At 60.1% G+C, this 57,671-nt stretch carries 51 protein-coding genes, 2 tRNA genes and 1 pseudogene (1 of these 54 running past the window's edge); 29 read left to right on the top strand and 25 right to left on the bottom strand.

Annotated elements, in window-relative coordinates; genetic code table 11:
• From ffh to WH299_RS11510, 12 genes are all read left to right on the top strand, one after another.
• Nucleotides 1-56: the end of a signal recognition particle protein gene (ffh, locus tag WH299_RS11565; RefSeq protein ID WP_003193965.1), read on the top strand. 1,321 nt of this gene lie to the left of the window's left edge; the window shows 56 of its 1,377 coding nt (coding positions 1,322-1,377); its start codon lies off the left edge, out of view; the stop codon is at nt 54-56.
• Nucleotides 57-306: 250 nt separating this feature from the next.
• Nucleotides 307-558: a 30S ribosomal protein S16 gene (gene rpsP, locus WH299_RS11560; protein ID WP_003175899.1), complete on the top strand. Its 252-nt coding sequence runs from the start codon at nt 307-309 to the stop codon at nt 556-558.
• A gap of 5 nt (nt 559-563) precedes the next feature.
• Complete coding sequence (rimM, locus tag WH299_RS11555) at nt 564-1,100, top strand: ribosome maturation factor RimM (protein WP_028617814.1); 537 nt, start codon at nt 564-566, stop codon at nt 1,098-1,100.
• Entirely contained in the window at nt 1,082-1,855 is a 774-nt protein-coding gene (trmD, locus tag WH299_RS11550; protein ID WP_016977714.1) for a tRNA (guanosine(37)-N1)-methyltransferase TrmD, read from the top strand. The genes rimM and trmD overlap by 19 nt, the downstream gene beginning before the upstream one ends.
• A 45-nt stretch (nt 1,856-1,900) precedes the next feature.
• On the top strand, nt 1,901-2,251 hold the full coding sequence (gene rplS / locus WH299_RS11545; protein WP_003175895.1) for a 50S ribosomal protein L19: 351 nt from the start codon (nt 1,901-1,903) through the stop codon (nt 2,249-2,251).
• Nucleotides 2,252-2,333: 82 nt separating this feature from the next.
• Complete coding sequence (locus WH299_RS11540) at nt 2,334-2,747, top strand: acyl-CoA thioesterase (RefSeq protein WP_003193963.1); 414 nt, start codon at nt 2,334-2,336, stop codon at nt 2,745-2,747.
• A gap of 152 nt (nt 2,748-2,899) precedes the next feature.
• Entirely contained in the window at nt 2,900-3,796 is an 897-nt protein-coding gene (xerD, locus tag WH299_RS11535) for a site-specific tyrosine recombinase XerD (RefSeq protein WP_122728666.1), read from the top strand.
• A 142-nt stretch (nt 3,797-3,938) separates the two neighbouring features.
• Entirely contained in the window at nt 3,939-4,670 is a 732-nt protein-coding gene (locus tag WH299_RS11530) for a thioredoxin fold domain-containing protein (protein ID WP_010207987.1), read from the top strand.
• A gap of 129 nt (nt 4,671-4,799) precedes the next feature.
• Nucleotides 4,800-6,104 (top strand): homoserine dehydrogenase, encoded by a 1,305-nt coding sequence (locus WH299_RS11525; RefSeq protein ID WP_010207988.1) that lies wholly within the window; start codon nt 4,800-4,802, stop codon nt 6,102-6,104.
• Between the two features lie 67 nt (nt 6,105-6,171).
• Nucleotides 6,172-7,581: a threonine synthase gene (gene thrC, locus WH299_RS11520; protein ID WP_028617811.1), complete on the top strand. Its 1,410-nt coding sequence runs from the start codon at nt 6,172-6,174 to the stop codon at nt 7,579-7,581.
• Between the two features lie 134 nt (nt 7,582-7,715).
• Nucleotides 7,716-11,273 (top strand): transporter substrate-binding domain-containing protein, encoded by a 3,558-nt coding sequence (locus WH299_RS11515; protein WP_339496129.1) that lies wholly within the window; start codon nt 7,716-7,718, stop codon nt 11,271-11,273.
• A gap of 73 nt (nt 11,274-11,346) precedes the next feature.
• Nucleotides 11,347-12,591, top strand: coding sequence for an EAL domain-containing response regulator (locus WH299_RS11510; RefSeq protein WP_323624752.1), 1,245 nt, complete (start codon nt 11,347-11,349; stop codon nt 12,589-12,591).
• Here the strand turns inward: WH299_RS11510 and WH299_RS11505 are convergent.
• Together WH299_RS11505 and WH299_RS11500 are read right to left on the bottom strand one after the other, a co-directional pair.
• Complete coding sequence (locus WH299_RS11505; RefSeq protein ID WP_123478481.1) at nt 12,560-13,213, bottom strand: response regulator transcription factor; 654 nt, start codon at nt 13,211-13,213, stop codon at nt 12,560-12,562. The two genes, WH299_RS11510 and WH299_RS11505, sit on opposite strands and share 32 nt — an antisense overlap.
• A 142-nt stretch (nt 13,214-13,355) precedes the next feature.
• Complete coding sequence (locus WH299_RS11500) at nt 13,356-13,577, bottom strand: hypothetical protein (protein ID WP_049711681.1); 222 nt, start codon at nt 13,575-13,577, stop codon at nt 13,356-13,358.
• Between the two features lie 315 nt (nt 13,578-13,892).
• Here WH299_RS11500 and WH299_RS11495 point away from each other — a divergent pair, with 315 nt between their 5' ends.
• On the top strand, nt 13,893-14,177 hold the full coding sequence (locus tag WH299_RS11495; protein WP_028617806.1) for a DUF3509 domain-containing protein: 285 nt from the start codon (nt 13,893-13,895) through the stop codon (nt 14,175-14,177).
• 170 nt (nt 14,178-14,347) lie between these two features.
• On the opposite strand, the gene WH299_RS11490 is transcribed toward WH299_RS11495, so the two are convergent.
• The gene (locus WH299_RS11490; RefSeq protein WP_126570701.1) at nt 14,348-15,214 is read right to left on the bottom strand and encodes a TIGR02285 family protein; all 867 of its coding nucleotides are present in this window, start codon (nt 15,212-15,214) and stop codon (nt 14,348-14,350) included.
• A complete protein-coding gene (locus WH299_RS11485) occupies nt 15,214-16,413 on the bottom strand; it encodes a CaiB/BaiF CoA transferase family protein (protein WP_339550313.1) in 1,200 nt (399 codons plus the stop codon). The genes WH299_RS11490 and WH299_RS11485 overlap by 1 nt, the downstream gene beginning before the upstream one ends.
• Before the next feature lie 136 nt (nt 16,414-16,549).
• On the opposite strand from WH299_RS11485, the gene WH299_RS11480 reads away from it, so the two are divergent.
• Together WH299_RS11480 and recJ are read left to right on the top strand one after the other, a co-directional pair.
• The gene (locus WH299_RS11480; RefSeq protein ID WP_016977727.1) at nt 16,550-17,092 is read left to right on the top strand and encodes a YaeQ family protein; all 543 of its coding nucleotides are present in this window, start codon (nt 16,550-16,552) and stop codon (nt 17,090-17,092) included.
• Nucleotides 17,093-17,224: 132 nt separating this feature from the next.
• The gene (recJ, locus tag WH299_RS11475; RefSeq protein ID WP_028617803.1) at nt 17,225-18,934 is read left to right on the top strand and encodes a single-stranded-DNA-specific exonuclease RecJ; all 1,710 of its coding nucleotides are present in this window, start codon (nt 17,225-17,227) and stop codon (nt 18,932-18,934) included.
• Between the two features lie 198 nt (nt 18,935-19,132).
• Here recJ and WH299_RS11470 read toward each other — a convergent pair whose 3' ends face one another.
• The 4 genes from WH299_RS11470 to WH299_RS11455 all read right to left on the bottom strand — a co-directional run bounded on the left by WH299_RS11470 (nt 19,133) and on the right by WH299_RS11455 (nt 23,697).
• Nucleotides 19,133-20,413, bottom strand: a complete 1,281-nt coding sequence (locus WH299_RS11470) for a virulence factor family protein (protein ID WP_339550312.1) — start codon at nt 20,411-20,413, stop codon at nt 19,133-19,135.
• On the bottom strand, nt 20,413-23,055 hold the full coding sequence (gene mprF / locus WH299_RS11465) for a bifunctional lysylphosphatidylglycerol flippase/synthetase MprF (RefSeq protein ID WP_028617801.1): 2,643 nt from the start codon (nt 23,053-23,055) through the stop codon (nt 20,413-20,415). Before mprF ends, WH299_RS11470 begins: the two co-directional genes overlap by 1 nt.
• A 279-nt stretch (nt 23,056-23,334) precedes the next feature.
• Nucleotides 23,335-23,411 (bottom strand) — tRNA-Met (locus tag WH299_RS11460).
• A 209-nt stretch (nt 23,412-23,620) separates the two neighbouring features.
• Nucleotides 23,621-23,697, bottom strand: a tRNA-Met gene (locus tag WH299_RS11455).
• A gap of 280 nt (nt 23,698-23,977) precedes the next feature.
• On the opposite strand from WH299_RS11455, the gene dinB reads away from it, so the two are divergent.
• Nucleotides 23,978-25,036 carry a DNA polymerase IV gene (dinB, locus tag WH299_RS11450; RefSeq protein WP_122728652.1) on the top strand — a complete coding sequence of 353 codons (1,059 nt, stop codon included), beginning with the start codon at nt 23,978-23,980 and terminating at the stop codon, nt 25,034-25,036.
• Nucleotides 25,037-25,157: 121 nt separating this feature from the next.
• Here the strand turns inward: dinB and WH299_RS11445 are convergent, their stop codons facing one another.
• From WH299_RS11445 to WH299_RS11430, 4 genes are all read right to left on the bottom strand, one after another.
• Entirely contained in the window at nt 25,158-26,111 is a 954-nt protein-coding gene (locus WH299_RS11445; protein ID WP_028617799.1) for a hypothetical protein, read from the bottom strand.
• 20 nt (nt 26,112-26,131) lie between these two features.
• Nucleotides 26,132-27,847: a proline--tRNA ligase gene (locus WH299_RS11440; protein WP_339496147.1), complete on the bottom strand. Its 1,716-nt coding sequence runs from the start codon at nt 27,845-27,847 to the stop codon at nt 26,132-26,134.
• Between the two features lie 198 nt (nt 27,848-28,045).
• A complete protein-coding gene (locus WH299_RS11435) occupies nt 28,046-29,578 on the bottom strand; it encodes an AmpG family muropeptide MFS transporter (protein ID WP_122728646.1) in 1,533 nt (510 codons plus the stop codon).
• Nucleotides 29,579-29,621: 43 nt separating this feature from the next.
• Nucleotides 29,622-29,990 carry an MGMT family protein gene (locus WH299_RS11430; RefSeq protein WP_445262705.1) on the bottom strand — a complete coding sequence of 123 codons (369 nt, stop codon included), beginning with the start codon at nt 29,988-29,990 and terminating at the stop codon, nt 29,622-29,624.
• A 139-nt stretch (nt 29,991-30,129) separates the two neighbouring features.
• On the opposite strand from WH299_RS11430, the gene WH299_RS11425 reads away from it, so the two are divergent.
• The 5 genes from WH299_RS11425 to groL all read left to right on the top strand — a co-directional run bounded on the left by WH299_RS11425 (nt 30,130) and on the right by groL (nt 34,765).
• Entirely contained in the window at nt 30,130-31,137 is a 1,008-nt protein-coding gene (locus tag WH299_RS11425; RefSeq protein WP_025854818.1) for a DUF481 domain-containing protein, read from the top strand.
• Between the two features lie 115 nt (nt 31,138-31,252).
• Nucleotides 31,253-31,984, top strand: a complete 732-nt coding sequence (locus WH299_RS11420) for a HugZ family pyridoxamine 5'-phosphate oxidase (RefSeq protein ID WP_028617796.1) — start codon at nt 31,253-31,255, stop codon at nt 31,982-31,984.
• Nucleotides 31,985-32,050: 66 nt separating this feature from the next.
• Nucleotides 32,051-32,527, top strand: a complete 477-nt coding sequence (locus WH299_RS11415) for an FxsA family protein (protein ID WP_016975517.1) — start codon at nt 32,051-32,053, stop codon at nt 32,525-32,527.
• 247 nt (nt 32,528-32,774) lie between these two features.
• Entirely contained in the window at nt 32,775-33,068 is a 294-nt protein-coding gene (locus WH299_RS11410; protein ID WP_003227685.1) for a co-chaperone GroES, read from the top strand.
• A 50-nt stretch (nt 33,069-33,118) separates the two neighbouring features.
• Nucleotides 33,119-34,765: a chaperonin GroEL gene (gene groL, locus WH299_RS11405; RefSeq protein ID WP_122728640.1), complete on the top strand. Its 1,647-nt coding sequence runs from the start codon at nt 33,119-33,121 to the stop codon at nt 34,763-34,765.
• Nucleotides 34,766-34,838: 73 nt separating this feature from the next.
• Here groL and WH299_RS11400 read toward each other — a convergent pair whose 3' ends face one another.
• From WH299_RS11400 to WH299_RS11390, 3 genes are all read right to left on the bottom strand, one after another.
• The gene (locus WH299_RS11400) at nt 34,839-35,081 is read right to left on the bottom strand and encodes a hypothetical protein (RefSeq protein WP_164393815.1); all 243 of its coding nucleotides are present in this window, start codon (nt 35,079-35,081) and stop codon (nt 34,839-34,841) included.
• A gap of 119 nt (nt 35,082-35,200) precedes the next feature.
• Nucleotides 35,201-36,499, bottom strand: a complete 1,299-nt coding sequence (locus WH299_RS11395; RefSeq protein ID WP_126570695.1) for a sensor histidine kinase — start codon at nt 36,497-36,499, stop codon at nt 35,201-35,203.
• Nucleotides 36,489-37,187, bottom strand: coding sequence for a response regulator transcription factor (locus tag WH299_RS11390; protein ID WP_123478488.1), 699 nt, complete (start codon nt 37,185-37,187; stop codon nt 36,489-36,491). Before WH299_RS11390 ends, WH299_RS11395 begins: the two co-directional genes overlap by 11 nt.
• Before the next feature lie 252 nt (nt 37,188-37,439).
• Here WH299_RS11390 and colR point away from each other — a divergent pair, with 252 nt between their 5' ends.
• The 5 genes from colR (at nt 37,440) to WH299_RS11365 (ending at nt 41,210) form a co-directional block, all read left to right on the top strand.
• Nucleotides 37,440-38,123: a two-component system response regulator ColR gene (gene colR, locus WH299_RS11385; RefSeq protein WP_016975511.1), complete on the top strand. Its 684-nt coding sequence runs from the start codon at nt 37,440-37,442 to the stop codon at nt 38,121-38,123.
• Nucleotides 38,113-39,387 (top strand): sensor histidine kinase, encoded by a 1,275-nt coding sequence (locus WH299_RS11380; protein ID WP_122728634.1) that lies wholly within the window; start codon nt 38,113-38,115, stop codon nt 39,385-39,387. The genes colR and WH299_RS11380 overlap by 11 nt, the downstream gene beginning before the upstream one ends.
• 194 nt (nt 39,388-39,581) lie before the next feature.
• Entirely contained in the window at nt 39,582-40,262 is a 681-nt protein-coding gene (locus WH299_RS11375) for a class I SAM-dependent methyltransferase (RefSeq protein WP_028617791.1), read from the top strand.
• Between the two features lie 4 nt (nt 40,263-40,266).
• The gene (locus WH299_RS11370) at nt 40,267-40,986 is read left to right on the top strand and encodes a lipopolysaccharide kinase InaA family protein (protein WP_028617790.1); all 720 of its coding nucleotides are present in this window, start codon (nt 40,267-40,269) and stop codon (nt 40,984-40,986) included.
• A complete protein-coding gene (locus tag WH299_RS11365; RefSeq protein WP_028617789.1) occupies nt 40,983-41,210 on the top strand; it encodes a hypothetical protein in 228 nt (75 codons plus the stop codon). Before WH299_RS11370 ends, WH299_RS11365 begins: the two co-directional genes overlap by 4 nt.
• Before the next feature lie 99 nt (nt 41,211-41,309).
• On the opposite strand, the gene WH299_RS11360 is transcribed toward WH299_RS11365, so the two are convergent.
• Genes WH299_RS11360 through WH299_RS11350 form a run of 3 tightly spaced genes read right to left on the bottom strand, consistent with a single transcriptional unit; the run spans nt 41,310 to nt 44,933 of the window.
• Nucleotides 41,310-42,407 (bottom strand): DUF1513 domain-containing protein, encoded by a 1,098-nt coding sequence (locus WH299_RS11360; protein ID WP_339550329.1) that lies wholly within the window; start codon nt 42,405-42,407, stop codon nt 41,310-41,312.
• Nucleotides 42,408-42,409: 2 nt separating this feature from the next.
• A complete protein-coding gene (locus WH299_RS11355; protein ID WP_016975505.1) occupies nt 42,410-43,474 on the bottom strand; it encodes an imelysin family protein in 1,065 nt (354 codons plus the stop codon).
• Between the two features lie 31 nt (nt 43,475-43,505).
• Nucleotides 43,506-44,933, bottom strand: a complete 1,428-nt coding sequence (locus tag WH299_RS11350; RefSeq protein WP_339550310.1) for a di-heme oxidoreductase family protein — start codon at nt 44,931-44,933, stop codon at nt 43,506-43,508.
• A gap of 139 nt (nt 44,934-45,072) precedes the next feature.
• On the opposite strand from WH299_RS11350, the gene WH299_RS11345 reads away from it, so the two are divergent.
• Nucleotides 45,073-45,636 carry an NAD(P)H nitroreductase gene (locus tag WH299_RS11345; RefSeq protein ID WP_126570693.1) on the top strand — a complete coding sequence of 188 codons (564 nt, stop codon included), beginning with the start codon at nt 45,073-45,075 and terminating at the stop codon, nt 45,634-45,636.
• On the opposite strand, the gene WH299_RS11340 is transcribed toward WH299_RS11345, so the two are convergent.
• The 7 genes and pseudogenes from WH299_RS11340 to gap form a co-directional block, all read right to left on the bottom strand.
• On the bottom strand, nt 45,633-47,771 hold the full coding sequence (locus WH299_RS11340; RefSeq protein ID WP_122728626.1) for a methyl-accepting chemotaxis protein: 2,139 nt from the start codon (nt 47,769-47,771) through the stop codon (nt 45,633-45,635). The genes WH299_RS11345 and WH299_RS11340 overlap by 4 nt on opposite strands.
• Before the next feature lie 139 nt (nt 47,772-47,910).
• Nucleotides 47,911-48,312 carry a YbaN family protein gene (locus WH299_RS11335; RefSeq protein ID WP_122728624.1) on the bottom strand — a complete coding sequence of 134 codons (402 nt, stop codon included), beginning with the start codon at nt 48,310-48,312 and terminating at the stop codon, nt 47,911-47,913.
• A gap of 168 nt (nt 48,313-48,480) precedes the next feature.
• On the bottom strand, nt 48,481-49,089 hold the full coding sequence (locus WH299_RS11330; protein WP_123478493.1) for a biliverdin-producing heme oxygenase: 609 nt from the start codon (nt 49,087-49,089) through the stop codon (nt 48,481-48,483).
• A 133-nt stretch (nt 49,090-49,222) separates the two neighbouring features.
• Nucleotides 49,223-51,787: pseudogene (locus WH299_RS11325) on the bottom strand (TonB-dependent receptor).
• Between the two features lie 115 nt (nt 51,788-51,902).
• Complete coding sequence (locus tag WH299_RS11320; RefSeq protein WP_339550309.1) at nt 51,903-52,871, bottom strand: FecR family protein; 969 nt, start codon at nt 52,869-52,871, stop codon at nt 51,903-51,905.
• Nucleotides 52,872-52,945: 74 nt separating this feature from the next.
• The gene (locus tag WH299_RS11315; RefSeq protein ID WP_122728616.1) at nt 52,946-53,464 is read right to left on the bottom strand and encodes an RNA polymerase sigma factor; all 519 of its coding nucleotides are present in this window, start codon (nt 53,462-53,464) and stop codon (nt 52,946-52,948) included.
• 199 nt (nt 53,465-53,663) lie between these two features.
• Nucleotides 53,664-54,665, bottom strand: coding sequence for a type I glyceraldehyde-3-phosphate dehydrogenase (gene gap, locus WH299_RS11310; RefSeq protein WP_339550307.1), 1,002 nt, complete (start codon nt 54,663-54,665; stop codon nt 53,664-53,666).
• A 221-nt stretch (nt 54,666-54,886) separates the two neighbouring features.
• Here gap and edd point away from each other — a divergent pair, with 221 nt between their 5' ends.
• Entirely contained in the window at nt 54,887-56,713 is a 1,827-nt protein-coding gene (edd, locus tag WH299_RS11305) for a phosphogluconate dehydratase (RefSeq protein WP_028617778.1), read from the top strand.
• The gene (locus tag WH299_RS11300) at nt 56,710-57,666 is read left to right on the top strand and encodes a glucokinase (protein ID WP_010208037.1); all 957 of its coding nucleotides are present in this window, start codon (nt 56,710-56,712) and stop codon (nt 57,664-57,666) included. The genes edd and WH299_RS11300 overlap by 4 nt, the downstream gene beginning before the upstream one ends.
• Nucleotides 57,667-57,671: the final 5 nt, after the last annotated feature.

The raw sequence follows: 57,671 nt of genomic DNA, 5'->3' as shown, positions 1-57,671 counted from the left end.
AGATGATGCGCGGCATGGGCGGTATGTTGCCCGGCGGCGGGATGCCAAAGATGTAAAGAATTCGAGCAGAAGTTCGCTTCTGCTCCGACCCACAGGGATGTGGGATCTCCAGCAAACCCGCCGTTGGCGGGGGCTGACCGGCCGTTTTAACCGACGGCTCTATAGCAGATCTGAGTGGCACGCTGATAGGCGCCAGAAAAAGACATTTGCAAAAGTCCGGATATTCCTTAGAATATGCGGCCTTTCGGGCACCTATGCCCGCTGTGCATTTAGATTTGCAGCACCGACTACAGGAACGATGTTCACATGCTAACAATCCGTCTTGCCCTTGGCGGCTCCAAAAAGCGCCCGTTTTACCACTTGACCGTAACCGACAGCCGCAACCCGCGTGATGGTTCGCACAAGGAACAGGTTGGTTTCTTCAACCCTGTTGCTCGTGGTCAAGAAGTTCGTCTGTCCGTGAACCAAGAGCGCGTAGCCTACTGGCTGAGCGTGGGTGCACAGCCATCCGAGCGCGTTGCAAAACTGTTGAAGGACTCGGCTAAGGCCGCAGCCTGAGCAATATGAACGCGACGCCAGCTGTTGCTGATGATTTGATCGTTATCGGCAAGATTTACTCTGTTCATGGCGTTCGCGGCGAAGTGAAGGTGTATTCCTTTACTGATCCGACTGAAAACCTGTTGCAGTACAAGACCTGGACGCTCAAGCGCGAAGGTAGTGTGAAGCAGGTTGAGCTGGTCAGTGGACGCGGGAGCGATAAGTTCCTGGTCGCAAAGCTCAAGGGTCTTGATGACCGTGAAGAAGCTCGTCTTCTGGCCGGTTATGAGATCTGCGTGCCGCGAGACCTGTTCCCTGAATTGACCGACGGCGAGTACTACTGGTACCAGCTGGAAGGTCTGAAGGTTATTGATCAACTCGGGCAATTGTTCGGGAAAATCGATCATCTTCTGGAAACCGGCGCCAATGATGTAATGGTGGTCAAGCCTTGCGCTGGCAGCCTGGATGATCGCGAACGCCTGTTGCCCTATACCGAGCAATGCGTGTTGGCCGTCGACCTGGCAGCGGGCGAGATGAAGGTGGAATGGGACGCGGACTTCTAAGCGTGGCTAATTTGCGCATTGAAGTGATCAGTTTGTTTCCCGAGATGTTTTCCGCCATCAGCGAGTACGGCATCACCAGTCGGGCGGTGAAACAGGGGCTGTTGCAGCTCACCTGTTGGAACCCGCGAGACTACACGACGGATCGACATCACACTGTAGACGATCGCCCATTTGGCGGTGGTCCGGGCATGGTGATGAAGATCAAGCCCCTGGAAGACGCGTTGGTTCAGGCCAAGGCCGCCGCCGGGGAGAAGGCGAAGGTAATTTACCTGTCCCCTCAAGGCCGCCAGCTGAAACAGGCTGGGGTCCGCGAACTGGCGAATGAGGAAGCACTGATCCTGATTGCCGGTCGCTATGAAGGCATTGACGAGCGTTTTATTGAAGCTCATGTCGATGAAGAGTGGTCGATTGGGGACTATGTCCTGTCTGGCGGCGAGCTGCCGGCGATGGTCCTGATAGATGCGGTTACACGACTGCTGCCTGGAGCTTTAGGGCATGCGGACTCCGCGGAGGAAGATTCCTTCACGGATGGTTTGCTGGATTGCCCGCACTACACCCGACCGGAGGTGTATGCGGATCAGCGTGTTCCCGACGTATTGCTAAGTGGCAATCACGCACACATCCGGCGTTGGCGTTTACAGCAGTCCCTTGGTCGGACCTATGAACGACGCGCCGATCTTCTGGAAAGCCGCTCGCTTTCTGGAGAAGAGAAGAAGCTGCTCGAGGAATACATCCTCGCGCGGGACGATAGTTAACAACGTATCGATGGTAGGTCCATTGACTTACCTTAGGAGCACAGCATGACTAACAAAATCATCCTTGCACTCGAAGCAGAGCAGATGACCAAAGAGATCCCTACCTTTGCCCCGGGCGACACTATTGTCGTTCAGGTGAAAGTGAAGGAAGGCGACCGTTCGCGTCTGCAAGCGTTCGAAGGCGTGGTAATCGCCAAGCGTAACCGTGGTGTGAACAGTGCTTTCACTGTTCGTAAAATCTCCAACGGTGTTGGCGTAGAGCGTACTTTCCAGACCTACAGCCCGCAAATCGACAGCATGGCCGTTAAGCGTCGCGGTGACGTACGTAAAGCCAAGCTGTACTACCTGCGTGACCTGTCCGGTAAAGCAGCTCGCATCAAGGAAAAACTGGCTTAAGTCCAGCTTCCCGATGCAGAAAAAAGCAGCCTACGGGCTGCTTTTTTGTGCCTGAAATTTGTCTATTTGCCGGTATTTGTCCATGACCACCCGCCTCGAAGAAATCCAGCGCCGCACCGACCTGTCCGTGACCCACGTGACCAAGGCCGTGTTCCCGCCGACCACCAACCACCACAACACTCTGTTCGGCGGCACCGCCCTGGCGTGGATGGATGAAGTGTCGTTCATTACCGCCACGCGCTTTTGCCGCTTGCCGCTGGTGACGGTGTCTACCGACCGTATCGACTTCAACCACGCGATCCCGGCTGGGTCCATCGTTGAGTTGATCGGCCGCGTGATCAAGGTCGGTAACACCAGCCTCAAGGTTGAAGTGGAAGTGTTCGTCGAGAGCATGAGCGCTGATGGCCGCGAGAAGGCGATCCAAGGTGTGTTCAGTTTTGTGGCGATTGATGCCGATAAGCGTCCGGTGCCTGTGCTGCCTGGGTTTGTAGACTGATCCTGGACCGAGCCGCGGCCATCGCAGGCAAGCCAGCTCCCACATTTGATCGGTGTCGGGCACATCTCAGCGCCCCGACACAAAACCCCTGTGGGAGCTGGCTTGCCTGCGATAGGATCTAACAGACATTACAGAAATCCGCCTGAGCCCCCATGCCCGCCATCGACCACCCCCTGATAGACCGTTTTCTTGACGCCCTCTGGCTGGAAAAAGGCCTGTCGGACAACACTCGCCAGGCCTACCGCAGCGACTTGGCCCTATTCAATGGCTGGCTCCAGGAGAAAAAACTCGAACTGATAAATGCGGGTCGTGAGCTGATCCTCGACCATCTGGCCTGGCGCCTGGAGCAGAACTACAAACCGCGCTCCACGGCGCGATTCCTCTCGGGTGTGCGTGGGTTTTATCGCTATCTGCTGCGGGAAAAGCTGATCGCCCTCGATCCCACCCTGCAAGTCGACATGCCACAACTCGGCAGGCCATTGCCCAAATCCCTGTCGGAAGCCGACGTGGAGGCCTTGCTCGCCGCGCCGGATTTAAGTGAGGCCATCGGCCAGCGCGACCGTGCCATGCTGGAGGTGTTGTATGCCTGCGGCCTGCGGGTGACCGAATTGATTAGCCTCACCCTGGAGCAAGTCAACCTGCGTCAGGGCGTGCTGCGGGTGATGGGCAAGGGCAGCAAGGAACGGCTGGTGCCGATGGGCGAAGAGGCGATTGTCTGGGTCGAGCGCTATATGCGTGATGCTCGTAGTGAGCTGCTTGGCGGGCGGCCCAGCGACGTGCTGTTCCCCAGCCTGCGCGGCGAGCAGATGACCCGGCAGACCTTCTGGCATCGTATCAAGCACCAGGCCAAGGTCGCCGGTATCGGCAAGACCTTGTCACCCCACACGTTGCGCCATGCATTTGCCACGCATTTGCTCAACCACGGTGCGGATTTGCGCGTGGTGCAAATGTTGCTCGGCCATAGCGACTTATCCACAACCCAAATCTACACCCACGTCGCGCGTGCACGTTTGCAGGATATGCACGCCAAGCACCACCCGCGAGGCTGAAAACCGCCAATTTATCCCGTCGCGGGCTGCCCTGCGGCCCAACTGTGGTAGGCTTTGCCGGTTAGCAAAGGGGACGGCCCATGCCCGAGTTTCCACATCGGTGCTACTGCTCCCGTCCCTGCATCTGCCTTCAGGAGTTCCCATGCGCTTGACCCAGATTATTGCCGCCGCAGCCATTGCGTTGGTTTCCACCTTTGCCTTCGCCGATGACGCTGCCGAGCAGACCATCCGCAAGAGCCTGGCCAACCTGCAACTCGATACCCCGATCGAAAGCATCAGCGCCAGCCCGATGGCCGGCCTGTATGAAGTCAAGCTCAAGGGCAGCCGCGTGCTGTACGCCAGTGCCGACGGCCAGTACATCGTCCAGGGTTACCTGTTCCAGCTGAAGGACGGCAAGCCGGTCAACCTCACCGAGAAAGCCGAGCGCCTGGGCGTGTCCAAGCTGATCAATGGCATTCCGGTAGCAGAAACCGTGGTTTACCCGGCCATCGGCGAGACCAAGACCCATATCACCGTGTTCACCGACACCACCTGCCCGTATTGCCACAAGCTGCACGCCGAAGTGCCGGCGCTGAACAAGCTGGGCGTGGAAGTGCGCTACGTCGCGTTCCCGCGCCAGGGCCTGGGTTCGCCGGGTGACGAGCAGTTGCAAGCTGTGTGGTGCTCGGCCGACAAGAAAGCAGCCATGGACAAGATGGTCGATGGCAAGGAAATCAAGGCGGCCAAATGTGCCAATCCGGTTTCCAAGCAGTTCGCCCTGGGCCAGTCCATCGGCGTGAACGGTACACCGGCCATCGTTTTGGCTGACGGCCAAGTGATTCCGGGCTACCAGCCGGCACCACAAGTTGCCAAACTGGCGCTCAGTGCCAAATAAATCAGTATCGTCGAAACGTCGACGATCAAGGCTCGCTGACACGTCGGCGGGTCGTTAATTGCAAGCCGCAGTCGTGCGGCTGTTTTCCACGGCCGACCTAGCGTCGGCCGTTTCATGGGGAGTTCTTCAGTGAAACCGGTCAAAGTAGGCATCTGTGGGTTAGGGACCGTCGGTGGCGGCACCTTTAACGTACTTCAGCGTAACGCTGAGGAAATTTCCCGCCGCGCAGGTCGCGGGATTGAAGTGGCGCAAATTGCCACGCGTTCGCCAAAGCCTCAGTTCGAAACGACCGGTATTGCGATTACCAACGATGTCTTCGCCGTTGCCACCAACCCTGAAATCGATATCGTCATCGAGCTGGTCGGCGGCTACACCGTGGCCCGTGAGCTGGTGCTCAAGGCCATCGAAAACGGCAAGCACGTGGTTACCGCCAACAAGGCGCTGATCGCCGTGCACGGCAACGAGATCTTCGCCAAGGCGCGTGAGAAGGGCGTGATCGTCGCGTTCGAAGCCGCCGTGGCCGGTGGCATCCCGGTGATCAAGGCGATCCGTGAAGGCCTGTCCGCCAACCGCATCAACTGGGTGGCCGGCATCATCAACGGCACCGGTAACTTCATCCTTACCGAAATGCGCGAGAAGGGCCGCACCTTCGAAGACGTGCTGGCCGAAGCCCAGGCCCTGGGTTACGCCGAAGCCGACCCGACTTTCGACGTGGAAGGTATCGACGCCGCTCACAAGCTGACCATCCTGGCGTCCATCGCCTTTGGTATCCCGCTGCAGTTCGACAAGGCCTACACCGAAGGCATCACCAAGCTGACCACCGCCGACGTGAACTACGCCGAAGCCCTGGGCTACCGCATCAAGCACCTGGGCGTCGCGCGTAGCACACCTGCGGGCATCGAGCTGCGTGTGCACCCGACGCTGATCCCGGCCGACCGCCTGATCGCCAACGTCAATGGCGTGATGAACGCCGTGATGGTCAACGGTGATGCGGCCGGTTCGACCCTGTTCTACGGCGCCGGCGCCGGCATGGAGCCGACCGCTTCGTCGGTGATCGCCGACCTGGTGGACGTGGTCCGCGCCATGACCAGCGACCCGGAAAACCGCGTGCCGCACCTGGCCTTCCAGCCGGATTCGCTGTCGGCGCACCCGATCCTGCCGATCGAAGCCTGCGAAAGCGCCTACTACCTGCGCATCCAGGCCCAGGACCATCCGGGCGTATTGGCCCAGGTCGCCAGCATCCTGTCGGAGCGCGGTATCAATATCGAGTCGATCATGCAGAAGGAAGTCGAGGAGCAAAACGGCCAGGTACCGATGATCCTGCTGACTCACCGCGTGCTCGAGCAGCACATCAACGATGCCATCGCTGCCCTGGAAGCCCTGCAAGGCGTGGTCGGCCCGGTGGTGCGGATTCGCGTCGAACACCTGAACTAATGGTTTTGCTGCAAGGGCCCCGCAGGTTCGGCGGCCCTTGTTCAAGAATGCTCTAGAGGAGCCAGTCATGCGTTATATCAGCACCCGCGGCCAGGCACCGGCCCTGAATTTCGAAGACGTCCTGCTGGCAGGCCTTGCCACCGACGGCGGCCTGTACGTGCCGGAAAACCTGCCACGTTTTACCCAGGAAGAAATCGCTTCGTGGGCCGGCCTGCCGTACCACGAACTGGCGTTCCGCGTGATGCGTCCGTTCGTCACCGGCAGCATTCCGGATGCGGATTTCAAGAAGATCCTGGAAGAAACCTACGGTGTCTTCTCCCACAATGCCATCGCCCCACTGCGCCAGCTGAATGGCAACGAATGGGTACTGGAGCTGTTCCACGGCCCGACCCTGGCATTCAAGGACTTCGCCCTGCAACTGCTGGGTCGCCTGCTCGACTACGTGCTGGAGAAGCGCGGCGAGCGCGTGGTGATCATCGGCGCCACCTCCGGTGATACCGGCTCGGCGGCCATCGAAGGCTGCAAGCATTGCGAAAACGTCGACATCTTCATCCTGCACCCGCACAAGCGCGTGTCGGAAGTGCAGCGTCGCCAGATGACTACCATCTTTGGTGAGAACATCCACAATATCGCCATCGAAGGCAACTTCGATGACTGCCAGGAAATGGTCAAGAACAGCTTCGCTGACCAGAGCTTCCTGAAGGGCACACGCCTGGTAGCGGTGAACTCGATCAACTGGGCGCGGATCATGGCCCAGATCGTTTACTACTTCCACGCTTCCCTGCAGTTGGGCGGCCCGGCGCGTTCGGTGTCGTTCTCGGTGCCGACCGGCAACTTTGGCGATATCTTCGCCGGTTACCTGGCGCGCAACATGGGCCTGCCGATCAACCAATTGATCGTCGCCACCAACCGCAACGACATCCTGCACCGCTTCATGAGCGGCAACCAGTACGTCAAGGAAACCCTGCACGCCACCCTGTCGCCGTCGATGGACATCATGGTCTCGTCGAACTTCGAGCGCCTGTTGTTCGACATGCACGGTCGTAACGGTGCAGCGATTGCCGGCTTGATGGACACCTTCAAGAGTGGCGGCGGTTTCAGCGTGGAAGAAGAGCGCTGGACCGAAACCCGCAAGCTGTTCGATTCCCTGGCCGTGGACGATGCACAGACCTGCGAAACCATCGCTGAAGTCTATGCCCAGACCGGCGAGCTGCTCGACCCGCACACCGCTATCGGTGTGAAGGCCGCCCGCGAATGCCGCCGCAGCCTGGACATTCCAATGGTGATCCTGGGCACCGCCCACCCGGTTAAATTCCCGGAAGCGGTAGAGAAGGCGGGTGTTGGCAAGGCGCTGGAGCTGCCGGTGCACTTGGCAGACCTGTTCGAGCGTGAAGAGCGTTGCACCGTGTTGGCCAATGACCTGAAGGCTGTGCAGGCGTTTGTGAGCCAGCACGGAAATCGTGGCAAGCCGCTCTGATTCAATGGCTTCGCGAGGTTGCTCAAGCCCGTCTTCGTGACGGGCTTTTTCATTGGGGCAGGCCATACTCCAACGGGCAACCGACAACAAAAAACAAGGAAACCAATACGGTGCGTTTATTGAGCCGAAGGTGCATGTGGCTGGTGTATCTGCTCTTGTTCGGTCATCTGTCGACGACCCTGGCAGCCGTTAGCCTGCCTTTCAAACTGGTCCCGGCATTTACGCCTCTGGCACCCTTGCCTTTGACGGCCGCCGAGCAGCAATGGCTGGCGAACCATCGAACGCTGAAGGTCGGTATCTCCATTGATGATTACCAGCCGATTGATATTACCCGCGACCATAATCGCTACCAAGGCATCAGCGCCGACTACCTGAGCCTGATCGGCGCGCGCCTCGATGTGCCCATGCAGGTGATGGGTTTCGCTGAGCGGGCGCAAGCGGTGGAAGCCTTGCGCAGTGGGGCGATTGATATTCTGACCAGCGCCAATGGCTATGAGCGGGATGTGCCTGGGTTGCGGTTTACCCGCGACTACATGCCGGATCGTTCGGTGGTTGTCGTGCGCCGCGACGACGCCACGCAGAACGAGGACCTCGCGGACAAGAAGGTGGTTTTGCTGGAGGGATATGCCAATGTCGGCAATGTGCATCGGGCTTATCCCGCCAGTCACATCATACTGGCTCCGAACCTTTACAGTGGCTTGGAGGCGTTGAATCAAGGGGATGCCGATGCCTTTATCGGCAATGAAGTGATCGTACGTGCCTACAAGTCGCTGCGTCCTTACCTGGGTTTGCAGATAAAAGTGGAAAGCCGGCTGGCGCCGATTGGTTTTGCCTTTGCCTCCCGTGCGGCGGACCCTTTATTGGGCGCCATGCTGGACCGTGCCCTGGCGAGTATCGACGAGTCGATACAACGTGAAATCCTGGCGCGCTGGACCACTGGCCTGGGGGTGGGCATCGCCGCAGACCGCATTGTGTTGTCGGCCCAGGAGCAAGCGTGGCTGTTGCACCATCCTCATGTGGTGGTGGCGTCCCAGCAACAGTCGCCGTACATCTTCAAAGACAAGGACGACCAATGGGTCGGCCTGAACGTCGATCTGCTAAACCGGATTTCACGCATGACGGGGTTGCAGTTCGTGATGGAGGAGGTGTCTTCCACCGCGCAGACCCTGGAGTTATTGGCAGCGGGCAGGGCGGATATGAACACCACGCTGGCCGAGAATCAGGAACGCAGGCAATTCCTGGATTTCAGCCATGGTTTTGGTGGCGCCGGGTGGGTGTTTATCCAGCGCAGCGACACGCCATTACTGGTCAGTTTGAGTGAACTGTCCGGCAAAGTATTGGCGTTGCCGGCACGCCATGTACTGGAAAACTTTATTCGTCGTGAACACCCAGACATCGAAATTCTCTCTGTCGATAACTATACCCAGGCCCGTGATCAAGTGATCCAGGGGCGCGCGGCGGCGACTATCCAGAATGAAGTGGAGGTGCAGAGTTACCCGTCCGACGGCTTGCGTATCGGGCGTAGCGTCGAGGGCAAGTGGTCGTCCAACAGTCTTGTGGTGCGCAAGGATCAGCCTGAGCTGCTGAGTATTGTGAACAAGGCTTTGGAAGCGATGCCGGTGGCAGAGTTGAGCGCGCTGCGCTTGCGCTGGCTGGGCGCGGTGCCCATCCCTACATCGGCATGGCAGCGTGTGCCGCCGTGGGCCTATTGGACGGTCGCCATGGCGCTGTTGTGTGTGTTGGTATCGCTGGCCTGGAATAGCCGCCTCAAGCGTCAGATCCAGCAGCGCTTGGTGGCCGAGCAACGACTGAGCGATCAGTTGGCCTTCAAGCGTGCCTTGCTCGACGGCATGCCCAACCCGGTTTTCGTACGTGACCTGGCTGGGCGGTTGGTGACCTGTAACACCAGCTATGAGCAGCAGTTGGCCACCCGGCGCGAGCAGATCCAGGGCCTGACCTTGATGGAGAGTGGCTTGATGCCAGAGGCTACTGCCGCACGCCTGCATGCAGGGCACATGGAGCAGTTGGCAACGCAGCGATCGTTATTTGTTGATCGCCAACTGGAGTTCAACGGCGGCACTTTCCACGTTTATCAATGGACGGTGCCGTTTTTCGACGCGCGCGGCCAATTGCAGGGATTGCTCGGGGGGTGGATCGACATCAATGAGCGCAAAGTCCTGGAACATCAGTTGATGGACGCACGCCAGGCTGCTGACGAAGCGAATTACGCCAAAAGTGCATTTCTCTCGACGCTGAGCCACGAAATTCGTACACCGATGACCGCCATCATCGGCTTGCTTGAATTGGAACAAGAACGCGCCCTGGCCGAGGGCAAACGCGTTTCCGAAGCGCTACAGGTGGCCCATCGTTCGGCACGAGAATTGATTGAGTTAATGGGCGATAGCCTGGACCTGGCCAAGATCGAAGCAGGCCATTTGCAACTGGCGCCGCAGACCACTGACCTGAAAAGTTTTTTCGAGGGGATCCAGCGCCTGTTCGAAGCCACCGCACGTAAAAAAGGCCTGCATTTGACCCTGGCGTTTGATCCAGCGGCGCAAGGGAATTATTGGTTCGACCCGCTGCGTTTGCGGCAGGTCATGCACAACCTGCTGGGCAATGCGTTGAAGTTTACCGAGCAGGGTGAGGTCCGCCTCAGCGTCGTCACCCTGTGCGATGAGTCAGGCGCTGAATACCTGCATGTGTGTGTTGCAGACAGTGGGCCGGGGATTGGCGTCGAACAACAGGCCCGGGTGTTCAAGCCCTTTGTCCAGGTCAGCCCGCTGACGGCGGCTCAGCATGGCGGGACGGGACTGGGCTTGAGCATTTGTCAGCAACTGGTGGAGTTGATGGGCGGCACGATCTCCCTGAGCAGCGCGGCGGGCGAGGGCACGACGGTGTGCATTGACCTGTATCTGGAACGGGTCAGTGGCGACGACATGCCCGTTGTGCCTGAGGTGGCCCTGCCGACTGTCGGTCGCCGTTTGTCGGTGCTGGTTGTGGATGACCTGCCCGCCAATCGTCTGGTGCTGGCTCAGCAGCTTCAGTTCCTCGGTCATCGGGTGGTGGCCCTCGACTCGGCTGAGTTGGCCTTGCAGCATTGGCGAGATGACGCCTTTGACGTGCTGGTGACCGATTGCAACATGCCGGGTATGTCGGGCTACGCCTTGAGCGAAGCGGTCCGCGGGATTGAAGCGCAGGAGCGACGACCGCGCTGTGCGTTGGTGGGTTGTACCGCCAATGCCATGGAGGATGAGCACCAGCGTTGTCTTGAGGTGGGGATGGATGAACTGTTGGTCAAGCCGGTCACCCTTGAACACTGGGCCAGGGTACTCGCCCGCGTGGCGCCGTTGCGCACCTTCAATATCCAAACCTTGCATGCGATGACCCAGGCCGATGGGCCGGTGCTGCAGCGAATGCTGGAGGAGCTGGCGAAGAGTCTTGAACATGAGCACGACGCGATCGAGGCGGCGTTGGCGGAACAGGATTTTCCCCGGGTAAAGGCCTCGCTGCATCGCCTCAAGGGCATTTGCTGCCTGGTGGATGCGCTGCCCCTTGCCAAGGCGTGTGTGGGGCTTGAAAGCTGCCTGCGTGAGCAGCGTATTAAAGAAGTTCAACCCCTTTGGCTTGTGCTGAATGAAGCGCTGGCAGAGTTTAAAGTTGAGCTGGGGGCTCATTTGAATCCGCAAGAATAGGACGTGTCCTATGGGGCGCGCAGGGCCTTTTGAGTAGCCTGCGCCACCTCGCTTTTACGCCGTAGAGTTTGTCATGCGCTCCCTCAATGTCTTGATCCTCGAAGATAACCCGTTCCAACTGATGGCCCTGCACCAGATGCTCAATGCCAATGGTGTATTCAATGTAATGACGGCCGAAACAGTAGAGGCCGCCCGGCAGTCATTGGCGAGCAAGGGGCCGGTAGACATCGCTATTTGCGACCTCTATCTGGAGCAAGGCGATGCCCTTGAACTGATTCGCGAATTGGGCGAGCTGCGGCAGACTCAGGTGCTGATCCTGTTAAGCAATGCTGAGCCCAACGTATTGGAGGGTGTCGCCAACATGGCGCGTCAGGCCGGGTTGAATGTGCTCAGGTGTTTGCCCAAACCCGCCTCGGCACAGCTGATCGGGCAACTGCTGACGGTTTGCCGGCAACACTTACGCCCAGGGCCGCAGGTAGTGTCCTGGGAGAGGGTACGCCAACTGTTGGGGGTGAATGAGCAGGATGAATTGCCGCCTACGGTGGATGCCTGCCAGGTAGCCATCGCGCGCTACGCCAGCGCCAGCTTTCAGCCTATCGTTTGCCAGGCAGGCGTATTGCAAGGGGTTGAGGTGCTGGCGAGGTGGTACCTACCTGAGGGAGAAGTGTTGCTACCGCATGAATTCCTGCCGGTGCTGGAGTTTGCCGGCATGGAGGAGGCGTTTACCTGGCATGTGATGGAAGAGGCCCTAGGCCTTGTCAGCCAGATAGCGTGGGATACGGGCGAGATCTTACCAGTGGCGGTGAACATTCCCGGGCGGATGCTGGAGCATGCGCATTTTCCCCAGAGGCTGCAGCGCCTGCTGCAACGCTATGCCGTGCCCGCCCATAGCCTGACGCTGGAACTGGTCGAAACCACCCGTTTGAACACCGACAGTGCTCATGTCAGCAGCTTGCTACGTTTGCGGATGATCGGTTGCAAGTTGTCTATCGGTGACTTCGGCGTCGGCGGTACGAGTTTGCAGCGTTTGCTGGAGCTGCCTTTCACCGAGCTGAAAATACCACCGGCCTTTGCCTGTGGAATGGCAGGTGATGAGCGCAAAGTGGCCGTTGTCGCAGGCGCCATGAGCATGGCCAGCCGTATGGGCATGAACGTGGTGATTGCGGGCATTGAAACGACAGCCGATCGTGAGGCGGCCTGTGCACTGGGCCCTGCCTGGTTGCAAGGCCGCCTGATTGCCCCGCCGATGGACGCTCAGGCACTGAAAGAGTGGCTCGGCCACGAGGCTAGGCCAACCCATGCTCCTGCACGTAGATAAACAATGATGCGTCGGTACTGAGCCCGAGCTTGCGCATGGCGCTCACTTTTTGCGCACTGACTGTCTGCTTGCTGCGATGCAGATGTGCCGCGATCTCACCCACGGTCAGCCCTCTCGCCAGCAGGCGAATCACTTCCAGCTCGCGGGGCGACAGTTGCTCGTGGGACTGCAATCGGTCAGTGCCCATGGCGCTCAGTGACTGGCGAATGGTGTGGGCCACATAGCATTGCTGCTGGCGTACCCGCCGGACGGCTTCAGGCAATTCATTCGCGAGGCTGGCTTTACTCAGCAGGCCCATGACACCCAGCTCCAGAATGGCGTGAAACAACCCAGCGTTGTTGAGCATAGTCACCACGACGATGGGCAGCGTTGGGTGATGCCGGCGCAGTTGTTCGATCAGTCGCAAACCGTCGGCCTGGGGTTCGGCGGGCATCATGAAATCGGTGATCAACAGGTCGCAGGCACAGTGTTGCAGCAATTGGGCAAGGGACTGGGGTGAGTTGGCTTCGCCGACGATTTCCAACTGTTCATCGCGTTCCAAGACGGCTCGCAGACCAATCAGGAAAATGGGATGGTCGTCGGCAAGGATGATGCGCAAGGGTTTTTCAGGTGCGCTTCTCAAGATAGATTCCCCGGACAATTCGGGGATTTTAGCCTGTTAACCCAGTGATGGTGGAAAGTGGTGGGGGCACGGTGCACAAAAACGCCGCTTTCCCTTCCGTGGGGCAGCGGCGTTTTCTGTTTCTGGCAGGCCCGGTCTAGTGTTACGAGAATAGTTTCTGCGCGACGACTATGACGGTGCCGACTGCGGCATAGAACCCTGTCGCGATACCCACCGGGTACCAGAAAGTCTCACAGGTTATCTTCAGGGATTCTTTGTTGAGTTTGTTCTGCTCTGCGTTCATACGTGCGATTTCAGCAAAAATACGTGAGACCTCGGCGTGCATTCTGTCTGTCGATGTTTGCTGTTCATTGTGTTCCGCCATCATCTTCATCCTTCGCAATAAGGGCCTTTTGACATGCGCTTTTACCTGCGTTGCAGCGTGACCAGTGCTCAACGAGTATAGGATTCACCTCCGGCCTCAACCCCCGGAAAACCTCAAATCAGCCACCCATTGCGTAAGCAGTTATGTGCGGCCGTTTTTTCGTTGTCATGTTGCAAGCGCATGCTGGAATCCGTCACCCCCTGACGGCCCCAAAAGACGAAAAAGCGAACTTTCCTACGTCACAACCAGTCACTTAGGATAGATGCAGCTCTCCCGTTGAAACGATTGTTCCCGAACTATTGAGTGGTGATCGAGATGGAAAGTATCAGCCTATTGCTCGAAGAAGCACTGAGCCCTTATCAGGTTACGCTGACCACCTCTGGTGTGCAGGACGAGTGCCTGGTAACCGTGAAGAATCCTGCTGGCGCCATTGTGGTCGAACGTGAAGTCGACCGCGCCCAATTGATGGACAAACGCGTGCTGGTGGATGTGGTGGATTGCCTGCTGCGTGACATCAAAATTGCCGAAGGGCGCGTCGAACCCTCGGTCATCGCGGCCTTGCGCAACGCAGCCCAGACCCGCAACGCCACCGCCGCATGAAGAATTGTTTAATTATGGAAACTTCCTACAGCGTGGCCGGTCAGATTTCGTAACAACAAGAGCAAACATTGTGCTCCGGTGTTTGTGTCTTGTTGTACTGGTCTTTGTAGGCCACGTTTAACCCCGAAGTGTCTCCCCACGCTCCGGGGTTTCTTTTTGCCTGCGATTTGTCAGGGGGCCGGCGAGTCCTGGAAAAAACTCGGGTTATCGCGCAGATACTGTTCACGCATGACGGGGTCCAGCCATGAGGCGTAGGACTGCTGTATCTGCTCTTGTGGGATTTCGCGCAGGACCTGGTTGATCCTTTCGATGGCTTGGCGTCCCTGGGGCGTATCCGAGCAACCGATGTGCGTCCGTTGGTAAGGCGCCGAGCCTTTGATGGGGTAGAACATCAAGTCGTCCGAGACGATGCCCTGCTGCATCGCGTGATAGCGGATTTCCGGCCAATAACCCAACACCGCCTCCAGTCTGCCCAGGCGTTGCATCTGCAACAGGCTACCCAAGGCGTCGTTGCCGTAATGCAGTGCGAGCTTGTGCGCATCAGCGTGCTTGAGCTGTTCATCGATGACAGGCCCGTAGCTGCGCTCGGCGATGGCTCCCACCCTTGACGTGTGAGCATCGAGGAACGCCTGCAGGTCAAACTGGCCTTGCGTGATGTAAGGCGCCATGGCGTCCTGCTGGTCGTGTCGGATGGTGACGCCATTGCTGGCCACCACAAACGCCTGGCTGGAAAACACGACGTACCTGGCCCGTTCGGCCGTCCACAGCAATGAAGGATCGCAGGTGAACGTGGGCTCACGCAGCATTTGCATGCCCCGTGCGCGATTGACGTGCAGCACTTGGTGGCGGTACTCCGGCAGGCGTTCGCTCAATATCGGCAACAGTTGATCCAGCGCACCCTGGCCCTTGCGCGGGCCTTCGAAAATGGTCAGGGGAGGCAAGTCCCGTAGTAGCCAGACCAGCGTGTCTTCAGCGTTGGCGGTCGGGCCCCAGGCGAGCATGACGCCGAGGCAAAGCTGAGCAAGCCTGCGGATCATCAGATCGCGCCTGCCTCACGTAAACGCACAATGGCGGCAGCGTCATAACCCAGCCTGCCCAGTACCTGGCTGTTATGTTCACCCAACTGCGGCCCGACCCATTCGCAGCTGCCCGGCGTGTCCGACAGCTTGGGCACGATGCCTGGCATCTTGAAGTCCTTGCCGCCAGGCAACTTGGCCTTGAGGAACATCTCCCTGGCGAGGAATTGCGGGTCGCCGAGCATGTCTTCGGCGCTATAGATGCGGCTGGCGGGCACTTCGGCCTTATTCAGGATATCTACCACCTGACCCAGCGGCAGCGAGTTCACCCAGCGATCAATGACCCCATACAACTCATCACGGCGGCTATCGCGCCCGTCATTGCTGGCAAGTGCAGGATCGTTGGCGAGGTCTTCTCGACCGATGGCCGACATAAAGCGCTTGAAGATCGCATCGCCGTTGGCGCCAATCTGTACATGCTTGCCGTCGGCGCTGGTGTGGATCGAGGACGGCGTGATGCCGGGCATGATGTTACCGGTGCGTTCGCGGATGAAGCCAAACACGTCGAACTCCGGAATCATGCTCTCCATCATGGCGAAGATGGCTTCGTACAGCGCCACATCCACCACTTGCCCCAAACCGCCATTGACTTCGCGATGACGCAACGCCATCAACGCACCGATCACCGCCCATAACGCGGCGATCGAGTCGCCGATCGAAATACCGGTGCGGACCGGCGGGCGGTCTTCAAAGCCGGTGATGTAGCGCAGGCCGCCCATGGATTCGCCCACAGCACCAAACCCTGGCTGATCTTTCATCGGCCCGGTCTGGCCAAAGCCGGAGAGACGTACCATCACCAGCTTGGGGTTGAGGGCGTGCAGGGTTTCCCAGCTCAGGCCGAGTTTTTCCAGCACGCCGGGGCGGAAATTCTCGATCAGGATGTCGGCGTCGGCCAACAGTTGCTTGAGGATGGCCAGGCCGTCGGGGTGCTTGAGGTTCAGCGTCAGCGACTGTTTGTTACGCGCCTGCACGAACCACCACAGCGATGTGCCCTCGTACAGCTTGCGCCATTTGCGCAGCGGGTCGCCGCCGTCGGGAGACTCGACCTTGATCACGTCGGCGCCGAATTCCGCACAGATACGGGAGGCAAACGGGCCGGCGATCAGGGTGCCGAGTTCGATGACTTTCAGTCCGGCAAGCGGTTTGGCGTTGAACGACATGAGGATCCTTGTCTGCGCAGGGCGTGGGTGTGATGCCTTTTAACATAGGCGAGTAGCCCTGGGCAGCGCAGGATTCGTTGAATAGCCTCGCCATCGGTTAGACTGGCCGCCTTTCCTTGTCTCTAGAAGCCCGTTCATGGCCCAGCCGTCCACGACCTACAAATTCGAACTCAACCTCACCGACCTCGATCGCTCGGTGTACGAGAGCGTCAAACAGACCATCGCCCGCCACCCGTCGGAAACCGAAGAGCGCATGACCGTGCGCCTGCTGGCCTACGCCCTCTGGTACAACGAGCAGTTGTCGTTCGGGCGCGGCCTGTCAGATGTAGACGAACCAGCCCTGTGGGAAAAAAGCCTGGATGATCGGGTTTTGCACTGGATCGAAGTCGGCCAGCCCGACGCCGACCGCCTCACCTGGTGCTCGCGCCGCACCGAACGCACCAGCCTGCTGGCCTACGGCAGCTTGCGCGTGTGGGAAGGCAAGGTAGTGCCGGTGGCGAATAACCTGAAAAACGTACACATCGCCGCCGTGCCCCAGGAAGTCCTGGAGACCCTGGCCAAGGACATGCCCCGCGTCATCAAGTGGGATGTGATGATCAGCGAAGGCACGATGTTCGTCACCGACGACCGTGGCCAGCATGAAGTCCAACTGCAATGGCTGGTCGGCGAACGCGGCTGAACCTGTAGGAGCGAGCTTGCTCGCGAAGAACCTGAGGGCGCCGCGTTCATCTAGGCAATCCGTGTCATCGTTAACGATTTTCGCGAGCAAGCTCGCTCCTACCGTTTATTGAAGAGAATTCACCTGCTTCCCATGCGTATCGATCCTCGCCCGTTGCCCGCCGTCCTCCCGTTTCTCGGTGAACTGCCACCGCTGTTGACCCGTCTCTACGCCGCGCGCGGGGTGCAGTCCGAGGCCGAGCTGGATAAAAGCCTGGCCCGGTTGATTCCCTATCAACAGCTCAAAGGGATTGATGCGGCGGTGGACTTGCTGGTGACCGCATTGGAGCAGCGCCAGCGTATCTTAATCGTCGGTGACTTCGACGCCGATGGCGCCACCGCCAGCACCGTAGGCACCCTGGGCCTGCGTTTGCTCGGTGCGGCCCATGTCGATTACCTCGTGCCCAACCGTTTCGAGTACGGCTACGGCCTGACCCCGGAAATTGTCGCTGTCGCCCTGCAGCGCGAGCCGCAGTTGCTGATCACCGTGGACAACGGCATTTCCAGCGTCGAAGGCGTGGCGGCGGCGAAAGCGGCGGGGTTGCAGGTGTTGGTGACGGACCACCACTTGCCTGGTGATGAGTTGCCGGCGGCAGATGCCATCGTCAATCCGAACCAGCCCGGCTGTGAGTTTCCGAGCAAGGCCCTGGCCGGCGTGGGTGTGATCTTTTACGTGCTGATGGCGCTGCGTGCGCGCCTGCGCAGCTTGGGCTGGTACGACAACAAGCCGCAACCCAACATTGGTGAATTGCTCGACCTGGTTGCCCTGGGCAGCGTGGCCGACGTAGTGCCCCTGGACGCCAACAACCGCATCCTCGTGCATCAAGGCCTGGAGCGTATCCGCGCTGGCCGTGCGCGGCCGGGGATCAAGGCGATCCTGGAAGTGGCCAAGCGCGATGCCGCACGCATCACCTCGACCGACCTGGGATTTATCCTCGGGCCACGCCTGAACGCCGCCGGGCGCCTGGATGACATGAGCCTGGGCATCGAATGCCTGCTCACCACCGACGTTGCCGCCGCGCGGGAAATGGCCGCGCAACTGGACGGCATGAACCAGGATCGCAAGTCCATCGAGCAAGGCATGCAGCGCGAGGCCCTGGCCCAGCTCAAGGACCTGCCGGTGGAATCGATGCCTTACGGCTTGTGCCTGTTCGATCCGGAATGGCACCAGGGCGTGATCGGGATTCTCGCATCGCGAATGAAAGAACGTTACTTCCGCCCGACCATCGCCTTTGCCGACGCCGGTGATGGCCTGTTGAAGGGCTCAGGGCGCTCTGTGCAGGGTTTTCATATCCGTGACGCCCTGGCGGTGGTCGCGAGCCAGCATCCCAACCTGATCGCCAAATACGGCGGTCACGCCATGGCGGCTGGCCTGACACTGCGCGAGGAAAACTTCCCACTGTTTGCCGAAGCGTTTGACGCTGAAGTGCGCCGGCAACTGCGCGAAGAAGACCTCACCGGGCGCCTGCTGTCCGACGGCACCCTGGCGGTGGAAGAGTTTCATCTGGAACTGGCTCGCGCATTGCGACATGCCGGGCCGTGGGGGCAGCACTTTCCCGAGCCGGTCTTTCACGGTGTATTCCAGTTGGTAGAGCAGCGGGTGGTGGGTGAGCGGCACCTGAAGGTGGTGCTCAAGACTGAATGCGGGTCAGTGAAACTCGATGGCATTGCCTTTGGAGTGGACCGTGAGGTCTGGCCGAACCCGACCGTGCGTTGGGTGGAGTTGGCGTACAAGCTGGATGTGAACGAGTTTCGTGGGAATGAGACTGTGCAACTGATGATTGCCCACATCGAACCGCGCTAGACGCTGTAGGAGCAAGCTACCTGGGGTGAGCGGGCTTGTGTGGTGAGCGGGCTTGCCCCGCGCTGGGCTGCGCAGCAGCCCTAAAACCAAACGCCGCATTCTGTCTGACAGAATGCGGCGTTCTTATTGGGGCGGCTTCGCCACCCAGCGCGGGGCAAGCCCGCTCACCACAAAAGCCAGCTCCCACGGGGGAAGAGCTTATTCGGTTTTGGCCTGGTGCTTCACGATGATATCCACCAACCGCTTCGCCAGCGCCGGGTAGTTCTCATCGAAGTGATGCCCACCTGGCAACTTCAACGCTTCACCCACGGCTGTCTTGTCCGTGCAGCCGCTCTCGTCGACCTCTTCCGCGCCGTAGATGCACACCACTTTCTCAGGGGGCAGCTTGGCCATTTCCGGCCCGGTGGCGGCTTCTTTACCGGCGTTGCCCAACCAGCCTTCCACTTCAATTTCGAAGCTGCCCGTGCGCGCGAACGCCAGCAGAATGATCGCGTCCACGCGCTGCTGCTCGTTTTCCGGCAGGCGGTTGTAGATGGCCGGCAATACATCGGCGCCGAACGAATAACCGGTCAGTACGAAGCGCTTGGTGCCCCATTTCTGACGGTAGTGCTGCATCAGTTCGGTGAGGTCCTTGGCGCTTTGTTCCGGGGTCTTGTGCTGCCAGTAATAGCGCAGAGTATCGATACCCACCACCGGGTAGCCGATCTTGGCCATTTCACCGGCCACGTCACGGTCCAGGTCACGCCAGCCGCCATCACCGGAGAGGAACAGGGTGACGGTGTCCTTCGCTTGGCCGGCCGGGACTTCAACCACCGGAATTGCCAGGCCGCCGTTGTCCGAACCTACCAGTTGCTTGCGCAGCTCGTTGTTCAGCACTTGCGGGTAGTGAATGTCGTAGTCGCTGATACTGGTGGTGGCGCGCGGGGTGTCACGTACGAAACTGGCGCTTTCATCGTCAGGGTTGTCGTTCCAGGCCACCAGCCAATTGCCGTGTGCGGCTGTCTTTGGCAGTGGATCCTTGCAGCCTTCCTGCACCAAGGCGAAGCCGACGGAGATGGCGTTGGCCTTGTCGTCGTTCTGGGTGGCCAGCCAGCGCCAGGCGAGGGCGGCGCCAGGGCCGATGCCGCTGACCAGCGTTGCTTGGCCCTTGAGCTGGCCCAGGGCGTTTTGCAGCGCTTGTTCCTGCAGCTTGCAGTCGTCCTTGGGCAGGATCACCTGGACAATCTGCGCCTTGCCGCCTTGGCTCAAGGCGACCAGTTGGCTGTCGGTCAGGATTTCATCGGGCATCACGGCCACGGCCACACGGGCTTTCGGCGCTCCGTACGGGGTTACCCGGGTCATCACCGAGCCATCGGCCTGGGGCAGTTGCTCCAGGGTCGGCTGGGGGGCAGGGCGGTTCCAGTACCAATAGCCGCCACCCAGGACCAGGGCGAGCAGCACTACAAAGGCCAATACATACCGCCAGGAGCGTCGAATCATCAGCGTTTCACCAATCCAGTCAAGCCGCCCGCGATCAGGGCGGCGGTATCGGCCAGTGCCACCAGCGGATCAAGTCCTGCGGGCACGGCCATGTAACGGGGTTCCCAGTCAGGCTGGAACTTGTCTTTGAAGCGGCGCAAACCTTGGAAGTTATACAGTTGCTCGCCACGACGGAACACCATCGAACCCAGGCGTTGGGTCAGCGGGGCGCCGCGTCGTGGTTGCAGGCCCGACAAAGGCACCATGCCGAGGCTGAAGCGGGCGTAGCCGTGACTCTTATAGTGTTGAATCAGGCCGACCATCATGAACTCCATGGTCAGCTTGGGCGCGTCCGGGTGGGCGCGCATCAGGTCGAGACTGGCCAGGTCGTGGTTGTAGGTCTCGAGCAGGTTGGCGAAGGCCACCGGGCGCCCTTCGAAGCGAATGATCGCGATGCGAAAGTGCTTGAGGTAGTCGTCGCTGAAACGTCCCAGGGAAAAGCCTTTTTCCCGTACGTTCTTGCCGGTCAGCCAGGCATCGGAGATTACCTTGAGCTCGTCCATCGGCGCGGTGCCCGGCTCGCAGATCTCCAGGGACAGGCCGTCCCGCGAGCCGCGGTTCCAGGTGTAGCGCAGGTCCTTCATCTCTTTGCCCTTGGCTTCCAGGTCAAAGCGTTTCAGGTCGACGCGGGCTTCTTCGCCCAGCTTGATGGCGGTGAGGCCGATGTCCATGTAGTACGGCAGGTTCTCGGCGCGGACCTGGTAGAACACCGGGCGGGCATGGTGAATGTCGCACAGGTCACGGAACTGCCAGATCATCTCGGCCCGTGGCTGGGTCGGGCCAATCGGGTCGTACAAGGCTACCAGGCTGCGGCCGCGACGGGCGTACATGAGGAAAGCTTCATCATTGGGGTGGAACAGCAGCGCTTTGTCGCCGGTAAGCGCCAGACCCCCGTCGGGCTGGGACGAGGCCATCAGGATCTTGCTGGCGCGCTCCAGTTCGTCCGGCGTCGGCAAGTGGATCACCGGGCGCGCGGTGCGCAGCAGCCAGGTCAACGACACGATCACCAGCACCACGGCGGCGCCCAGCAGCGAGCGCAGGCCGCGGGGGGCATTGGCGTCCAGGGTGAACTGCCACCACAGTTGATGGCTGTACGGTACGTCTTGATAAGCGAACAACAGCAGCCAGATCGAAGCGCCCAGCACGCAGACACTGGCCACCAGGTACAGCGGCGAGAAGGGCAGTTCGGTGAGGCGGCTGGCGCGATAAAACGAGCGTCGGAAGATCGCCAGCAGGATCGCGGTCATGGTCATCAGGCTGGCTTCTTCCCAGTCGAAACCCTTGAGCAGCGAGAGCAGGGCGCCGACCAACAGCAGCACCATGGTCAGCATCCAGGCAGCCGACAAACGTCGACGCAGACCCTGGGCCAGCAACAGGCACAGCACGCCGATCAGGCTGGCGCCAAAGTGCGAGGCGTCAATCAGGCGGTGGGGAATCAGGAAGCCGATGTTTTCCAGGCGTGAGTCGATTTCGGGCGTGGCGCCAGAGAACAGCAGGACCACGCCGGACAAAAAAACCAGCACGGCCAATACTGGCGCTGCCAGCCCCGAGGCGACCCGCAGGCTTTGCTGGGTCTGGAACAGGCGCTGTGCTTCGTTGACCAACAGGAACACGCAGGCGATCAGCAGCGGCAACACCACGTAGATCATGCGATACAGCAGCAGGGCGGCGGCCAATGGCGCGGCGCCCAGTTTGTCGGCGAAGGCCGCCAGCAGGATCGCTTCGAATACGCCCACACCGCCCGGCACATGGCTGAGCACACCAGCGGCCAAGGCCAGCAGGTACACCAGCAGGAAGGGACCGAACGGCGGCGCTTCCGGTAGCAGCATATAAAGGACAGTGGCGGCAGCGGCCACGTCCAGCGCGGTAATGATCAGTTGCAGGAAGGTCAGGCGGCGACCCGGCAGGCGCAGGGTGCGACGACCGGCTTTTACCAGCAGGTTATCCGGGTAGGGTTGTTCCGGCAGGCGACGGCGATAAATGCCGATGCACAACACCGCCGACAACAACAGCACCGCGCCAGCAATACCGCCCAGCACAGCCTGTGGCAAATGCAGGTAGGTCGATGCGGCGGGCAGGTTGCTCAGTGTCGCCAGTGCAGCCAGTGGCGGCAGTGCAGTACCGAGCGCCAGGCTGGCGAACACTGTCATGTGCGCGACTTCCGAAGCCCCGATGCCATGGCGTGCATATAAACGGTAACGCACCGAACCGCCGGAGAGCATCGACAGGCCAATCGCATTGCCGATGGCGAAGGCGGTAAAGCCACCGAGGGCCAGGGTTTTGGCGGGCAGGTTCACGCCCGCGTAGCGCGCGCCGGAAAATTCGTAGCCCAATAGAATGACGAAACCGGCGACGGCCGCCGCAAACGCACCCAGCAAGGCGGGCTTGGGCACTTCCAGGATCGAGTCGTGGAGGGCGTAGAGGTCCAGTTCCAACAGCAGGTGGCGGCAGGCGATCAGGGCGATGGCGAACAACAATAGGGTGACGGCCAGCCCGATGGGTTGCCGGTACTTGCTCACCAGATCCAGCCAACGCAAACGGGTGGGTGTGATCGGTTGTTCTGCTGTAACAGTGTCTTGTGGTTCAGACGAGTTGGCGCGCATCAATCACCTCGTGGATTGTGCGCGACAGGATGGAGGTATCCAGCCAAGTTACCAATCCCTATGGACAAAATAATTACAAATATTAACGCGTATCACCGGGTGCGGCGACAGCGGCCATTGGTCGTAGAGGGTAGCGATTGAGCATTGAGCATAGCTTGCAAAGAGATGGACTCAACAAACCGTGTAGGGTTTCATGAAAGATGCCATGCCATTGTTTCAGAAGAACTTTTTCACCGGATACAAAAAAGGCCACTCTTTCGAGTAGCCTTTTTTGATGTTTGGTTGCGGGAGCCGGATTTGAACCGACGACCTTCGGGTTATGAGCCCGACGAGCTACCAGACTGCTCCATCCCGCGTCTGTGGGCGGCATTCTACAGCCCAACGGCGGGGTGTCAACCGTTAATGGGCTGATGGGTCAAATAAGTGTGAATTTGTCGTTACAGGTTGACCAAGGGCGGTAAGTGCGCGACGAGTAAAGATTTTTTTGTCTTACAATTTTCGTACAGGAAGGAAAAACGAGCAGGCACAAAAAAGGCCACTCTTTCGAGTAGCCTTTTTTGATGTTTGGTTGCGGGAGCCGGATTTGAACCGACGACCTTCGGGTTATGAGCCCGACGAGCTACCAGACTGCTCCATCCCGCGTCTGTGTGTCGGCATTCTACAGAGGAACGCAGGTGTGTCAACCCGTGAATCGAAGAAAAGCGCTTGTGGTTCAATCGGTTAGCTCTCCAAGGTGGCCTCTCGATACCCCGCCAGCCCAGTCTGGCCGAGGGTTTCAGCTCTATCAGCAGGCCAAATCCGATTGAGAAAATAAATTCATCCGGGATTTTTCCTACCGCTCAAGCAGAAGAATCAAACTACTGGTGCTATATACAGGTGTGAGTGCGATACTGGCCACCCGTAGGTACACACCCCCGTTTATATGACGCAGCGCAAAATCATCCACGTCGACTGTGATTGCTTCTACGCCGCCATCGAGATGCGCGATGACCCGAGCCTGGCGCAAAAACCGCTGGCGGTGGGTGGCTCGGCCGACCGGCGCGGGGTGATCGCTACCTGCAACTACGAGGCGCGGGCCTATGGCGTGCGCTCGGCCATGTCGTCACGCCATGCCTTGAAGCTGTGCCCGGACCTGACCATCGTCAAGCCGCGCATGGACGCCTATAAGGAAGCGTCGAAGGAAATCCAGACCATCTTTCGCGACTACACCGACCTGATCGAGCCGTTGTCACTGGATGAAGCCTATCTGGATGTGTCCGACAGCTCGCATTTCGGCGGCAGTGCCACGCGCATTGCCCAGGATATTCGCCGGCGTGTCTCCAACCAGTTGCACATCACCGTGTCCGCCGGCGTGGCGCCGAACAAGTTCCTGGCCAAGATCGCCAGCGATTGGAAGAAGCCCAACGGACTCTTCGTGATCACCCCGGACCAGGTTGAAGACTTCGTCTCGCAGTTGCGCGTGAGCAAGTTGCACGGTGTGGGCAAGGTCACGGCGGACAAACTGGCGCGCCTGGGAATCGAAGACTGCCTGCAGTTGCGCGAGTGGAACAAGCTGGCGTTGGTGCGCGAATTCGGCAGTTTTGGCGAGCGGCTGTGGAGCCTGGCCCGTGGGATCGATGACCGCGTGGTGCAGAACGACAGTCGCCGGCAGTCGATCAGTGTGGAAAATACCTACGACGTGGACCTGCCGGATCTCTCAAGTTGCCTGGCCAAACTCCCCGAACTCATGGAAACCCTGGCCGGACGCATGGCGCGCATCGACAGCAGTTACCGGGCAGGCAAGCCGTTCGTTAAGGTGAAATTTCATGACTTTACCCAGACCACCTTGGAGCAGGCGGGGGCAGGGCGGGATCTGGAGAGTTATCAACAACTGCTGACGCAGGCGTTTAACCGGGGTGGGAAGCCGGTGCGGTTGCTGGGGATTGGGGTGCGGTTGCTGGATTTAAGCAATGGCAACGAACAGCTCGAGTTCTCCTGGTAGAAACCGGATTAAAACCTGTAGGAGCCGGCTTGCCGGCGATGGCAATCTACCAGCCGCATGTGCAAGCTGACCTGGCGCCATCGCTGGCAAGCCAGCTCCTACAGTTTTATCGTCGTTGTTCTTAGCGAGCGCCAGGATCTGCCACCAACCGCCCCGCATCCTTGGTCAACGCCTGCAGGAATTCCTGCTGCAACTCGGGATCATTGCGGGTCAGTTCGATCAGGCTTTGCTCCAGCTCGCTGGCTTCTTCTTCCAGGCCCAGTTCAGACAAGCGCTTGACCCTATGCACCCACTGACTGACTTCGTCATCTTCCAGGTCGTCATAGATCAGTCCGTGGGCTTCCAGCAACTTGTTGCGCAAGGTGCTGCTGACCGCCAGCGTGGAGTCCGAATGCACGTCGTCCTGGCCATCTTCCACGCTGATCTTCAAGGTCGTGACGCGGTTCAGGTCCTGCTCGGCAAACGGGCTGTCCAACAGATTCAGGCGCAATACGCCGTTACGGTCGGTGGTCAGCTCATGGACTTGCTTGCCGGCGGTGACTTGCACCGGGCGTTCGCTCCAGGGCAGGCTCGAATACTCCACGCGCTTGTCGCGCTGGACTTCATCAATACCCGCCAGGTTCTGTTGCGCGCGGCCGTGGGACTGCACGTTCATGAACGGGTTTAGGCCGTCCACGCCGTAGATCAGCCAGTCACGCGTCACACTGGTCGGCAGGTTGCCAAGGGCGAATACGTTCACCACATTGGCGCCCGCGCCGGCCACCAGGGCTACGGCACCCAAAGGCATCTCATAGAGTTTGCGCCAGGGCTGGTAGGGCGTGTAGCGGTCGTAACGACGGGTGACTTCGAACTCGGTGACCTCGAAGGTCTTCTGCTCGTGAATGCGGACCCGGCGTTGCGGCAGCTCCAGCACTTTGGGTTCGCCTACATCGATCTGCAGGCTGTGGTCGAGCAACTTACGCTCGACCCGCTCCTCGTGCTCACTGCGTTGCGACATCTGGTTGGCGCAGCCGCTGACCAGCAGGGCGCCGCACAAGGCGGCGCCCCCCAGGGCTCTGGTGTTTCGCTTGAACATGACTTCTCTTGATCTGGTTTTCAGCGACGAATACGCGCCTGAAGGAAAGACAGCACGTCAGCCACCGGCAACGGTTGGGCTTCGGCTTCGGTCCGGCTCTTGTATTCCAGATTGCCATCGGCCAGGCCGCGGTCACTGACCACGATCCGGTGCGGGATGCCAATCAATTCCATGTCGGCGAATTTGATGCCCGGGCTGGTTTTCTTGTCCCGGTCATCCAGCAACACTTCAAAACCGGCGGCCGTCAGATCGGCATACAGTTTGTCGGTGGCTTCGCGTACTTGCTCGGTCTCATAACGCAGTGGCACCAGGGCGATCTGGAACGGCGCCAGGGTGTCGCTCCAGATGATGCCGTTCTCGTCGTTGTTCTGCTCGATGGCAGCGGCAACCACCCGGGAAACGCCAATGCCGTAGCAACCCATTTCCAGGATCACCGGCTTGCCGTTCTCGCCCAGCACTTTGCAGTTCATCGCCTGGCTGTACTTGTTGCCCAGCTGGAAGATGTGCCCGACTTCGATGCCGCGCTTGATTTCCAGGGTGCCCTTGCCATCCGGGCTTGGGTCACCGGCCACCACGTTACGCAGATCGGCCACCGTCGGAACCGGCAGGTCACGCTCCCAGTTCACGCCGAAGTAGTGCTTGTCGTCGATGTTCGCGCCGATGCCGAAGTCGCTCATCAGCTCGACCGAACGGTCGATGATGATCGGCAGTGGCAGGTTCAGCGGGCCGAGCGAACCTGCGCCGGCGCCAATGGCGTCACGCAGTTCGGCGTCGGTAGCCATGACCAGCGGGCTGGCCACGCCAGGTTGCTGGGCCGCCTTGATTTCGTTGAGTTCGTGGTCGCCACGGATCACCAGGGCGATCAGCTTGCCTTCTTCTTCGGCGCGCACGATCAGGGTCTTGATGGTCTTTTCAATCGGCAGATTGAATTTTTCCACCAGGGCCGCGATGGTCTTGGTCTCAGGGGTGTCCACCAGGCGCAGCTCTTCAGCCGGTGCTGGACGGGAGGTTTCCCGTGGCACGGCTTCGGCTTTCTCGATGTTCGCCGCGTAGTCGGAGCCGTTGCTGAACACGATATCGTCTTCGCCGGACTCGGCCAGTACGTGGAATTCGTGGGAACCGGCGCCGCCGATGGAGCCGTTGTCCGCTTCAACCGGGCGGAACTTCAGGCCCAGGCGGGTGAACACGTTGCAGTAGGCCTGGTGCATGCGGTCGTAGGTGACCTGCAGTGACGCCTGGTCGGCGTGGAACGAGTACGCATCCTTCATGATGAATTCGCGGCCGCGCATCAAACCGAAGCGTGGACGGATTTCGTCACGGAATTTGGTCTGGATCTGATACAGGTTCAGCGGCAGCTGCTTGTAGCTGCTCAGCTCGTTGCGCATCAGATCGGTGATCACTTCTTCGTGGGTCGGGCCGGCGCAGAAGTCGCGGCCATGACGATCCTTGAAGCGCAGCAGCTCAGGGCCGTACTCTTCCCAGCGCCCGGATTCCTGCCACAGTTCAGCCGGTTGGGTACTCGGCATCAACACTTCCAGAGAGCCGGCAGCGTTCATTTCTTCACGAACGATGGCTTCGACCTTGCGCATCACCTTCAAGCCCATGGGCAGCCAGGTGTACAGGCCGGAGGCCAGTTTGCGGATCATACCGGCGCGCAGCATCAGCTGATGGCTGATCACAACCGCGTCGGAAGGCGTTTCTTTCTGTGTGGCGAGCAAATATTGACTGGTACGCATGGTAGGCCGTTGTCGGTTGCTTGGACTTGAAATGACTCTGGATTGTACGGGCGCAAACTGCCGCCGTACAGGCATCAGAATGTAGGGATGTCTGTAGTGAGGGAGCTTGCTCCCGTTCGACAGCGCAGCTGGAGCCGGCTTTTGGGGCTGCTTCGCACCCCAGCGGGAGCAAGCTCCCTCACCACAAAAGCATGTGTGTCAGTCTTCCTGCGGTGGATTCAACCGAATTCGCCGATTCTCCTGAAACCAATGCAGCGCAATCAGCAGCAACGTCGGCACACCCAGCATGCAGGTGATCAGGAAGAAATTGTGATAGCCGAACTTCTCCACCATCACCCCCGAATACCCACCGATCAGCCGCGGCAGCAACAGCATGATCGAGCTGAGCAACGCATATTGGGTGGCGGAGAACTTCAGGTTGGTCAGGCTGGAAAGGTAGGCCACGAATGCGGAGGTCGCCAGCCCTGAGCTGAAGTTATCCAGGGAAATGGTGAAGATCAGCATTTGCAGGTCCGGGCCCATGTCGGCGAGCATCACGAACAGCAGGTTGGTGCCAGCCGAGGCCACACCGCCGATGAACAGGATCGGCAGGATGCCGAAACGCACAATCAGCAGGCCGCCCATGCCGGCGCCAAGCAAGGTCATGATCAGGCCGAAGATCTTGCTGACCCCGGCGATCTGGTCCTTGGTGAAGCCCTGGTCGATGTAGAACACGTTGGCCATCACGCCCATCACGGTGTCGGACATGCGATAGGTAGCGATCAGCCCCAGCAGCAGCAACGCCTGCCAGCGGTAGCGCAGGATAAAGTCATTGACCGGCGTCAGCACCGGCGCCAGGCCACGGCGGCCCATGGCCGAGAGGCATAGGGCGGTGAGCGTTATATAGAGGATGGCCCGCAGGAATGCGCGGTCTTCCATCAGCAAGTCCCACAGGCTCATGCCATGGAACAGCACGCTTTCGAAGTCAGTGTTGAACAGTTGGGTGAACATGGCCGGCACCGACACCAGCAACACGATCAGTACAAACACCGAGACCAACTGATGCACAAAGCTGTAGCGCCCGGCCTGCAATTGAGTGCGCAGTGGCACATTCGGTTCTCGCATGAAGAAGGTGGTCAGCAGCGCCGGGATCATCAGTACCCCGAACAGCACATAGGTGCCGGTCCAGGCCGAGTGTTTATAGTTGAAGCCGGTGGAGCCGAAACCTTCGGCAAAAAACAGTGCGCCCGCTGTGGCGAGCAGGGCTGCAATGCGATAGCCGGACATGTAGCTGGCGGCCAGAGCAGCCTGGCGGCTGTCGTCGGCGATTTCCAGGCGATAGGCGTCGACGGCGATGTCCTGGGTGGCGGACGCAAAGGCAACGATGACCGCGATAGCGATCAGCCAGGACAAGTGTTTCTGCGGGTCGCAAAAACCCATGCCGATCAATCCGAGGATCACCAGCGACTGGGCCAGCACCAGCCAGGAACGGCGGCGCCCGAGTTTGCCGAGCAGCGGCAGGCGCCATTGGTCGAGCAGCGGCGACCACACCCACTTAAAGGCATACGCCAAACCGATCAAGCTCGCATAGCCGATGGTTTCGCGCGCCACACCGGCTTCGCGCAACCACACTGAAAGCGTCGAGAACACCAACATGTAAGGCAGGCCGGCGGCAAAGCCGAGCAACAACAGGACTAACGTCGAGGGGCTGGCATAGGCGGCGAGCGCGGCGCGCCAGGTTTTACGGGGCATGGGCTGGAGTCTGCCTCAGATTTGCGGAAACAAAGCGCGCACTCTAACCGCTGTGCTCTACCGGGCGCCAGCCATGGCGCTGAATATCAACGCGATTGTTGCGGACAGTGACGCCTTCATCGCGCAAACGCGCGCGTTGCTCGTCACCCGAGGCACTGCCCACCGGCAGACTTATCCGACCGCCGGCACCCAGCACGCGGTGCCAGGGCAGCTTGGTGTCTTCGGGAAGCTGGCTTAGCGTACGGCCAACCCAGCGCGCCGCACGCCCGAGACCTGCCAGGTGGGCCAGCTCGCCGTAGCTCACCACGCAGCCTGCGGGCACTTGGGCCAGGGTCAGGTAGAGCGCGGTGCGGCGCATTTCGGCGGGGCTTTGTGGTGTTTCGGCGGGCTGATTCACGGTAGGGATATCCATTGATACCGACGACACAATTGTAGGAAAAGTCTGTAAGTGTGCTGATGAGAATTGAACTCAACATAAATCCTTGAGTCAGTCCTAGCTATCTAACACGATGTTCGCCCTTTTTCGCCAACCTTGAGCTCCTTATCCGCTTATGCTGTCCAGAACCCTGCTATGCCTCGCTGTTTTCAGCGCCTCCACGCCTTTGCTGGCCGATACCGTCTGGTTGAAAAACGGTGACCGCCTGACGGGCAAGATCAAGGTCTTCGACGGTGGCAAGCTGCTGATCCAAACCGATTACGCAGGCGCCATCCCGGTAGACTGGAAACAGGTGAAAACCCTGGAGAGCGACCAGGAGCTGCTGGTCAAGCAGGACGCCTATACCGGCGAGAAGGCCAAGTCCCTGAAAGCGGCGGACGATGGCAAAGTGGTCCTGGCCAACGGCGAAGCGCCCAAGACCGTCGAACTGGCCAGCATCCAGCAGATCATCAAGCCCAAGCCGGTGGTCGAAGACCTGGTGTGGAAGGGCAATGTAGACATGGCGCTGGACTATAAACGCGCCGATAAAGACACCAACGACTACGACATCGACTTCAAGACCACCGCCCGCCATGGTCAATGGCGCCATACCGGGCAGGGCGAGTACAACCGCGAGTTCCAGGACGACGTCACCACCACCGACAACTGGGCCCTGGAATACGACCTCGACCGTTTCCTGACCGAGCACTGGTTCTGGCAGGGGCGCTTGACCTACAAACGCGACAAGGTTGAAGACCTGTCCCGTCAGCGCACCGTCGGCACGGGCCCGGGCTATCAGTTCTGGGACGATGAGTTGGGCGCGTTCTCCCTGGGCTCGCTGGTCAACCGCACCGACTATGAATACGCCGACGGCGGCAAGGACAACTTCTATTCCCTGGCCATGAAGTGGAATTACAACCGCTACCTGGTGGGCAAGACCGTCGAGTTCTTCACCAACGGCGAAGTGGGCAAGCCCATCGGCGGTCCGGCAGAATACTCGTTGGACGCAGAAATGGGCCTGCGCTACAAGGTCACCGAGTGGGCGTCGCTCAACCTCAAGGCCGAACGCGACGTTATCAGTGGAGACTCCGACAGCAGCCTGAGCAAAACCCGCTATACCGCAGGCTTTGGCGTGGCCTGGTAACACGGGCGTACAAAACCTGCTTGGCAACCTTTGCCGATAATGATTACCTTGCGTTGAGATTCATTCCCATAGGCCCATAGGTCATGGGGCGGCTGAATACCCGAGGAGTCATACGTTGAGCGCACAGGTTGCCAAGAACGCCCGAGAGCTGTTGCTCAAGGAATACCGTGGGGCTCTCGCCACACAGTCCAAAGCCATGCCCGGCTTCCCTTTCGGTTCGGTAGTGCCGTATTGCCTGGACGAGCAGGGCCGCCCGCTGATCCTGATCAGTCGCATTGCCCAACATACTCACAACCTGCAGAAAGACCCCAAGTGTTCGCTGCTGGTGGGTGAGCGCGAGGCGGATGATGTGCAGGCCGTCGGGCGCCTGACCTACCTGGCTGAAGCCGAAAAACTGGAGGAGGGCGCTGCCATCGAGGCGGCGGCCGAGCGTTATTACCGCTACTTCCCCGATTCAGCCAACTACCACAAGGCTCACGATTTCGACTTCTGGGTGCTCAAGCCGGTGCGTCACCGGTATATCGGTGGCTTTGGCGCGATTCACTGGGTCGATCAGTTGACGTTGGCCAACCCGTTTGCGGGCAAGGCCGAGCGCAGCATGATCGAACACATGAACAGCGATCACACCAAGGCCATTGCCCATTACGTCGACCTCACCGGTTTGCCGACTTCCGAGCCTGCCCAGTTGGCCGGCATCGACAGCGAAGGCATGCACTTGCGTATAGGCCAATCCTTATATTGGTTGCCGTTTGCGGAGTCTTGCAACACGCCGACACAAGTACGCGAAGCCTTGGTTTCATTGGCTCACGCCGAGGTCTGGCCGAAAAAAGAAGCCGCTGACGCTTGAATTCACGAAACGGCGACGTCATCTAAGGTGGACTGGCAAGGCATTCTTGCGTTGAGGAACCATTTGATGCGCCCTTTTTTGTTGCTCTTTCTGCTGTTCCCGGTGTTGGAGCTGTTCGTATTCGTTCAAGTCAGCAGTGCGATCGGCTTTTTCCCGGCCCTGTTGCTGATCATTCTCGGCTCGATGCTCGGCGTTCTGGTGCTGCGCGTCGCCGGCCTGGCCACGGCGCTGCGTGCCCGTGAAAGCCTGAACCGGGGCGAACTGCCCGCGCAAACCATGCTTGAAGGCCTGATGATGGCTCTGGCCGGTGGCCTGCTGATCCTGCCGGGTTTCATCAGCGACGTGGTCGGCCTGGTGATGTTGCTGCCGTTCACCCGCAAATTGCTGGCAGGCAAGATGCGCCAGCGCGCCGAAGAGGCAGCGATTCGCCAGCGTGCGTTCGCCGATGACCTGCAACCCCGTGGCGGTCCGGCCCCGCGCCAGCCGCTGGGGCGTGAAGGTGATGTGATCGAAGGTGAGTTCGAGCACCGCGACAGCAAATAACCGCTTAGCTGGCACGGCACCTCTGGGTGCCGTGCTGCTTTCAGCCGTCGGCACACGCAAAAAATTTACGCCACGGCCCCTTGTAATAAGCTTATGCGCCCTTATGTAACGGTCACCGCAAGGTTTCTGGTGGTGACACTAGACAGACTTCCGCGTCTCGCTTTGCGAGCCGCGACCGGCACCGCCGGAATTTAACCCGCCGGAATTGATACCGGCCGATGAAAAACACAATTAGGAGAGATCGACAATGAAGCTTCGTCCTCTGCACGACCGCGTCGTAATCCGTCGTAGCGAAGAAGAAAAGAAAACCGCTGGCGGTATCGTTCTGCCAGGTTCGGCTGCTGAAAAAGCCAACCACGGTGTGATCGTCGCTGCGGGCCCAGGCAAAACCCTGGAAAACGGTGAAGTGCGTGCTCTGGCCGTTAAAGTCGGTGACAAGGTTGTATTCGGCCCTTACTCCGGCAGCAACACTGTGAAAGTTGACGGCGAAGACCTGCTGGTCATGGCTGAGAACGAGATTCTCGCCGTACTGGAAGGCTGATTCCCCCGCTCATTTTCCCGTTACTCCAAAGTATTTAAGGATTATCGATCATGGCTGCTAAAGAAGTTAAATTCGGCGATTCCGCCCGCAAGAAAATGCTCACCGGTGTCAACATCCTGGCTGACGCAGTAAAAGCGACCCTGGGCCCGAAAGGCCGTAACGTGATCATCGAGAAGAGCTTCGGCGCTCCGACCATCACCAAGGACGGCGTTTCTGTAGCCAAAGAAATCGAACTGGAAGACCGTTTCGAAAACATGGGCGCGCAGCTGGTCAAAGACGTTGCCTCCCGTGCCAACGATGACGCAGGCGACGGCACCACCACCGCTACCGTCCTGGCTCAGGCCATCGTCAACGAGGGCTACAAAGCCGTCGCTGCCGGTATGAACCCAATGGACCTGAAGCGCGGTATCGACAAGGCGACTATCGCTATCGTTGCCGAGCTGAAAAACCTGTCCAAGCCATGCGCTGACACCAAGGCTATCGCTCAGGTAGGCACCATCTCCGCCAACTCCGACAGCTCCATCGGCGACATCATTGCCGAAGCCATGGAAAAAGTCGGCAAAGAAGGCGTGATCACCGTTGAAGAAGGCACTGGCCTGGAAAACGAATTGTCGGTTGTTGAAGGCATGCAGTTCGACCGTGGCTACCTGTCCCCGTACTTCGTCAACAAGCCAGAAACCATGGTTGCCGAGCTGGACAGCCCGCTGATCCTGCTGGTTGACAAAAAGATCTCCAACATCCGCGAAATGCTGCCAGTGCTGGAAGCCGTTGCCAAAGCCGGCCGCCCACTGCTGATCGTTTCCGAAGACGTTGAAGGCGAAGCCCTGGCGACTCTGGTTGTGAACAACATGCGTGGCATCGTTAAAGTCGCAGCCGTCAAGGCTCCAGGCTTCGGCGACCGTCGCAAGGCCATGCTGCAGGACATCGCCGTTCTGACCGGCGGTACCGTTATCTCCGAAGAGATCGGCCTGAGCCTGGAAAGCGCTACCCTGGAAAACCTGGGCAGTGCCAAGCGCGTGACCATCTCCAAAGAAAACACCATCATCGTTGACGGTGCTGGCGTTGAGCAGGATATCCAGGCTCGCATCACCCAGATCCGTGCCCAGGTCGCTGAGACTTCGTCCGACTACGACCGTGAAAAACTGCAAGAGCGTCTGGCCAAGCTGTCCGGCGGCGTTGCAGTGATCAAGGTAGGCGCCGGTTCCGAAGTTGAAATGAAAGAGAAGAAAGCCCGCGTTGAAGACGCCCTGCACGCAACCCGCGCAGCCGTTGAAGAAGGCGTGGTACCTGGCGGTGGCGTTGCGCTGATCCGTGCTCTGGAAGCCCTGGCCAACCTGACCGGCGACAACGCTGACCAGAACGTCGGTATTGCCGTACTGCGTCGCGCTGTTGAAGCACCACTGCGCCAGATCGCTGCCAACTCCGGCGACGAGCCAAGCGTTGTGGTCAACGAAGTCAAGAACGGCAAAGGTAACTACGGTTACAACGCTGCGACTGGCGTCTACGGCGACATGATCGAAATGGGCATCCTGGACCCTACCAAGGTGACTCGTTCCGCGCTGCAAGCAGCATCCTCCATCGGCGGCCTGATCCTGACCACCGAAGCTGCGATCGCTGATGCACCGAAGAAAGAAGGCTCGGCTGGCGGCGGTATGCCAGACATGGGCGGCATGGGTGGCATGGGCGGCATGATGTAAGCCAGCCTTACCCGGCTAATAAAAAACCCGCCTGCAGTGATGCAGGCGGGTTTTTTTATGGGCGACTGTTCGCTCAGCCGATCCCGCGTCGTCGCAATAGCTTCTTGAACGTCATCCCGCGGGCCAGGGTGGGTTGGCCGATAAAGAGCACGCGTGCAGCGGACCACGGTGCAGTCGCACTGTCGAGAGGCTCTTCGGTAGGCACATGTGCGGTTGTGCTGGGTATGGGCCGCCCCCAGTGGCAGGCCAGCAGTGAACTGGCGGCGATACACAGCGACAGCATCAACGTGGGCAAATGTTTCTTGGGGGGACGCATGAACGGGCTCTCCAACCGGATCCAAAGGACGGGACCCAGGGTGCAGGGGCTTTCCTGGATCAGGTGGCGAGATTACGGAGAATGCCAGCGGTGCACTGTCACAGGCTGTAACACGTTGGTTACTGGGGGCGTAGGGGCAGGATCAGGGTCAGACGTGCACCGCCCAGCGGGCTGCGCGCAACGGATAATTCACCGCGATGCCATTGGGTCGCGCGCTTGGCCAGTGCCAGGCCGAGGCCGAAGCCGCCGGGCTCATCGCCGCCCATGGCCAGGCGCACAAACGGTTCGAATACCTTTTCGCGGTTTTCGGCGAGGATGCCAGGGCCGTCGTCGTCCACATGTAGCACAAGATGGTGCTCATCTTCGCAGGCAGCGCTGACGCACACTTGGTCGCGGGCATAGGTAATGGCGTTGCTTAACAGGTTGCGCACGATCAAATGCAGCAAGGCGCGGTCGCCGATCAGTTGCAGATCCGCCGGTTCCGTCTCCAGGCTAAGGCGGCGATGGTGCCCGTCGAGCAAGGCGAACTCCTGATGCAGCCAATCACGGATTGGAATGGGTTCATGCTGCAGGTCGGTGGGCGCACCGCCCATCCGGGCAAAGGCCAGGCTGGCGCGGACCAGGGCTTCGAGTTCTTCCACATCGGTTTGCAAGCGTTCCTGCAGGCGCGTGCGCGTGAGGGGATCGTCGCTTTTGCTCAGCAGGGTCAAGGCGAAACGCATTCGTGCCAGAGGCGTGCGCAGTTCGTGGGAAACGGCTTGGGACACCTCCCGGTGACGCTCGCTCATGGCGGTAATGTCCTGCGCATGTTGTTGCACGGTTTGCAGCAACGGCGTCCATTCCTTGCCCATGGCCGGCAGCATGGCGTTGGGCGTGCGAGCCAGGGTGCCCAGGCAGGCATTGAGTGCTTCTACATCGGCGCTGCGCTGGCGGCGTGCGCGCAGACCCAGCCACATCCACAGCACCAGCGGCAGGCCGGCCACGCACGCGGTAATGCCATAGACCGGGAATTGCAGGAGGTCCTTGACCTCAGCCGTTCCCCACATCGGGCCGAACTGGATCAGGGTAGTGTCGTCGAGCGGAAAGTAAGTGATGTCTTCATCGCTGCTCTGCGCCGGTTGTTGGTGTTTGAGCATGATCAGGGCTTCGGGCGGCAGTTCGATCGCGTCCAGTTTGACCAGGCTGATCGGGTACTGGAAGCGCGCACGCAACGCGTCCATGCGCGCTTCACGCTGCTCGGCCGGCAAGGGCTTGAGCTGCTCCGCCACCAGGTAGCCGGGCCCGGCCATCAAGCGCAAAAAGCTGTACTCGCCGACAAACACCGAGGCATTCGCGCACAACCACAACAAATAAAAGGTCAACGCGCCCCAACTGGTGCCCGCCACGATTGCCATCCAGGGCCGCACCTTAGAGAGCATGTCGGGCGCCTTGTGGGATTTCGACAAACAGGTAGCCCTGGGCCGTGATGGTCTGGATGGTCACCGGGCAGCCCAGGCTCATCAGCTTCTTGCGCAGACGCGAGACGCGCATGTCCACCGAACGATTGAGGCCGTCGTATTCCAGGCCACGCAGGCTTTGCAGGAGTTGTTCCCGGGTCAGCAACACCCCGCAATGGCGGGCGAAGATCGTGAGTAAGTCGAACTCGGCCACCGAAAACTGCAAGGGCACCTCATCGAGCCAGGCGAAATGGTTGCTGAGGTCCAATCGAAACGTGCCCCACTGGTAATACGCACGCGGGGCTTGCGGATGGCGACGCAGCAACGAGCGGATCCGGGCCAGCAATAGCAACGGGTCGACCGGCTTGACCACATAGTCGTCCGCGCCGACGTTGAACCCGGTCAATTGCTCGGCGTTCTCGTCCAGCGCCGTCATCATCAGGATCAAGCCGGGGTAGTGGTCGCGGATCTGTCGGCACAGGGTAAAGCCGTCGATGCCCGGCAACATTACATCCAGGATCAGCAACGCCGGCTGTTCGTCGCGTATACGCTGGGCCGCGCGGTCGCCGCGATGTTCCACCGCGACGCTAAAACCTTCGGCGCGCAGAAACTCGGCGGTCAGGGCGGCCAGAGGGCGGTCATCTTCGATCAGCAGCAGCGTGTCGGACATGAAAGGGCGTCGTCGCCGGAGAATGGGCGCAAGTGTTACGCCCTTGAATAGGGGAGGCAAGGGCCGTTTGTTTGGCGGCCATTTTAGCGCTGGCCCTGTCATCGGTTTGTGAAGCTATAGTGAAAATCTCGTTCAACTAAAATATCGGTTGAAAAGCTTAATCGACGGGCCTCACAGGCCTATCCCTGAGCCACACTTGGCCTTAAGCTGCGCGAGCCAACACGGCCGTTACCGCGTACGGAGACACTGCCCATGCGAATTCTATTGGTTGAAGACAACCGCGATATTCTGGCCAACCTGGCCGATTACCTGGGGCTAAAAGGCTATACCGTGGACTGTGCGCAGGACGGTTTGTCGGGCCTGCACCTGGCCGCTACCGAGCATTACGACCTGATCGTGCTCGACATCATGTTGCCCGGCATCGATGGCTACACCCTGTGCAAACGCCTGCGCGAAGATGCGCGCCGCGATACGCCGGTGATCATGCTCACCGCCCGCGACCAATTGGATGACCGGCTGCAGGGCTTCAAGTCCGGCGCCGATGACTACCTGCTCAAGCCGTTTGCCCTGTCCGAACTGGCCGCGCGCATCGAAGCCGTATTGCGCCGCGCCCAGGGTGGCGGTCGTCGCGCCCTGCAAGTCGCCGACCTGCATTACGACCTCGATACCCTGGAGGTGACCCGTGAAGGCCGCCTGCTCAAGCTCAATCCGGTCGGCCTGAAGCTGCTGGCGGTGTTGATGCAGAAGAGCCCGCACGTGCTGCGCCGCGAAATCCTTGAAGAAGCGCTGTGGGGCGACGACTGCCCGGACAGCGACAGCCTGCGCAGCCATGTCCATCAATTGCGCCAAGTGATCGACAAGCCGTTCGCCAAGCCACTGCTGCAAACGGTGCACGGCGTAGGTTATCGCCTGGCTGAGGGTCGAGATGGAGTTTAAGCAAAGCCTTGCCCAACGGATCATCATTGCCTTTGCCTTGATGAGTGCGTTGGTGGCGGGAGCCTTCGCTATGGGCATTGTCGCGACAGTGCACCTGGTGGAAGAGAAGCTGATTTCGGCGGGCCTGGGCGGTGACCTGCAACGCTTGCTGCTGATGGACACGGTCGAAGACTGGCGGCACCGGCCCGAGCCGGATCAGCTGTTTTACTTCAGTGGCGGCCCTGGCGATTTTGAGTTGCCCAAGGATTTGCGCCACCTTGAACCCGGTTTCCATGAAGTGTTCCGCGAAGCGCTGTCGTACCACGCCATGGTCGAAGTGGTCGATGGCCGGCGCTACGTGCTGCTGCAGGATCAAAGCGATTTTGAAGAGCGCGAGCGCGTGCTGTTTGCCGTGGTGCTGGTGGGTTTCGTACTCAGCCTGGCGCTGGCGGTGTTCCTGGGTTGGGTGCTGGCGCGCAAAGTCATGGCGCCGGTTGTGCGGCTGGCCCGCCAGGTGCGCCACCGTGACCAACTGCTGGGCCTGGCACCGCCGCTGGCGCCGGACTACGCAGCGGATGAAGTGGGTGAGTTGGCCGTGGCCTTCGATGCCACGCTGGGGCGCCTGCGTCAGGCGCTGTCCCGTGAGCAGTTGTTTACCAGCGATGTGAGCCACGAATTGCGCACGCCGTTAATGGTATTGGCCAGCTCTTGCGAACTGCTGCTGGAAAACCCGGCCATTGACCAGCGGGGGCGTAACCAGGTGCTGCGTATCGCCCGGGCTTGCGAAGAGATGCGCGAACTGGTGCAGACCTTTCTGATGCTGGCCCGTGCCCAGCACGATGAATCGGCCATGTCGCAGCAGGTCAGCCTCGCGCAGGTGGCCGATGATCTGCTCGGCATCTGGCGCGAGCCCATCGAGCAAAAAGGCCTGGAGCTGATCTACAACCCAGGTAACCCTCTGGATACGCGCTATAACACCACCTTCCTGCACGCCGTCATGGGCAACCTTCTGCGCAACGCCCTGCATTACACCGAGCAAGGGTTTATCCGCCTGACCCTGGAACCCACGGGCTTTGTGGTGGAAGACAGCGGCGTCGGTATTCCCGAAGACAAACGTGAGGCGATGTTCGAGCCGTTTGTACGCGGCAGCGAGAAGCGTGGAGAAGGCCTGGGCCTGGGGCTGTCACTGGTCCAGCGTATCTGCGAGAACCAGGGCTGGACTGTGAGTCTCAGCACCATGGAGCCCAACGGCTGCCGCTTTCATGTGCAATTGAGTCAGGTCTAGGCCTGACTTCACCCTCTGCCGTTATCCTGCCAGAGATCCCGGTAAATCGGCGAAGATGGCCCCATGCTATTGCTTGTGTCTGTAAAGTCTTGAAATGTATGAGATTGGACAGGACAAGTTTTTCACAACGGGTTGACCTGTTGATCACAGTGCGCTGTTTACTTTTGTAGGCATCAGCAACTGGAGATCCCTTGATGTCTACCCCGATCAAACTCGAATTTTCCGAAAAGTACGACGACGAGCACGCGCAGAATTATTTGCTCAAACATCAGGACAATCTGGCCCGTCGACTGTCTCACAAACGCGACGAGCAACTGGCCCGTGGCGCTTTGGCGATGGCCGGCGAGCCGGGGCTGGTGTTGGATCTGCCGTGCGGTGCGGGGCGCTTCTGGCCATTGTTGGCGGAAAAACCCAATCGCGTGATTATCGGCGCGGACAACTCGGCCTCCATGTTGAAGGTCGCGACGGTCGCCCAGCCCGCTGACGTCGTGAAACGGGTACGACCTTTGCAGACTTCTGCCTTTGATATCGATCTACCGGATAACGCTGTCGACAGTATTTTCTGTATGCGCCTGATGCACCACATTGGTGATCCAGCGCATCGGTTGGCGATACTGCGGGAGTTTCAGCGTGTTACACGTGACAGCGTGATCCTTTCGCTGTGGGTGGACGGCAATTTCAAGGCCTGGAAGCGCAAGCGCACCGAACTGAAACGTCGCAAGAAGGGTGAGCAGGAAGGTTACCAAAACCGGTTTGTGTTACCGGCTGCTACTGTTGAAGCAGAATTCGAGGAAGCCGGTTTTCGTGTCCAGGAGTCCCTGGACTTCATACCGCTCTACGCCATGTGGCGAGTGTATGTATTGCGCAAGAGGTAACAGGATGGCAGTTGAGTGCATAGCAGGCAGTCATGTAGCTCCCGAAGAACGATTTGATTACTTCTGGCGCCAGCAGGGCGAATGGGTTGAAGAACCCAACCGTCGGCGAGGTGGAGAAAGCGGCGTGCAGCGCGTGATGAGCGCCAATGGACGTTTGCTTTACAGCAAGCGTCAGACCGGACATATCTACCGCAGTTGGTTACACCCGTTTGGCCGTCCCACCGTGTTGCGTGAGCGGGATGCGATCAAGGGCCTGCGCCTGTTGGATGTACGCGTGCCCGAAATGGTTTTTTGCGAGGCGCGCCGCGACCCTGAGCACCGCTGGCAGGCACTGCTGGTGACCGCAGCCCTCGACGGCTTCGACGAAATCGAAAACTGGTACGCCGCCGGTGGTCGTGAACAGTACGGCGAGTTGGTGCATGAGCGCGTGCTCAAGGAATTGGCCGGTACCCTGGCGCGTATGCACCGAGGGCGCTGGCAGCATGGTTGCCTGTATATCAAGCACATTTTTGTAAGGGTGACTGGCCAGGGCGACTCGGCCAACGTCGAAGTGGCGCTGCTGGATTTCGAGAAATGCCGCCAGCGCTTGACCGCTTATCGGGCCGCTTCCCATGACATGCTGCAACTGCGCCGCCATTCGTCGTGGAATGACGCGGACTGGAAGAAACTCAGCTACTTTTACGAGACGGCGTTTGGCAGCGCTATCAAGGGTTTAACCAGATGAAGCTAGAAATAGCACGAGGTTTGTTTTTGGTCGGGGCGCTGGGCGTTGCAGCCTTGGCGCTGGCGGCCTGGGAACAGCCTCGCACACAGGTGCTCAGTGCAACGCAGGGTGGCGCGCAATGCCTGTTGCCGCGCGTCGCCAAGGCGAGCACTGCGGCCAAGCCTGATCATGAGTTGTTGCTGTTCATGTTCGGCATGTCTCAAGGGATGAGGCCACAGAGTTGAAACGATTCAAACCCCCAGGAAAGGGCCTTGCGATGCGAGGCCCTTTTTTTTCCACCAAATTTTATCTGCTTTGGCCTGCGGTCTATAGACATAAACCCGTCAAATCAGATGCAGATGGTTATCCCAGAGCCCTGCCGGCAATTCCAACGGTTTTGCTACCAACGGTTTCTGGCGGCAATCGTAGAACCGGCAACGGCCTTGGCCGGAGGTCACGACAAAGCCATCCTCGACCGCGCCGACTCCAGCACAGTCGGGTAGCGGTCCATCCAGGCGCAACTCGCCACTGTCCATGTCCCAGATAAAGAAGCGGTTGCCCCGAGGAGCCGTCAACGCGACCAGGCGCAACTCGCTGTGTACCGCGACGCTGGCGGTGTAGTGCCCCATGGCCTGCAACTGCTCATTGGCCACCGGGAACGCCACGAATGGCTGGCCCGGCCGTTTGATTGCCAACAACTCGGAACGCTCCTGTGACGCCCCCATGAACTGCTGTCCGGTAAGGATAGTACCGTCGCTGGCGATCCCCATATGGCGCACGCTGTTCATCTGCTGGCCCAGGGTTTCCTTGCTGATCAGCGTGCCATCGCGGTGCATCAGCACCAGGCTTGGCTCCATGGCGTTGAGGTTCATTTCCACGCGGCTTTCGGCTTCGGTGCGAATGCCGCCGTTGGCGACCACCAGCGTCTCACCGTCGGGCATCCACGACACTTGGTGCGGGCCGATGCCGTGGGTGGAGATCTCGCCGGTATGCACCAGCCGCTCGCCTTCGAACCGGTACACGCCGAGCAGGCCACGGCCGGGGTCGGTCGTGTCGTTCTCGGTGGCGTACAGCCAGTCGCCGCTCTTGTGAATGACCGCGTGGCCATAGAAGTGGCGATTGGCCTTGGAGGTGATGGTTTGCAGCAGCGTGCCATCGCGCAGGTCGATCAGGTAACTCTCGGTGCCCGGGCGGCGGGCGACAAACAGCGCAATCGGCAGCGTAGGGTGGTTGATGATGTCGTGGCAGCGTTGGCCGACCTGGGTAGCAAACACTTGCTTGCCGTCCAGGCGATAGCCCACGGCGTAGTGCTTGCCGTCTGCATCATCCCGCGCCGACAGCAGCAGCGGGCCCTTGTCTTTCCCTTTGAACAGCGTCCAGCCGCCCAAAGTGAGTGCACTGAGCAGCACGCTGCCAACCGCCAAAGCCTGTCGCCTGAGCATCATCAGTCACCGTCGTTGGCGTTAAAGCCCAGTTGGATACCCAGCGCCTTGGCCAATTCGCCTTCGTGCAGGCGGTGGACGACGTTGAGGCTGTCGTAGATATCGTTGAGCTGCTGGCGCCCGGCGTCGTCGGCCAGCAGTTCATTGAGGGTGCGCTGGTTGCTGGCGAACAGTTTGAGGGACGCGGCATAGGCGGCGTCGATCTTGTCGGCCAGCGGCTTCTGTTCGGACGGCAGCAGGCCACGCAGGCCTTTGTTGTCGACGCCGACCCATACGGTCTGGGCGGCGGCGAGGCTGGCTTCGAGGCTTTGCAGGGACGACTGGCTGCGCCATGCATCGGCTTGGAATGGCTGCGGGATGCCCTTGGTCTGGCGGCCCATCGGCGTGCCAAGTTTTTTCTTCAGGGTGTCCAGTGCGGTCACTTGGACGCGCAGCAGATCGGCAATGGCTTCGTGGGAATCGGCGTAACGCTGGTTCGGAAACTTGGTCATCTGCGCCAGCATGCCGTCGGTGCTGTTCCAGCTGGCCAGGATTTCTTCGGCCAGGGCCTTCTGACGGTCGCCGATGGCCACCAGCAGCGGGCAGTAACGGGCCTTTTGTGCGTCGTCGGCAATATCGGTCTTGGCGTCATAGAGGATGTATTCGTAGGCCGACAGGCCTTGCACCACCACGCTGGACTTGGCCAGGGCGGCGCCATCGATCTGCGGCTGGCTGGCGACCAACTGCTCGACCTGGCGGCCGACCAGGTTCTTCTTGTCTGGCCAGAACTGCACCTGCCACGAACGGTTGCCTTCGGCCAGCGGGCCGATCAACAGCGGTTGCAGCTCGGCCCAGGCCTTTTGCGCATGCAGGAAGTCGGCACGGGCAGTGTCCAGGCTCTCTTTGCCTTGGCAGTAGGCCAGGGCGCTGACGGCCAGTTGGCGGTCGGCTTCGACCCAACGGCTGTAGGTCGGCAGGATCACTTGCTTGGCAATGGCCGCCGAGGTCACCGCTTGCGGGTCTTGCGGCGAGCAGGCGCCGAGGGCGAGGGCGGCCAGGCTGGTGAACAACAACTTGGGACGGAACATGTCGAGCTCCCTTCTGTAATTGGGGCGAAGCTTATAAAGAATTCAGGAACGCCAGCAACGCAGCGCGCTGCTCGGCATTAAAGGACAACACATGCTGCTGCGCCGCTTGTGCTTCACCGCCGTGCCACAGCACGGCCTCCAGCGGGTTGCGGGCGCGGCCGTCATGCAAGAACTGGGTGTGGCCACTCACGGTTTGTGTCAGGCCGATGCCCCACAACGGCGGCGTGCGCCAATCGCGGCCACCGGCTTTGAATTCGCTACGGTTGTCGGCCAGGCCTTCGCCCATGTCGTGCAACAGCAGATCGCTGTACGGACGAATCACTTGGTTGGCCAGCTCAGGTTCAGCGGCATTGGCCGCCGTGGTGAACACGGGTTTGTGGCAACCCTGGCAACCGGCCTGGTAGAACAGGTTTTTGCCGGCCAGCACCTGCGGCGTGTTGACGCCACGGCGCGCCGGTACGGCGAGGTTACGGGTATAGAACAGCACCAGGCGCAGGATGTTGTCGCTGACTTCCGGCTCGCCATCGGGGCCATTGCCGTTGGGGGCCTGTTTGCAGGCGACTTGGGCATCGGTGCAGTCATCGAAGGGTCTCAACGAGGTGGTGAGGCCCATATCACCAGAAAACGCGTGAACATTTTGTTGATTGAGGTTGGGTTGCCCGGCTTTCCAGCCAAATCGCCCGAGCACGGTTTTTTGCTGGGCGTCGTCCCAGACCCAATTGGCGCGGCCGACGATGGCTTCTTTGTCGGCGGTCTTCGGGTCGGTGTTGCGCAGGATATCGGCGTCGCTGATGGCTTCGAGCAGGCCCAGACCGATCATGGGCGGGGCGATGCGTGCGGAAAAACGCGTATCCGGATGCATCGGGCCGTAGCCGAGCTGGGTGATTTGCAGGTCCGGCTTGCGCAACTCGACCACCGTGCCGTCCTTGAACGTCACGTTGACCGGTGTGTAGTCGACTCGCACCTTGCCTTCAGGCAGCACGCCCGGCACGGCCATGTCCTGCAGTTGCCCGCCGTAGACCGGCTCGGGCACCACGCCGACCTGTTCGATGAGCTTGGCATACGGCGCTGCATCCGGAATCGACAGGCGTACCAGCATCGACACCGCATTGGGGGCGTCGGGCAATGGCGGATGTCCACGTCCGTCTTTTATATGGCAGTTCTGGCACGCATTGGTATTGAACAGTGGGCCCAAGCCATCACGCGCGGTGGTAGTGGACGGCGCGATCACCCAGGGGCTGCGAAAGAAGCTGTTGCCCACGCTGAAGTCCAAGCGGCGGGTGGGCGACAGGTTGGCCGACGGCAGGGAAAATGCATTCTGGTCGCGCTTGTTCACCGTCGCAGCGCCGCCCGCCCGTGATTCACCCGGCTCGGCCTTGGTAAACCTGGGCGCGTCATCGCAGGCGCTCAGGCTCAAGGCCAGCACGGCTGCGGACAGGCGAAAAAGCGAACGGAACATCGAGTTTCCCGGACGAAGACGAAAAATAAGGTCGCAAAGTCTAACAGGGCGGGGCGCAATGAATAAGAGCAATTATCGTTTGGTCGAACCCGATTCATTCCCGCTAGAATGGCCGCACATTTTTCTCTGGAGGTGGCCAATGCAGGCTCTCGACGCTTTGCTCAACCGTGTTTCCGTGCCGCGTCTGCTGGAACCGGCGCCGACCCAGGAGCAGCGCGACGTGCTGTTCGCCGCCGCCCTGCGCGCGCCTGACCACGGCCAACTGCGCCCGTGGCGCTTCCTCACCGTAGAAGGTGCCGCCCGTGAACAGATGGGCACGTTGCTGGCTGAAGCTGCACGCCTGCAAGACGCCGATGCGCCGCAAGCCGCCATCGACAAGGCCCAGAACGGCCCGTTGCGTGCGCCGTTGGTGGTGGTGGTGATTGCCCGTTTGCAGGAACATTTCAAGGTGCCGAAATCCGAACAATTGCTGGCAGCCGCCTGTGCGGCCCACGGCATCCTGCTGGCGGCGTATGCCCAGGGGATTGGCGCCGTGTGGCGCACGGGTGAACTGTCCTACTCGGCCCACGTTGCCAAAGGCCTGGGCCTTACGGCCGATGAGGAAGTGATTGGCTTCCTCTACCTGGGCACGCCGCAAAACCCGCCGCGTACAGCGCCCAAGGAAGATGTAGCGGCGTTTGTCAGTGCCTGGAATGGCGTTTAAACCCTGAACTGATCCATCAACTTCATCTGCTGGCTGGCCAACGCATTGAGTTGGCTGCTGATGGCCGCCGACTCGGTGGCCTGGCCGGTGAGGGTTTCGGTCACGGTACGGATCGCCGAGACGTTGCGGTTGACCTCTTCGGCCACGGCGCTCTGTTGTTCGGCGGCGCTGGCGATTTGCAGGTTCATGTCGCTGATCACGGTCACCGCATCGCTGATCTTGCCCAAGGCCTGCACCGCTTGATGGATCTGCCCGGCATTGCTCTGGGCTTGGCTCTGGCTTGAATGCATAGTGGCCACCACGCCACGGGTGCCGCTCTGGATGCGTTCGATCACCAGGCGGATTTCCTCCACGGAGTCCTGGGTGCGCTTGGCCAGGTTGCGCACTTCGTCGGCCACCACCGCAAAGCCACGGCCGCTTTCCCCGGCGCGTGCCGCTTCGATGGCGGCGTTCAGCGCCAGCAGGTTGGTCTGCTCGGCGATGCTGCGGATCACTTCCAGCACCGAACCGATCTGCTCGCTGTTGACCGCCAAGGCTTCGACTTCGCCCACGGCCTTGCTGACTTCTTCAGCCAGGGTGGTGATGTCGCGAGTGCTCTGCTCGATGATCGACATGCCTTCGCGCGCCGACTGATCAGCCCCGCGTGCCGCGCTGGCGGCATTGGAGGCGCTGTTGGCGACGTCATGAGCGGTGGCGCTCATCTCGTTGGACGCGGTAGCCACCTGGTCGATTTCGCGGAACTGCACTTGCATGCCTTCGCTGGTCTGGCGCGCGATGGCCGATGACTGATCGGCGGTGCCACGGGCTTCGGTGATGCTTTGTTTGATCTGGGCAATGGTCGGTTGCAGCTTGTCGAGGAAGCGGTTGAACCAGTTGACCAGTTCACCCAACTCGTCCTTCTTGGCGTAAGCCAAGCGTTGAGTCAGGTCGCCGTCGCCGCTGGCGATGTCCTTGAGCATGGCGGCCACGCTGTTGATTGGGCGGGTTACGCCGGTGGCGGTCAGCCAGATCAGCAGTAAGCCCAGCAGGCCGGCGGCGGCACCCACCAGCAGGGCTTTGATGGTACCGCTGGCCTGGGCTTGATCAAGCACGTCTTGGAGTTTCACCGAGTCGGCCAACATTACCTGTTTTTGCAGTTTGATCACTACGCCCCAAGCTTTTGCATCGGCGATGGGGCTGACTGAGTAAACCGCACGAATCGTATCGCCTTGTTCACGGTTGACGTGGCTGTCACTGGCCAGCAACTGCACGATCTCCTTGCCTTCGGCGCCGATAATGTCGATCAGGTTTTTGCCGACCTTGTCCGGTTGGCCGCTAGACGCCGCGATCAGGCCGGTGCTGGACAGGATCTCCAGATGCGCCGCGCCGTCGAAGAGTTCTTTTTGCGCCGCGTCCGTCACTGCTTGCAGGGTGTTGAGGGCGATGTCGACACCGACCACGCCGATGACTTTGCCGTCCACGATCAGCGGCAAGGCAATGGTGGTCATCAGCATCTGCTTGCCGGCCACTTCATCGGCGTAGGGGTCGAGCAGGCACACTCTGCGCGTATCACGTGGGCAGGTGTACCAGATGTTGTAGGGCGTGCCGCTGAGGTTGGGGGTGGTCTTGGTCAGGTCTTCTTCAACCATGATGGTGTTCAGCCCTTCACCGCCGGCGCGGCTCCAGTAGCTGGAGAAACGGCCTTTTTCGTTGGACACGCGGGCCTTGTCGCCGATGAATTCGCTGTCCTTGCCATCCAGTCCATTGGGTTCGAATGAGAGCCAGATACCCAGCACTTTGCTGTTGCGCTCGAAGGTGGTCTTGAGGCTCTGGTTGAGTTCTTCCCGCAACGCGCCAGGCTCCAGCGAACGCTTGGCCGCCAGGGCGCGCAAGTCCTTGACCTGGTCGGCGAGGGCGGTCACCACCAGCAGGTTTTCGCCAAAGGTTTTCTGCAATTGCACGGCCTGTTCGGCGGCTTTGGATTGCAGCAGGTTTTGCACACTGTTGGTGAGCATTCGCGAGCTTGAATCGCTGATCAGCTGATCGTTCTGATTGGTTTCGTAGAGGTTGATGCTGATGATCAGTGCGATGACCCCCAAGAGGCAAAGGCCTGATAGCAGCACGATTTTCAAGCGAATGGAGAGGGTGTCGAACATAGGTTCACTCACGAATGGACTTGTTGGAAGGCACGCAGTGCAGGCCAAGTCCATTCAGCGCTATGTCTGAAACATCGGCGTCATGATTCAATTCATGAGAGAGAGGCGATGAGCGGTAGAAAAAACCCTACACGCTACGTTATACGGGCGCTACAAGCCGCTCCGGACGTGACCAGATCCACAGATTGCCCAGGCTCATCCCGGCAATCGCCAGGTAGATCGGCCAGCCGTGGTCGAGCATCACCAGCATCAACATGGCGCACAGCAGCATGCTCACTGTGGCGCTGACTTTGGCACGACGGGCGATGATCTTGCCGTTGCGCCAATTGAACAGGATCGGCCCGAACAGCCGGTGGTTTTCCAGCCAGGCGCTGAGGCGCGGTGAACTTTTGGTGGCGGCCCAGGCGGCGAGCAGGATGAATTCGGTGGTGGGCAACCCCGGCACGACAATCGCTATCAACCCTATGCCCAGGCTGACGTAGGCCAGCAGGCCGAAGAGGATCCGGGCGATTTTCGAGGTGGATTGGGTTTTGCCGGTCATGGTGAAGCTTATCTGGTAGGGAAAATGCGGATTATCTGAGCTGAAATGCGATCAAGTGTGGGAGCTGGCTTGCCTGCGATAGCAGTGTGTCAGTCACTGCATCTATACCTGACGCACCGCTATCGCAGGCAAGCCAGCTCCCACATTGATCCGGTTTCGACCGGTACATTACGCCAGTTCAGGGGCGCTAGCGTACGCCTGTTCCAGCAGCACGGTGAAGCGCACAAACGCGTCGATCGCGCCTTTTTCCACCGCGGCTTCTTCTTCGGCGCTGAATTCCAGGGCATCGAGCGTACGGGTGAAGCTTTTCCACCCTTCAGCACGGCCACCGGCCGGCTCACCCAGGTGACGGGCACCGAAGGTTTCGCTCAGGCCCAGGCCCACGGCGCGCTTGATCAGGAACGCAGCGCCCAGTTTGGAGCCTTCGGACACGAACAGCCAGCCCAAGGCTTCGGCCTTGCTCGGATTCTTCACGGCACCGGCGACCGGTGCAGGCACTTCGGTGTCGAGGTCACCCAGGTCCAGCTTGGCGGCTTCGGCGCGGCAACGTGCGGCCAGGTCCGGCACGATCTTGATCAATTCGGCATCGTTGTACAGCGCTACCAGCTCCGACTGGAACAGGTATTGCGCGACCACGAAACGCGCGAAATTGGCCTGGGTTTCGAACGGCGCGTGGGCTTTGACCAGGGCGTCGAGCTTGGTATGCGGCTCGTTGGTGATCTGGTTCAGGCGCTGGGAGCGCAGGCTTGGGCGTTCTGCGGTAGGAGAAGCGGTCATGAAAAAGTCCTTGAGAAGGGGAGCGCCTGGGTGCCCTAAAGAGAGCTGTTATCAACTAGACGAACAAGAAGACGCGGCACAGTAAAAAATCCTCACCTCGTCGATGAAATTTCGACGAGGTGAGAGGGGCGGTTTAAATGTCCCAGATCACGTTGATCGCAAAGTTGCGACCTGGCTGGGTCAGGCGGTCGAGGTTGGCCGGGGAGGTCACGCCGGCTTCGCCGACGCCGTCGTAGCTGCGTACGTCGTCCCAGTTCCAGTATTTCTTGTCGGTGAGGTTGTAGAGGCCGCCATTGATGGTCACGTCGTTGGTGACTTTGTAGAAACCGGTCAGGTCGACGATGCCAAAGCCTGGGGTCTTGAAGGGGCCAGTGGTGCTGCCGTCAGGCGCGTGAAAAGTGGTGCTGTCGACGCGGTTCTGCTTTTTCACCAGTGTCCAGCTCAAAAGGCCGCCGTAGTTGTCCTGGTCGTAGCCCAAACCGAATACGCCCTTGAGCGGGTTGACGCTGTTGAGCGCCTCGCCATTATCATCGTTGCGGCCATAGGTGTAGCCAACCGAACCCTGGGTGTACAGGCCTTGCGGTGCGCCGAATGCATCGAGGTTCAGGCGCCCTTTGGCTTCGATCCCCTTGATGGTGGCGTGCTTGATGTTGTTGGCTTCGAATTGCTGTGAGGTACTACCGGCGACGGAGGCGTCCTCGTCGATGAAGTCGCGGTATTTGTTGTAGAACACGGCGATATCAAACGAACCGGAATCGAAATTGCCGCGAATCCCGGTTTCCACGCCCTTGCTGCTTTCGGGCTTGAGGTCGGGGTTGGGCTCGACGGTGTAGCCCTGCTGCAGGTTTTCAAAGCGGCCGTACAAGGCTTTGGCAGACGGGGTGCGGAAGCCTTCAGCGTATTGACCAAACCAGGTGTAGTGATCCGTCAGTGCATAGGTCAGACCGAATTTGGGCGTCACACGGTGCCAGGTTTTTTCCTTGTCACTGTGGGCGTAGATCCGCGTCGGGTCGACAGTGTTGAGGAACTCTTCAGTCAACTTGGGTTTGAGTTGGGTGTAGTCGTAACGCACGGCGGGCAGGAAGGTCCATTTGTCCCAAGTGATCTGGTCCTGTGCGAACAACGAGTAGGTGTTGATGGTCGGGTCCGGGAAGTCACTGGCCTTCTTTACGCTGTCGCTGGCAATCGGACTGGGCGCGCCGATGGCCGTGCAACCGCCGCCAACAGCCAGGCAACTGGCTGCGCCTTCTCGGGAGCCGGTGACTTTCTGTTGCTTGAGGGTGGTGCCATAGGTCAGTTGGTGATCGGTTTCACCCAGGCTGAAGGCCTTGTCCAACTGGGCGTCGAACACCCACTGCTTTTCTTCGTAAAGGGTTTCGCGGGTGCGCAAGACACGGCGCGACGGCTGGTAGATTTCGGCGGTGGTCTGGTCGGTCTTGGCGATCTGGTAGTTGAGGCTGGTCTTGATCTGATCGGCAATCGGCGAGTCCAGGGCAAAGCGGTTTTCGATACCAAAACGCTCGCGGGTGATGGTGTCGTTGCCCGACCGCGCACGGTAGAAGTTGAAGCCGCGCCCGCCGGTGAATGGGCCGCCCACGGCATTTTTAAGGTTGACGTCGCGATCGTCCTTGAACTTCTCGTAAGTCAGGCCAAGTCGGTTGTCATCGCCATAATTCCAACCCAGTTTGGCCAGCACATTGGTTGTGCGCGCATCCTCGGGGTTGGCACCGGTACGCGCCAGCCCCGTGGCGTTGTTGCCATCATAGGATTCCATCTCATGGCCGTTGCGCTGGCTCAGGTGCAGCAAGCCGTCGAAGTCTTGCACGCGTCCGGCGACGGTGCCGGAGGTCAGCCAGCTTTCATCGGCGGAGCTGTAGCCGGTCTTGAGGCGGGCGCCGACGTCCTTGCCGGGTTTGATGATGTCGTCCGGGTCGAGGGTGAAGTAACTCACCGCACCGCCGATGGCGCTGCTGCCGTACAGGGCCGAGGCCGGGCCGCGCAGAATCTCGACGCGCTTGACGATTTCCGGGTCGACGTAGTTGCGACGGGTCTTGGCGTAAGGGCCGTTGAAGAAGTTGTCCGGCACTTCCACACCATCCACTTGGGTGAGGATGCGGTCGCCGTCGATGCCACGAATGTTGTAGCCCGAATTGCTCGAGCGGCCACCGGCACCGCCTACCGAAACGTTGGGCTCATAACGCACCAGTTCACGGATGGTATTCACGTTCTGGCGGTCCAGCTCTTCGCGATCATGCACGCTGACGGTGCTCGGTACGCTGCTCACGCCCTGCTCATTGCGGGTGGCGCTGATGGTCACCTGTTACAGGTTGAGGGTGCTCCCCGCTGCGCGCTTTTCCAAGACGATGTTGTTGCTGCCCAGTTTGCGATAGCTCAGGTTGGTCCCCACCAACAGCCGGTCCAAAGCTTTTTCCGGCGACAACGGGCCGCGTACGCCTGGGGACGACACACCCTGGCCCAACTCAGCGGGCAGGCCGACTTGCCAACCGGTCACAGCGGTAAAGGCGTTGAGGGCCGAGACCAGCGATTGTTGCTCGATGCTGAAGTTGTAGTTGCCGTGGCTGCGTGCAGCAGGTTCGGCGGCGGTGGCCGTCATCACCGGCGCACCGGCCAGCAGGATGGCCGCGGTCAGCAAGGACAGGACGGGCGAAGAGGACCGGCGGTTGAAACGAGAGGACATCGAGAGCGCTCCGGGGTACGAATCTTATAGTTGCGAACTGAGACAAATAGGAATCAGTTGCATTGGCTAAGACGAGACGTACCATCCTCCGCTATCGAGTAAAAATAATTCTCATTTAGTTCAAGATCACCAGCGCCGGGTATTCCGACAGCTTGGCCGAAGTGATGTGGGCCAGGGAGCGCACCACGTCCAGGGGCTGGTCGAGGCGGTAATTGCCGGTGACGGCGACGCTGGCCAGTTGATCATTGGTGTTGACGATCCAGCCGGGATAATAACGGCGCAGCTCGGCGAGCACTTCGCTCATCGGGCAGTTTTCGAAGATCAGCCGGCCTTGCACCCAGGCCAGATCCTTGTTGGCGTCCAGCTTGGCCGGCTGGCCAAAACCCTTGGGCCCGATGCGGATACTTTCCCCAGCGCGCAGGCGCACGCGGGCATCGTTGAAAGTGTTGCTCAGGTCGACATCGCCGCGTTGCACTTGCACTTGGGCTTCGCCATTCAGGTAACGCACGGCAAAAGCGGTGTCGCGCACGCTGGCGCGCACGGGGCCGGCGTCGATTTCCAGGGGCAGGCCGTGGCTGGGCACGACTTCGAAAAACGCCTCGCCCTGGTACAGGCGGGCGAGGCGCTGATGGTCCTTGATACTGCTGGAAAATGCCGAGTTGGTGTTCAGCAACACTTTGGAGCCGTCATCCAGTTGCAGGCGCTGGCGTTCGCCCACCACGGTGAGGTGGTCGGCTTGCAGACGCACCGGCAGGTTGCTGAAGCTGAACAGGCCGATCAGCAGCACAGCGGCGGTGGCCAGCGGTTTCCAATGCGGTTTGATGCGGCGCCAGGCGCTGGGCTTGCGCGGTACGGCCAGTGCGACGGCGGCACTCTGAACCGGCGCGCCCCCCCAGGCGGCCTGGGCCTTGGCGAAGGCGTGGACGTGGGCGGGATCGCTGGCCAGCCAGGCTTCGAATTCGGTCTGTTGCCCGGGTTGCGGGCACTGCAAGGCGATCAGCCAGTCAAGGGCTTGGTCCATGGCCGTGTCTTGCAACACCTCATGAGCCAGCTCTAGAGGGCGCAGTTTATTCGGGTCCGTCACGGTGTTCCTCGGGTCTTCGCCACGTTCTATTCAACTTTCTTGCAGCTGGGATCGACGCTTCTGTCGGGTGAAGCTTAAGGCCGATCCAGCCGTTCGGCCACACCTACGCAGATAGCCATAATCAATTTGAGTTCCTTTTGCACGGTGCTCAAGGACACTTCCAACTGATCGGCGATCTCCTGGTAACTGCAACCATGCAGGCGGCTGAGGATGAAGATCTGTTGTTGGCGGGCGCTCAACTGGCCGAGGCTGACGCTCAGGGCTTCGAGCATTTGCTCGGCCTGGGTGGCATCTTCGGGGGTACTGATGGGGGCGGCGACGCTTTGCAGGACATCCAGCGGAACATCTTCCTGCAGCGTGCGGGCCTGGATCTTGCGCGCACGCAGATGGTCCAGCGCCAGGTTGCGCGCCGTCTGAAAGACGAAGGGTTCAAGGTGATCGATCGGCCGCTCGCTCAGGGCCCGAGTGACGCGCAGGTAGGTTTCCTGCAACAGGTCCTCGGCGGTGCTGTGGTTATTCACCATCCGCTGCAAGGTGCGAAGCAGAATCACCCGTTGGGTGAGAAAGACATGGTTGAAGCGAGATTGGCTCACAGTGATACCAGACCGGTTTGCAGTTAATGATAATGCTTATCATCAACGCAAATGGCAAGTGGCTATTTTTCTCATGCTCTACACAAACCAATGTGGGAGGGGGCTTGCCCCCGATAGCGATGGGCCAGTCAACTTAAGTGTGACTGATCCACTGCCATCGGGGGCAAGCCCCCTCCCACAAAGTCCCGAGCAAACAAGATTATTCGGCGTTACATAGCGCCAGGCAGTTATCCAACATACGGTTGGAGAAGCCCCACTCGTTGTCATACCAAGCCAGCACTTTCAGCAACTTGCCGCTGACTTTGGTGTGATTGGCATCGAAGATCGACGACAACGGGTTGTGGTTGAAGTCGCTGGAAACCAGCGGCAGGGTGTTGTAACCCAGAATCTTCGAATGCTGGCTGGCATCCTTGAGCAGCGCGTTGACCTGTTCGGCAGTGGCTTCTTTCTTCAGTTGCACGGTGAGGTCCACCAGCGACACGTTGATCACCGGTACACGCACCGCCATGCCGGTCAGCTTGCCCGCCAGTTCCGGTAGCACCAGGCCGACGGCTTCAGCGGCGCCGGTTTTGCTCGGGATCATGTTCTGGGTGGCCGAACGCGCACGATACGGGTCGGTGTGGTAGACGTCGGTCAGGTTCTGGTCGTTGGTGTAGGCGTGAATCGTGGTCATCAGGCCGCTTTCGATGCCCAGCTCGCGGTGCAGCGCTTGAGCCACAGGCGCCAGGCAGTTGGTGGTGCACGAAGCGTTGGAGATGATCTGGTGGGATTGACGCAGAATGTCGTGGTTGACGCCATAGACCACGGTCGCGTCCGCGCCCTTGGCCGGTGCGGAAATGATCACCTTGCGCGCGCCGGCGGTAATATGGGCGGCAGCCTTATCACGGTCGGTGAACAGGCCGGTGCATTCGAACACCACGTCGATCTTGTGTGCAGCCCACGGCAGGTCGGCTGGGTTGCGAATGGCACTGACGGCAATCCGGTCACCGTTGACGGTCAGGCTTTCCTGATCGTGGGCGACCTCTGCTTCGAAAGTGCCATGCACGGTGTCGTATTTGAGCAGGTGGGCGTTGATCGAACTGTCGCCCAGATCGTTGATGGCGACGATCTGCAAATCCTGGCGGTAGCCTTGGGTATACAGTGCGCGCAGGACATTACGGCCGATACGGCCAAAACCATTGATTGCGATACGAAGAGTCATTGGAGAGTGCCTGTCGTCGATTTGTTGTAAGAATTACAAGATTATTCGCATAAAAATAGAAAACAAGCCTTTTTAGTGGCAATATTTTGTTCAATCTACAACGAGTGACCTGAATCAACTGGTCCGATGATCCAAACGACTCCCTGCCATCCCATGCGCTGCGGGCGTTTGATCAGCATAGACACTCAGGTCGCCACATCCGTTAGCCTGGAGTTCTACACATGCATCCCCGCGTTCTTGAGGTCACCGAACGGCTTATCGCCCGCAGCCGCGCCACCCGCGAGGCCTACCTTGCGCTCATTCGCGGTGCAGCCACCGACGGTCCGATGCGCGGCAAGCTGCAATGCGCCAACTTCGCCCACGGCGTGGCCGGTTGCGGCACTGAAGATAAAAATAGTCTGCGCATGATGAATGCCGCCAACGTGGCAATTGTTTCGTCATATAACGACATGCTCTCGGCGCACCAGCCGTACGAACATTTCCCTGAACAGATCAAGAAAGCCCTGCGCGAAGTCGGCTCGGTCGGCCAGTTCGCCGGCGGCACCCCCGCCATGTGTGACGGCGTGACCCAGGGCGAGCCTGGCATGGAGCTGAGCCTGCTCAGCCGTGAAGTCATTGCCATGTCCACGGCGGTAGCGCTGTCCCACAACATGTTCGATGCCGCGCTGATGTTGGGCATTTGCGACAAGATCGTCCCCGGCCTGATGATGGGCGCGCTGCGCTACGGCCACTTGCCGATGATATTCGTACCGGGCGGCCCGATGCCGTCGGGCATTTCCAACAAGCAGAAAGCCGACGTGCGCCAGCGCTACGCCGAAGGCAAGGCCACCCGCGAAGAGCTGCTGGAATCGGAGATGAAGTCCTACCACAGCCCTGGCACCTGCACCTTCTACGGCACCGCCAACACCAATCAGTTGCTGATGGAAGTGATGGGCCTGCACCTGCCGGGCGCCTCGTTCGTCAACCCGTACACGCCGCTGCGCGATGCGCTGACCCGCGAAGCCGCGCACCAGGTCACCCGCCTGACCAAGGCCAACGGCAGCTTCATGCCGATCGGCGAGATCGTCGACGAGAAATCCATCGTCAACTCCATCATCGCCCTCAACGCCACCGGTGGTTCGACCAACCACACCCTGCACATGCCGGCGATCGCCATGTCGGCGGGCATTATTCTCACCTGGGACGACATGGCTGACCTCTCCGAGGTGGTGCCGACCCTGTCCCACGTGTATCCAAACGGCAAGGCCGACATCAACCACTTCCAGGCGGCGGGCGGCATGTCGTTCCTGATCCGCGAGCTGCTCGAAGCCGGCCTGCTTCACGAGGACGTCAACACCGTGGCTGGCAAAGGCCTGAGCCGCTACACCCAGGAACCGTTCCTGGTCGACGGCGAGCTGATCTGGCGCGACGGCCCGATCGAAAGCCTCGACGAAAGCATCCTGCGTCCCGTGGCCCGTGCGTTCTCGCCGGAAGGTGGCTTGCGTGTGATGGAAGGCAACCTCGGTCGCGGCGTGATGAAAGTGTCTGCCGTGGCTCCGGAACATCAAATTGTTGAAGCGCCGGCGGTGGTGTTCCAGGACCAGCAAGACCTGGCCGACGCGTTCAAGGCCGGTCAGTTGGAAAAAGACTTCGTGGCCGTCATGCGCTTCCAGGGCCCGCGCTCCAATGGCATGCCCGAATTGCACAAGATGACGCCGTTCCTCGGCGTGTTGCAGGACCGTGGCTTCAAAGTCGCACTGGTAACAGACGGGCGTATGTCCGGCGCGTCGGGTAAGATCCCCGCCGCGATCCACGTCAACCCCGAAGCCCAGAGCGGCGGGCCACTGGCGCGGGTGCGCGATGGCGATATCATTCGCGTGGATGGCGTGAAGGGCACCTTGGAGCTTAAGGTGGACGCCGACGAATTCGCAGCGCGCGCGCCTGCCACGGGCCTGTTGGGCAATAACGTGGGGGCCGGTCGCGAGCTGTTTGCATTTATGCGCTTGGCCGCAAGCTCCGCAGAGCAGGGCGCCAGCGCCTTTACCTCTGCCTTGGAGACGCTTAAGTGAAGCTTGCGCTGGTCGGTGATATCGGGGGCACCAACGCCCGTTTTGCGTTGTGGCGCGATCAGGAACTGCATTCGATCCGCGTGCATGCCACGGCGGATCACTCCAGCCCTGAAGACGCGATCAAGGTTTACCTCAAGGAGGAAGGCCTGGAAATCGGCGACATCGGTGCGGTGTGCCTGTCGGTGGCCGGGCCGGTAAGCGGCGATGAATTTAAATTCACCAACAATCACTGGCGCCTGAGCAAGACTGCGTTTTGCAAGACGTTGCAGGTCGATGAACTGCTGCTGGTCAATGACTTCTCGGCCATGGCCTTGGGCATGACCCGCCTCAAGCCCGACGAATTCCGCGTGGTCTGCGAGGGTACGCCAGAGCCATTGCGCCCGGCGGTAGTGATTGGCCCTGGCACTGGCCTGGGTGTCGGGACGCTGCTGGACCTCGGCGCTGGCCGTTTTGCGGCGTTGCCTGGGGAGGGCGGGCATGTCGACCTGCCCCTCAGCAGCCCGCGTGAAACCCAGCTGTGGCAGCACATCTACACTGAGATCGGCCACGTCAGCGCCGAAACCGCCTTGAGCGGTGGCGGCTTGCCGCGTCTGTACCGTGCCATTTGCGCGGTCGACGGCCACACGCCGGTACTGGAAACCCCCGAGGCCATCACGGCCGCAGGCCTGGCCGGCGACCCAGTGGCGATGGAAGTATTGGACCAGTTCAGCATCTGGCTGGGCCGCGTTGCCGGCAACAATGTACTGACCACCGGTGGACGCGGTGGCGTGTACATCGTGGGCGGGGTGATACCGAGGTTTGCCGACTTCTTTATCAACAGCGGCTTTGCCAAGAGTTTCGCCGACAAAGGCTGCATGAGCGACTACTTCAAAGGCATTCCGGTGTGGTTGGTGACCGCGCCGTATTCCGGGTTGACCGGCGCGGGTGTGGCGCTTGAGCAGGCATTTGCATAGGCAGT

It is taken from the genome of Pseudomonas sp. MYb541, from assembly GCF_037479595.1.
GTDB lineage: Bacteria > Pseudomonadota > Gammaproteobacteria > Pseudomonadales > Pseudomonadaceae > Aquipseudomonas > Aquipseudomonas canadensis.
This window is presented reverse-complemented; position numbering and strand designations above follow the sequence as displayed.

Coding starts and splice junctions, on each gene's coding strand:
- gap (WP_339550307.1), bottom strand. CDS start 54,665: ATGACTCTTCGTATCGCAATCAATGGTTTTGGCCGTATCGGCCGTAAT.
- WH299_RS11495 (WP_028617806.1), top strand. CDS start 13,893: ATGGAAAGTATCAGCCTATTGCTCGAAGAAGCACTGAGCCCTTATCAG.
- colR (WP_016975511.1), top strand. CDS start 37,440: ATGCGAATTCTATTGGTTGAAGACAACCGCGATATTCTGGCCAACCTG.
- WH299_RS11470 (WP_339550312.1), bottom strand. CDS start 20,413: ATGATTCGACGCTCCTGGCGGTATGTATTGGCCTTTGTAGTGCTGCTC.
- mprF (WP_028617801.1), bottom strand. CDS start 23,055: ATGCGCGCCAACTCGTCTGAACCACAAGACACTGTTACAGCAGAACAA.
- WH299_RS11435 (WP_122728646.1), bottom strand. CDS start 29,578: ATGCCCCGTAAAACCTGGCGCGCCGCGCTCGCCGCCTATGCCAGCCCC.
- WH299_RS11345 (WP_126570693.1), top strand. CDS start 45,073: ATGCAGGCTCTCGACGCTTTGCTCAACCGTGTTTCCGTGCCGCGTCTG.
- WH299_RS11500 (WP_049711681.1), bottom strand. CDS start 13,577: ATGGCGGAACACAATGAACAGCAAACATCGACAGACAGAATGCACGCC.
- WH299_RS11430 (WP_445262705.1), bottom strand. CDS start 29,990: ATGGATATCCCTACCGTGAATCAGCCCGCCGAAACACCACAAAGCCCC.
- WH299_RS11490 (WP_126570701.1), bottom strand. CDS start 15,214: ATGATCCGCAGGCTTGCTCAGCTTTGCCTCGGCGTCATGCTCGCCTGG.
- WH299_RS11340 (WP_122728626.1), bottom strand. CDS start 47,771: ATGTTCGACACCCTCTCCATTCGCTTGAAAATCGTGCTGCTATCAGGC.
- WH299_RS11510 (WP_323624752.1), top strand. CDS start 11,347: ATGCGCTCCCTCAATGTCTTGATCCTCGAAGATAACCCGTTCCAACTG.
- WH299_RS11380 (WP_122728634.1), top strand. CDS start 38,113: ATGGAGTTTAAGCAAAGCCTTGCCCAACGGATCATCATTGCCTTTGCC.
- groL (WP_122728640.1), top strand. CDS start 33,119: ATGGCTGCTAAAGAAGTTAAATTCGGCGATTCCGCCCGCAAGAAAATG.
- thrC (WP_028617811.1), top strand. CDS start 6,172: ATGCGTTATATCAGCACCCGCGGCCAGGCACCGGCCCTGAATTTCGAA.
- WH299_RS11540 (WP_003193963.1), top strand. CDS start 2,334: ATGACCACCCGCCTCGAAGAAATCCAGCGCCGCACCGACCTGTCCGTG.
- trmD (WP_016977714.1), top strand. CDS start 1,082: ATGGGACGCGGACTTCTAAGCGTGGCTAATTTGCGCATTGAAGTGATC.
- WH299_RS11415 (WP_016975517.1), top strand. CDS start 32,051: ATGCGCCCTTTTTTGTTGCTCTTTCTGCTGTTCCCGGTGTTGGAGCTG.
- rpsP (WP_003175899.1), top strand. CDS start 307: ATGCTAACAATCCGTCTTGCCCTTGGCGGCTCCAAAAAGCGCCCGTTT.
- WH299_RS11365 (WP_028617789.1), top strand. CDS start 40,983: ATGAAGCTAGAAATAGCACGAGGTTTGTTTTTGGTCGGGGCGCTGGGC.
- WH299_RS11530 (WP_010207987.1), top strand. CDS start 3,939: ATGCGCTTGACCCAGATTATTGCCGCCGCAGCCATTGCGTTGGTTTCC.
- recJ (WP_028617803.1), top strand. CDS start 17,225: ATGCGTATCGATCCTCGCCCGTTGCCCGCCGTCCTCCCGTTTCTCGGT.
- rplS (WP_003175895.1), top strand. CDS start 1,901: ATGACTAACAAAATCATCCTTGCACTCGAAGCAGAGCAGATGACCAAA.
- WH299_RS11350 (WP_339550310.1), bottom strand. CDS start 44,933: ATGTTCCGTTCGCTTTTTCGCCTGTCCGCAGCCGTGCTGGCCTTGAGC.
- WH299_RS11480 (WP_016977727.1), top strand. CDS start 16,550: ATGGCCCAGCCGTCCACGACCTACAAATTCGAACTCAACCTCACCGAC.
- WH299_RS11445 (WP_028617799.1), bottom strand. CDS start 26,111: ATGTTCAAGCGAAACACCAGAGCCCTGGGGGGCGCCGCCTTGTGCGGC.
- WH299_RS11395 (WP_126570695.1), bottom strand. CDS start 36,499: ATGCTCTCTAAGGTGCGGCCCTGGATGGCAATCGTGGCGGGCACCAGT.
- WH299_RS11330 (WP_123478493.1), bottom strand. CDS start 49,089: ATGACCGCTTCTCCTACCGCAGAACGCCCAAGCCTGCGCTCCCAGCGC.
- WH299_RS11400 (WP_164393815.1), bottom strand. CDS start 35,081: ATGCGTCCCCCCAAGAAACATTTGCCCACGTTGATGCTGTCGCTGTGT.
- rimM (WP_028617814.1), top strand. CDS start 564: ATGAACGCGACGCCAGCTGTTGCTGATGATTTGATCGTTATCGGCAAG.
- WH299_RS11375 (WP_028617791.1), top strand. CDS start 39,582: ATGTCTACCCCGATCAAACTCGAATTTTCCGAAAAGTACGACGACGAG.
- edd (WP_028617778.1), top strand. CDS start 54,887: ATGCATCCCCGCGTTCTTGAGGTCACCGAACGGCTTATCGCCCGCAGC.
- WH299_RS11370 (WP_028617790.1), top strand. CDS start 40,267: ATGGCAGTTGAGTGCATAGCAGGCAGTCATGTAGCTCCCGAAGAACGA.
- WH299_RS11440 (WP_339496147.1), bottom strand. CDS start 27,847: ATGCGTACCAGTCAATATTTGCTCGCCACACAGAAAGAAACGCCTTCC.
- WH299_RS11335 (WP_122728624.1), bottom strand. CDS start 48,312: ATGACCGGCAAAACCCAATCCACCTCGAAAATCGCCCGGATCCTCTTC.
- WH299_RS11390 (WP_123478488.1), bottom strand. CDS start 37,187: ATGTCCGACACGCTGCTGCTGATCGAAGATGACCGCCCTCTGGCCGCC.
- WH299_RS11425 (WP_025854818.1), top strand. CDS start 30,130: ATGCTGTCCAGAACCCTGCTATGCCTCGCTGTTTTCAGCGCCTCCACG.
- WH299_RS11355 (WP_016975505.1), bottom strand. CDS start 43,474: ATGTTCCGTCCCAAGTTGTTGTTCACCAGCCTGGCCGCCCTCGCCCTC.
- WH299_RS11515 (WP_339496129.1), top strand. CDS start 7,716: ATGTGGCTGGTGTATCTGCTCTTGTTCGGTCATCTGTCGACGACCCTG.
- dinB (WP_122728652.1), top strand. CDS start 23,978: ATGACGCAGCGCAAAATCATCCACGTCGACTGTGATTGCTTCTACGCC.
- xerD (WP_122728666.1), top strand. CDS start 2,900: ATGCCCGCCATCGACCACCCCCTGATAGACCGTTTTCTTGACGCCCTC.
- WH299_RS11410 (WP_003227685.1), top strand. CDS start 32,775: ATGAAGCTTCGTCCTCTGCACGACCGCGTCGTAATCCGTCGTAGCGAA.
- WH299_RS11360 (WP_339550329.1), bottom strand. CDS start 42,407: ATGCTCAGGCGACAGGCTTTGGCGGTTGGCAGCGTGCTGCTCAGTGCA.
- WH299_RS11485 (WP_339550313.1), bottom strand. CDS start 16,413: ATGTCGTTCAACGCCAAACCGCTTGCCGGACTGAAAGTCATCGAACTC.